This is a genomic window from Trinickia sp. (assembly GCF_051953405.1).
GTDB lineage: Bacteria > Pseudomonadota > Gammaproteobacteria > Burkholderiales > Burkholderiaceae > Trinickia.
Genome location: NZ_JBQCIV010000121.1, coordinates 57,672 through 114,081 on the forward strand (window position 1 = coordinate 57,672; position 56,410 = coordinate 114,081).

The 56,410-nt window shown below is 63.9% G+C and carries 52 protein-coding genes and 1 pseudogene; 21 read left to right on the top strand and 32 right to left on the bottom strand.

All coding sequences use genetic code 11. The annotated features are described in order from the left end of the window. Nucleotides 1–767 precede the first annotated feature (767 nt). Nucleotides 768–1,565 carry an AraC family transcriptional regulator gene (locus tag ACTHN9_RS21015; protein WP_440538703.1) on the bottom strand — a complete coding sequence of 266 codons (798 nt, stop codon included), beginning with the start codon at nucleotides 1,563–1,565 and terminating at the stop codon, nucleotides 768–770. A 125-nt stretch (nucleotides 1,566–1,690) separates the two neighbouring features. Between ACTHN9_RS21015 and ACTHN9_RS21020 the strand changes: the two genes are divergently transcribed. Both ACTHN9_RS21020 and ACTHN9_RS21025 read left to right on the top strand, forming a co-directional pair. After that, nucleotides 1,691–2,194, top strand: coding sequence for a DinB family protein (locus ACTHN9_RS21020; protein ID WP_440538704.1), 504 nt, complete (start codon nucleotides 1,691–1,693; stop codon nucleotides 2,192–2,194). Between the two features lie 277 nt (nucleotides 2,195–2,471). Continuing rightward, a pseudogene (locus ACTHN9_RS21025) lies at nucleotides 2,472–2,756 on the top strand (helix-turn-helix domain-containing protein); the annotation flags it as partial. 8 nt (nucleotides 2,757–2,764) lie between these two features. Here ACTHN9_RS21025 and ACTHN9_RS21030 read toward each other — a convergent pair. Together ACTHN9_RS21030 and ACTHN9_RS21035 are read right to left on the bottom strand one after the other, a co-directional pair. Then, a complete protein-coding gene (locus ACTHN9_RS21030) occupies nucleotides 2,765–3,034 on the bottom strand; it encodes a hypothetical protein (RefSeq protein ID WP_440538705.1) in 270 nt (89 codons plus the stop codon). Beyond that, complete coding sequence (locus ACTHN9_RS21035) at nucleotides 3,031–3,513, bottom strand: DUF2778 domain-containing protein (protein WP_440538755.1); 483 nt, start codon at nucleotides 3,511–3,513, stop codon at nucleotides 3,031–3,033. Before ACTHN9_RS21035 ends, ACTHN9_RS21030 begins: the two co-directional genes overlap by 4 nt. A gap of 491 nt (nucleotides 3,514–4,004) precedes the next feature. Here ACTHN9_RS21035 and ACTHN9_RS21040 point away from each other — a divergent pair, with 491 nt between their 5' ends. Next, nucleotides 4,005–4,865 carry a MurR/RpiR family transcriptional regulator gene (locus ACTHN9_RS21040; protein WP_440538706.1) on the top strand — a complete coding sequence of 287 codons (861 nt, stop codon included), beginning with the start codon at nucleotides 4,005–4,007 and terminating at the stop codon, nucleotides 4,863–4,865. 21 nt (nucleotides 4,866–4,886) lie between these two features. Then, on the top strand, nucleotides 4,887–7,289 hold the full coding sequence (locus ACTHN9_RS21045) for a penicillin acylase family protein (RefSeq protein WP_440538756.1): 2,403 nt from the start codon (nucleotides 4,887–4,889) through the stop codon (nucleotides 7,287–7,289). 12 nt (nucleotides 7,290–7,301) lie between these two features. Here ACTHN9_RS21045 and ACTHN9_RS21050 read toward each other — a convergent pair whose 3' ends face one another. The 4 genes from ACTHN9_RS21050 to ACTHN9_RS21065 all read right to left on the bottom strand — a co-directional run bounded on the left by ACTHN9_RS21050 (nucleotide 7,302) and on the right by ACTHN9_RS21065 (nucleotide 10,872). Next, the gene (locus ACTHN9_RS21050; RefSeq protein ID WP_440538707.1) at nucleotides 7,302–7,778 is read right to left on the bottom strand and encodes a DUF2269 family protein; all 477 of its coding nucleotides are present in this window, start codon (nucleotides 7,776–7,778) and stop codon (nucleotides 7,302–7,304) included. Continuing rightward, nucleotides 7,775–9,043 (bottom strand): SDR family oxidoreductase, encoded by a 1,269-nt coding sequence (locus ACTHN9_RS21055; RefSeq protein WP_440538708.1) that lies wholly within the window; start codon nucleotides 9,041–9,043, stop codon nucleotides 7,775–7,777. Before ACTHN9_RS21055 ends, ACTHN9_RS21050 begins: the two co-directional genes overlap by 4 nt. Nucleotides 9,044–9,143: 100 nt before the next feature. Further along, nucleotides 9,144–9,674, bottom strand: coding sequence for a GbsR/MarR family transcriptional regulator (locus ACTHN9_RS21060; protein ID WP_440538709.1), 531 nt, complete (start codon nucleotides 9,672–9,674; stop codon nucleotides 9,144–9,146). A 121-nt stretch (nucleotides 9,675–9,795) separates the two neighbouring features. Then, on the bottom strand, nucleotides 9,796–10,872 hold the full coding sequence (locus ACTHN9_RS21065) for a glycosyltransferase family 4 protein (RefSeq protein ID WP_440538710.1): 1,077 nt from the start codon (nucleotides 10,870–10,872) through the stop codon (nucleotides 9,796–9,798). Nucleotides 10,873–11,071: 199 nt separating this feature from the next. Between ACTHN9_RS21065 and hpaR the strand changes: the two genes are divergently transcribed. After that, the gene (gene hpaR / locus ACTHN9_RS21070; RefSeq protein WP_440538757.1) at nucleotides 11,072–11,563 is read left to right on the top strand and encodes a homoprotocatechuate degradation operon regulator HpaR; all 492 of its coding nucleotides are present in this window, start codon (nucleotides 11,072–11,074) and stop codon (nucleotides 11,561–11,563) included. Beyond that, a complete protein-coding gene (locus tag ACTHN9_RS21075) occupies nucleotides 11,560–12,153 on the top strand; it encodes an AAA family ATPase (RefSeq protein WP_440538711.1) in 594 nt (197 codons plus the stop codon). The genes hpaR and ACTHN9_RS21075 overlap by 4 nt, the downstream gene beginning before the upstream one ends. A gap of 219 nt (nucleotides 12,154–12,372) precedes the next feature. Here the strand turns inward: ACTHN9_RS21075 and ACTHN9_RS21080 are convergent, their stop codons facing one another. The 3 genes from ACTHN9_RS21080 to panE form a co-directional block, all read right to left on the bottom strand. Next, on the bottom strand, nucleotides 12,373–13,470 hold the full coding sequence (locus tag ACTHN9_RS21080; RefSeq protein ID WP_440538712.1) for a saccharopine dehydrogenase C-terminal domain-containing protein: 1,098 nt from the start codon (nucleotides 13,468–13,470) through the stop codon (nucleotides 12,373–12,375). 235 nt (nucleotides 13,471–13,705) lie between these two features. Then, nucleotides 13,706–14,170: an Lrp/AsnC family transcriptional regulator gene (locus ACTHN9_RS21085; protein WP_440538713.1), complete on the bottom strand. Its 465-nt coding sequence runs from the start codon at nucleotides 14,168–14,170 to the stop codon at nucleotides 13,706–13,708. 36 nt (nucleotides 14,171–14,206) lie between these two features. Beyond that, nucleotides 14,207–15,148: a 2-dehydropantoate 2-reductase gene (gene panE, locus ACTHN9_RS21090; protein ID WP_440538714.1), complete on the bottom strand. Its 942-nt coding sequence runs from the start codon at nucleotides 15,146–15,148 to the stop codon at nucleotides 14,207–14,209. Between the two features lie 342 nt (nucleotides 15,149–15,490). On the opposite strand from panE, the gene ACTHN9_RS21095 reads away from it, so the two are divergent. Then, nucleotides 15,491–15,985 carry a Spy/CpxP family protein refolding chaperone gene (locus ACTHN9_RS21095; RefSeq protein ID WP_440538715.1) on the top strand — a complete coding sequence of 165 codons (495 nt, stop codon included), beginning with the start codon at nucleotides 15,491–15,493 and terminating at the stop codon, nucleotides 15,983–15,985. 136 nt (nucleotides 15,986–16,121) lie between these two features. Continuing rightward, the gene (locus ACTHN9_RS21100) at nucleotides 16,122–16,562 is read left to right on the top strand and encodes a PGDYG domain-containing protein (protein ID WP_440538716.1); all 441 of its coding nucleotides are present in this window, start codon (nucleotides 16,122–16,124) and stop codon (nucleotides 16,560–16,562) included. Between the two features lie 54 nt (nucleotides 16,563–16,616). On the opposite strand, the gene ACTHN9_RS21105 is transcribed toward ACTHN9_RS21100, so the two are convergent. From ACTHN9_RS21105 to ACTHN9_RS21135, 7 genes are all read right to left on the bottom strand, one after another. After that, nucleotides 16,617–16,982: a DUF3022 domain-containing protein gene (locus tag ACTHN9_RS21105; protein ID WP_440538717.1), complete on the bottom strand. Its 366-nt coding sequence runs from the start codon at nucleotides 16,980–16,982 to the stop codon at nucleotides 16,617–16,619. A 61-nt stretch (nucleotides 16,983–17,043) separates the two neighbouring features. Further along, nucleotides 17,044–18,123, bottom strand: coding sequence for a LacI family DNA-binding transcriptional regulator (locus ACTHN9_RS21110; RefSeq protein ID WP_440538718.1), 1,080 nt, complete (start codon nucleotides 18,121–18,123; stop codon nucleotides 17,044–17,046). A 241-nt stretch (nucleotides 18,124–18,364) separates the two neighbouring features. Next, nucleotides 18,365–19,354 carry a 2-hydroxyacid dehydrogenase gene (locus ACTHN9_RS21115; RefSeq protein WP_440538719.1) on the bottom strand — a complete coding sequence of 330 codons (990 nt, stop codon included), beginning with the start codon at nucleotides 19,352–19,354 and terminating at the stop codon, nucleotides 18,365–18,367. 6 nt (nucleotides 19,355–19,360) lie between these two features. Then, complete coding sequence (locus ACTHN9_RS21120) at nucleotides 19,361–20,647, bottom strand: MFS transporter (RefSeq protein WP_440538720.1); 1,287 nt, start codon at nucleotides 20,645–20,647, stop codon at nucleotides 19,361–19,363. A 115-nt stretch (nucleotides 20,648–20,762) separates the two neighbouring features. After that, entirely contained in the window at nucleotides 20,763–21,716 is a 954-nt protein-coding gene (locus ACTHN9_RS21125; RefSeq protein ID WP_440538721.1) for a sugar kinase, read from the bottom strand. Between the two features lie 81 nt (nucleotides 21,717–21,797). Then, nucleotides 21,798–22,613 carry a sugar phosphate isomerase/epimerase family protein gene (locus ACTHN9_RS21130; protein WP_440538722.1) on the bottom strand — a complete coding sequence of 272 codons (816 nt, stop codon included), beginning with the start codon at nucleotides 22,611–22,613 and terminating at the stop codon, nucleotides 21,798–21,800. Between the two features lie 93 nt (nucleotides 22,614–22,706). Beyond that, nucleotides 22,707–23,612 carry a LysR substrate-binding domain-containing protein gene (locus ACTHN9_RS21135; RefSeq protein WP_440538723.1) on the bottom strand — a complete coding sequence of 302 codons (906 nt, stop codon included), beginning with the start codon at nucleotides 23,610–23,612 and terminating at the stop codon, nucleotides 22,707–22,709. A 124-nt stretch (nucleotides 23,613–23,736) separates the two neighbouring features. Between ACTHN9_RS21135 and ACTHN9_RS21140 the strand changes: the two genes are divergently transcribed. The 6 genes from ACTHN9_RS21140 to ACTHN9_RS21165 all read left to right on the top strand — a co-directional run bounded on the left by ACTHN9_RS21140 (nucleotide 23,737) and on the right by ACTHN9_RS21165 (nucleotide 29,744). Next, nucleotides 23,737–24,813 (top strand): YeiH family protein, encoded by a 1,077-nt coding sequence (locus ACTHN9_RS21140; RefSeq protein WP_440538724.1) that lies wholly within the window; start codon nucleotides 23,737–23,739, stop codon nucleotides 24,811–24,813. Nucleotides 24,814–24,922: 109 nt separating this feature from the next. Further along, a complete protein-coding gene (locus tag ACTHN9_RS21145; protein ID WP_440538725.1) occupies nucleotides 24,923–25,657 on the top strand; it encodes a glutathione S-transferase in 735 nt (244 codons plus the stop codon). Between the two features lie 176 nt (nucleotides 25,658–25,833). Next, on the top strand, nucleotides 25,834–27,567 hold the full coding sequence (locus tag ACTHN9_RS21150; RefSeq protein ID WP_440538726.1) for a ClcB-like voltage-gated chloride channel protein: 1,734 nt from the start codon (nucleotides 25,834–25,836) through the stop codon (nucleotides 27,565–27,567). 153 nt (nucleotides 27,568–27,720) lie between these two features. After that, a complete protein-coding gene (locus tag ACTHN9_RS21155) occupies nucleotides 27,721–29,058 on the top strand; it encodes a C45 family autoproteolytic acyltransferase/hydolase (RefSeq protein ID WP_440538727.1) in 1,338 nt (445 codons plus the stop codon). Between the two features lie 123 nt (nucleotides 29,059–29,181). Then, entirely contained in the window at nucleotides 29,182–29,445 is a 264-nt protein-coding gene (locus tag ACTHN9_RS21160; RefSeq protein WP_440538728.1) for a hypothetical protein, read from the top strand. Nucleotides 29,446–29,534: 89 nt separating this feature from the next. Further along, nucleotides 29,535–29,744: a DUF2795 domain-containing protein gene (locus ACTHN9_RS21165; RefSeq protein ID WP_440538758.1), complete on the top strand. Its 210-nt coding sequence runs from the start codon at nucleotides 29,535–29,537 to the stop codon at nucleotides 29,742–29,744. A 68-nt stretch (nucleotides 29,745–29,812) separates the two neighbouring features. On the opposite strand, the gene ACTHN9_RS21170 is transcribed toward ACTHN9_RS21165, so the two are convergent. After that, nucleotides 29,813–30,424 (bottom strand): TetR/AcrR family transcriptional regulator, encoded by a 612-nt coding sequence (locus ACTHN9_RS21170; RefSeq protein ID WP_440538729.1) that lies wholly within the window; start codon nucleotides 30,422–30,424, stop codon nucleotides 29,813–29,815. Nucleotides 30,425–30,663: 239 nt separating this feature from the next. On the opposite strand from ACTHN9_RS21170, the gene ACTHN9_RS21175 reads away from it, so the two are divergent. The 3 genes from ACTHN9_RS21175 to ACTHN9_RS21185 are packed head-to-tail and all read left to right on the top strand — an operon-like array spanning nucleotide 30,664 to nucleotide 36,487. Beyond that, the gene (locus ACTHN9_RS21175; protein ID WP_440538759.1) at nucleotides 30,664–31,797 is read left to right on the top strand and encodes an efflux RND transporter periplasmic adaptor subunit; all 1,134 of its coding nucleotides are present in this window, start codon (nucleotides 30,664–30,666) and stop codon (nucleotides 31,795–31,797) included. After that, the gene (locus tag ACTHN9_RS21180) at nucleotides 31,794–35,003 is read left to right on the top strand and encodes an efflux RND transporter permease subunit (protein WP_440538730.1); all 3,210 of its coding nucleotides are present in this window, start codon (nucleotides 31,794–31,796) and stop codon (nucleotides 35,001–35,003) included. Before ACTHN9_RS21175 ends, ACTHN9_RS21180 begins: the two co-directional genes overlap by 4 nt. A gap of 11 nt (nucleotides 35,004–35,014) precedes the next feature. Continuing rightward, nucleotides 35,015–36,487, top strand: coding sequence for an efflux transporter outer membrane subunit (locus tag ACTHN9_RS21185; RefSeq protein WP_440538760.1), 1,473 nt, complete (start codon nucleotides 35,015–35,017; stop codon nucleotides 36,485–36,487). A 10-nt stretch (nucleotides 36,488–36,497) separates the two neighbouring features. Here ACTHN9_RS21185 and ACTHN9_RS21190 read toward each other — a convergent pair whose 3' ends face one another. From ACTHN9_RS21190 to ACTHN9_RS21205, 4 genes are all read right to left on the bottom strand, one after another. Beyond that, entirely contained in the window at nucleotides 36,498–37,316 is an 819-nt protein-coding gene (locus tag ACTHN9_RS21190) for an ABC transporter permease subunit (protein WP_440538761.1), read from the bottom strand. Next, entirely contained in the window at nucleotides 37,316–38,242 is a 927-nt protein-coding gene (locus ACTHN9_RS21195; RefSeq protein WP_440538731.1) for an ABC transporter permease subunit, read from the bottom strand. Before ACTHN9_RS21195 ends, ACTHN9_RS21190 begins: the two co-directional genes overlap by 1 nt. After that, nucleotides 38,239–39,402, bottom strand: a complete 1,164-nt coding sequence (locus tag ACTHN9_RS21200) for an ABC transporter ATP-binding protein (RefSeq protein ID WP_440538732.1) — start codon at nucleotides 39,400–39,402, stop codon at nucleotides 38,239–38,241. Before ACTHN9_RS21200 ends, ACTHN9_RS21195 begins: the two co-directional genes overlap by 4 nt. 88 nt (nucleotides 39,403–39,490) lie before the next feature. After that, nucleotides 39,491–40,588, bottom strand: a complete 1,098-nt coding sequence (locus ACTHN9_RS21205; RefSeq protein WP_440538733.1) for a polyamine ABC transporter substrate-binding protein — start codon at nucleotides 40,586–40,588, stop codon at nucleotides 39,491–39,493. Nucleotides 40,589–41,006: 418 nt separating this feature from the next. On the opposite strand from ACTHN9_RS21205, the gene ACTHN9_RS21210 reads away from it, so the two are divergent. After that, nucleotides 41,007–41,210, top strand: a complete 204-nt coding sequence (locus tag ACTHN9_RS21210) for a DUF1289 domain-containing protein (protein WP_440538734.1) — start codon at nucleotides 41,007–41,009, stop codon at nucleotides 41,208–41,210. A 93-nt stretch (nucleotides 41,211–41,303) separates the two neighbouring features. On the opposite strand, the gene ACTHN9_RS21215 is transcribed toward ACTHN9_RS21210, so the two are convergent. The 3 genes from ACTHN9_RS21215 to ACTHN9_RS21225 all read right to left on the bottom strand — a co-directional run bounded on the left by ACTHN9_RS21215 (nucleotide 41,304) and on the right by ACTHN9_RS21225 (nucleotide 46,943). Beyond that, nucleotides 41,304–42,740, bottom strand: a complete 1,437-nt coding sequence (locus ACTHN9_RS21215; protein ID WP_440538735.1) for an aldehyde dehydrogenase family protein — start codon at nucleotides 42,738–42,740, stop codon at nucleotides 41,304–41,306. 174 nt (nucleotides 42,741–42,914) lie between these two features. Next, complete coding sequence (locus tag ACTHN9_RS21220) at nucleotides 42,915–44,507, bottom strand: ABC-F family ATPase (protein WP_440538736.1); 1,593 nt, start codon at nucleotides 44,505–44,507, stop codon at nucleotides 42,915–42,917. A 123-nt stretch (nucleotides 44,508–44,630) separates the two neighbouring features. Next, a complete protein-coding gene (locus ACTHN9_RS21225; RefSeq protein WP_440538737.1) occupies nucleotides 44,631–46,943 on the bottom strand; it encodes an AsmA family protein in 2,313 nt (770 codons plus the stop codon). Between the two features lie 244 nt (nucleotides 46,944–47,187). Between ACTHN9_RS21225 and ACTHN9_RS21230 the strand changes: the two genes are divergently transcribed. Both ACTHN9_RS21230 and ACTHN9_RS21235 read left to right on the top strand, forming a co-directional pair. Further along, nucleotides 47,188–47,880: an ABC transporter ATP-binding protein gene (locus ACTHN9_RS21230; RefSeq protein ID WP_440538738.1), complete on the top strand. Its 693-nt coding sequence runs from the start codon at nucleotides 47,188–47,190 to the stop codon at nucleotides 47,878–47,880. Further along, nucleotides 47,877–48,686: an ABC transporter permease gene (locus tag ACTHN9_RS21235; RefSeq protein WP_440538739.1), complete on the top strand. Its 810-nt coding sequence runs from the start codon at nucleotides 47,877–47,879 to the stop codon at nucleotides 48,684–48,686. Before ACTHN9_RS21230 ends, ACTHN9_RS21235 begins: the two co-directional genes overlap by 4 nt. A gap of 70 nt (nucleotides 48,687–48,756) precedes the next feature. Here ACTHN9_RS21235 and ACTHN9_RS21240 read toward each other — a convergent pair whose 3' ends face one another. Next, nucleotides 48,757–49,311 (bottom strand): DUF6013 family protein, encoded by a 555-nt coding sequence (locus ACTHN9_RS21240; protein ID WP_440538740.1) that lies wholly within the window; start codon nucleotides 49,309–49,311, stop codon nucleotides 48,757–48,759. 301 nt (nucleotides 49,312–49,612) lie between these two features. Here ACTHN9_RS21240 and serB point away from each other — a divergent pair, with 301 nt between their 5' ends. Then, nucleotides 49,613–50,452, top strand: coding sequence for a phosphoserine phosphatase SerB (serB, locus tag ACTHN9_RS21245; RefSeq protein WP_440538741.1), 840 nt, complete (start codon nucleotides 49,613–49,615; stop codon nucleotides 50,450–50,452). On the opposite strand, the gene ACTHN9_RS21250 is transcribed toward serB, so the two are convergent. From ACTHN9_RS21250 to ACTHN9_RS21275, 6 genes are all read right to left on the bottom strand, one after another. Further along, the gene (locus ACTHN9_RS21250) at nucleotides 50,449–51,639 is read right to left on the bottom strand and encodes a cystathionine beta-lyase (protein WP_440538742.1); all 1,191 of its coding nucleotides are present in this window, start codon (nucleotides 51,637–51,639) and stop codon (nucleotides 50,449–50,451) included. The two genes, serB and ACTHN9_RS21250, sit on opposite strands and share 4 nt — an antisense overlap. Nucleotides 51,640–51,641: 2 nt before the next feature. Continuing rightward, on the bottom strand, nucleotides 51,642–52,268 hold the full coding sequence (locus tag ACTHN9_RS21255; protein WP_440538743.1) for a hypothetical protein: 627 nt from the start codon (nucleotides 52,266–52,268) through the stop codon (nucleotides 51,642–51,644). A gap of 4 nt (nucleotides 52,269–52,272) precedes the next feature. Next, the gene (gene rimO / locus ACTHN9_RS21260; protein ID WP_440538744.1) at nucleotides 52,273–53,679 is read right to left on the bottom strand and encodes a 30S ribosomal protein S12 methylthiotransferase RimO; all 1,407 of its coding nucleotides are present in this window, start codon (nucleotides 53,677–53,679) and stop codon (nucleotides 52,273–52,275) included. Between the two features lie 209 nt (nucleotides 53,680–53,888). Next, complete coding sequence (gene phaR, locus ACTHN9_RS21265; protein ID WP_440538745.1) at nucleotides 53,889–54,458, bottom strand: polyhydroxyalkanoate synthesis repressor PhaR; 570 nt, start codon at nucleotides 54,456–54,458, stop codon at nucleotides 53,889–53,891. 147 nt (nucleotides 54,459–54,605) lie between these two features. Beyond that, nucleotides 54,606–55,346, bottom strand: a complete 741-nt coding sequence (locus ACTHN9_RS21270; protein ID WP_440538746.1) for a 3-ketoacyl-ACP reductase — start codon at nucleotides 55,344–55,346, stop codon at nucleotides 54,606–54,608. Nucleotides 55,347–55,440: 94 nt separating this feature from the next. Further along, on the bottom strand, nucleotides 55,441–56,410 hold a 970-nt coding region (locus ACTHN9_RS21275), incomplete at its 5' end, for an acetyl-CoA C-acetyltransferase (protein ID WP_440538747.1).

Genomic DNA, 56,410 nt, shown 5'->3' on the forward strand with positions numbered 1-56,410 from the left:
CATGCATAATGCCGTCTTCATCCGATCGAGCGCATCGATGCCAGTCGATGCAGCCGAAGAAAAAACCGTAAGATACCGTCGACGCACTACGAGGAATCGTCGCCTTACTGGTACTGGTATTTGTCTTCGTCGTTCGTTTTCATTTGGCGTTTCGCCCGGAACGCATCCCATTTTCGCGGGATTGACTTTCCGATTGGATCGCAGCTGTCGTTCGAAACGACGACTATGGCATCGCAACGTTTTTTAGCGGATTGGGGTTTTCGATGAGTCATCGCTTCGATGGGGTACCGTGCCGATGTTAAAGAAAGCAACACTCATGGCGGTAGCAAGTTTGACGATCTTAGTGGGTAGCGTGCAGGCTGCCGGGGAGCAAGCCAGACCCGCGGGGCCCGCGGTGATGGTTCATTTCGATTACTACCCGAAAGACGCGGCGCGACTTCACGCGCTGGAACGCCGGCTGGAGGGTGCGATCAAGCGCGCGGGCGCCGGAGCACTGGGCGAGTCGGAACTCCACGTCGACGGCAATGACGGGTACTTGTATATGTTTGGGCCCGACGCCGATCGACTGTATCGGGTGACCGCGCCCATCTTGAAGTCGTCGCAGCTTATGAACGGGGCTGAGGTGACGGAGCGATATGCCGCGGCGGGGACGAAAACGAAAACGTTCGTCGTGCGGACAGACGCCCAGCGAAGAAGCGGGCGCATTCGATCGCGTGCGAGTTCGCTACTGACCGTCGAAGAAACGAGCCTGCTACATCGGTTCGATCTTAACGGGCGCCCTGTGGAACTTGTCCCGACGCTCGATACACGTGCGGGGCGACGCCGACGACACGTTTGAACATGCCGGAGAAGGCGGCGGGGCTGCCGTAACCGAGATCCAGCGCCACTTGCGTGATCGAGGCGCCCTGCGCAAAGCGAGCGATGGCGTTCAACAGACATGCCTGTTCTCGCCAAGCGACGAAGCTCACGCCCAATTCGCTGCGGAACAACCGTGTGAAACTGCGTCGGCTTAGCGCGACGCGGCTTGCTGCCTCATCGACGCCAAACGCAGCGGAAGGCGCTAAAAGCATTGCTCGGCACAGTGCCGCCAAGCGCGGCTCGTTGGGTAAGGGTGCGTTGAGCGCAAGCGGCTGCATGGCGGCGATTTCGTCCACGAGCAAATCCATTATTCGCGCGGCGCGCGTCTTTGGCGCATATAGGGCGGGTTGTCGGACCGCTTCGAACATAAGGTTTCTAAGCAGGGGCGACGTGCTCAGGACGTGGCATCGAGACAGCAATCGGCTGTTGTGTTTCGGACGCGCGCGAACGAACGCATTGAGCATCCGCACGTTGCCGTTCATCTGCATGCCGTGCGTGGCTTGCGCGGGGAGCCAAATCGCACATTGAGGCGGAACGACCCAGTTGCCCTGGGCAGTGACGACGGTCATCGACCCTTCGGCCGCGTAGGCGAATTGGCCGCGCGCATGCGTATGGTCGGGAAAGACGAAGCCCGAAGGGTAGAGGCGTTCTATTGCGATGACGTCCCGAGGGACTTCCGCATAGCTCACCGGGATGGCGACTGTCATGGCCCAAACTCTTGTTGAATTGACCCGATTGTGAATGTGAGACACCGCGGCGAAATCTACCATGCCGGTGGTCCGCGGCGATCTTCGCACGCGGACGGTAGGGTTCATTTCTTCAAGAGGTATCGATGACGTCGAACAACGAGAGAATGCTGGCCCGGTATAGCCAGTGGGCGAATGCGGCCATCTTCGAGACGGTGGCGGGCTTGCCGGAGGCCGCAATCGGCGCGCCTTGCGAAAGCGTGTTGGGGAGTCTGTCGCGTACGCTGGGCCATGGCTACGCTGTCGGGGCGATTTTTCGGGCTCATATCGAGCGGCGCGCTCACGGCTTCGAGGTCCGCAATGTACCCGAGACGACGACGTTCGAGGCGCTGCGCGTCATGCAACGCGATCTCGATGCGTGGTATGTGGCGTGGGTCGATGAAGTGCAAGACGGCGAACTCGATGAGCGTCTTCGTTTTCGGTTTCTGGACGGCAGCGAAGGCGCGATGACGCGCAGGGAAATGTTCCTGCACGTCGTCAATCACTACACGTACCACCGAGGATTTGTCGCCGACATGTTGTACAGAATGTCGATCGGCGCGCCGAAAACGGACCTGACGGTCTATCTGTGCGAGCGGGTTTGGAACTGAGGTTCGGCGCGAAGGGAGGTCGCGGCCCAGGCGGGAAGCGCTTTGGATTCTTAGCCTGGGACCGCGCGAGACCGATCAAGAAGCGCGGATGGGCGCGCTGACCGAACGGCTGCCTGTTGTAGTGGATACGATGGATAGTTGATTTGACATAACATGAATTATCAACCGATTGGGTGTTAGAGCTTTTTAGTAATGTCCGATTTGGGCTACTTAGAAATGTCCGCTTACGAGCAGCGTAAGCTATCCGGCCGCCGTGTTCCCGGTGCTGGAGGCCCAGATGGCTGCGACAGAACGGATAACGATGACGATGCGCGAGCTGGACCGATTCAAGGTCATTCAGGACGTGGTGGACGGCAAGTTGCAGCCATGGCGTGCGGCCGACCGGCTGGAGCTGACGACGCGACAGATTCGCCGGCTGGCTGCCCGGTTTCGGGAACACGGGCCGGCCGGGCTGGTGTTTGGTCATCGAACCAAGCCCGGCAATCGTCGACTCGACGGCGATCTCGCAGCCCGGGCGCTGACGATCATTCGTGATCGCTACGCCGATTTCGGGCCGACGCTCGTCCTTTTTTAACGCGCGCGTCGAGTGATACGCCACAGCGCTGGGCCGCCGTAGACGATAGCCAAGGCAATCACAAAACTCACGGTCAACAAGACGCCGATTATCACGTCCTCATGTCCCTCGACACCAACCGCGCCAAACATGTGAAACAAGGGAGACAGGACAGCATAGCCACGCTCGCTATACAGCCAACCAGGAATGGCGTCGATCTTTGTCAGGCCCAGGAACACAGGTATTGTTAGCGCGATGGCGACGAGCCCTGATAAGAGCCGGCTCATCGCACCTCCACCGTTCCGTAGTATTTAATCGTCGTACCAGGAACCACCCTCGTCTCTTGCGACAACAAAAAATCGCGCAGCTTATAAAATTGAGATGTTGACGCCAGCGTTATACACCCTTCGCTCACGCCGAATCGACCGTTCGGATGCAAGCGGAAGTTCCCCCGCTTAACGCCATCGATAACTGTGTAATCGTCAATGACATTATCGTTGCGATAGAGCGAGAACCAATCGTCGTGGTGCACGTGCGACCCGTGATCCTTAAGCCAATCCCACAGCCAGCCCAACCGCCCACCACTTTGCCTACTCACGATGTAGTAAGTGCCCTTCGGCAGCGGCCCGGCGTTCGCAACCGCCGTCGCATCCGGGTTATCGACATACGACGGCTTGCCGGAAAACGCCGCCAGCGAACCGAAACCGGGGCAAATTAGCGTGGACATAGGCTGATTATTCAGCAAAAAGGTGCAACGAACAGGTATTGATGTGGCCCTCTATTTTTATGATGTCGCCCGATTATAGAGAAACCGCTGTCACTTCGTCGAGAACTCGCCTTTCGAATTTCCGTCCGGCATTGCCCGATGCCATTCAGACCACGCCGGTCGCGTAGCTCCCATTGAATCGTTGAATCGCGGCTCCGTCCCAGACCCCGACACTGCGACGGGTGACAACCGCGGCGTCCCTCCCGGATCCCCGATCGATTCGTGTCCACCGGCCCCCGACGCCCCTCCTCCAGCGCGGCATATTGCTGCCCGCCACCAAGCAGCCCTTCTCACTTCGCCACAACCCACGAGGCAATGCTGTTGCCAACCATGTTCGTCGCGGTACGCCCCATGTCGAGCAAGGTGTCGACAACAATCGTTGTAAGATCGGCCGGTGACGCTTCCGAATCCGGTTTCCGAATGATCGGAAGTTCGGCCGACGCCCAGCGTCCGTGCTGTTTAACTATTCCTCGATTGCGCAGACCACAGACGTGACGAATAACTTTGAAGCCCTTGCTGCGCTCATCCGCGAGCGTTTTCCGAGTTTCAGCCCGCAATTTCAGATCGGTGCGGCCTTTTTGCTAGACAACCCCGACGAAGTCGCGGTGCTATCGATGCGCAAGGTGGCGGAGCGAGCCAACGTTCAGCCCGCAGCCATGGTTCGACTGGCCCAACAGCTTGGCTATCCGGGCTGGAGCGAACTGCGGGAAGTGTTCGTCAGTCGTGTCCGGACACGCCCGGAACCCCTTACGTCGCGCGCCAAAACATTGATTAAAGGGAGTTCCGGCGACTCGCTTTCGCATCGGCTGACGGCCGCTCAAACGCACAATCTCGAGCTAACCTTCAGTCAAAGCGCACAGGCCGTCGGTAGCGTCGCCAAGCTCTTGCGCAAGGCGGCGCATGTGCATGTCGCCGGTTTCAGGTCGTGCTTCCCGGTCGCGTTCGGGCTCGTCTATGGCTATCGATTGTTCAGGTCGTCGGTTAGCCTCATCTCTGCGGAAGCCGGCACCCTCGAGATGGAACTCCGCGGTATAGAGAGCAAGCATGCGACCGTCGTCGTGAGCTTTGCCCCCTACTCGGTCGAGGCCGTACGTGTTGCCGAAGCCGCGGTGAATCAGGGCTCCAAGCTGATTGCGCTGACGGACAGCGCGGTCTCGCCGATCGCGCTCAACGCGGACGAGGTCCTGCTTTTTTCGCACGACACCCCTTCCTTCTTCCCGTCGCTGCTAGCCGCCAATGCAATAGCGGAGTTGCTGGTCGCCCAACTGCTCTCGCTCGAAGGGCCGGACGCGGTCGAGCGGCTCGGCCTGGCCGAGACGGCCTTGCATCGACACGGCGCCTACACGCCATAACAACGGACCCGCCTCATGAGCATGGCACTGCCTCGTCGACGCAATGCGGTTCGCTTCACCGCCAAGTGGATGATCGCAATCGCGGCGCTCTGCGCGCTTGCGTTATTGGCGTGCATCGCGACGTTGGCGCTTGGCCTGCCCGTGCTCGACGGTACGAAGGTCGCAACCGGATTGCATGGCGAGGTAGACATCGCACGCGACGCGCAGGGTGTACCCACCTTGTCGGGCGGCACGCGCGAAGATCTCGCTTATGCGACCGGGTTCGTGCACGCGCAGGAACGCTTCTTCCAAATGGATCTGCTCAGGCGGTCGGCGACAGGCAGCCTAGCCGCCCTGCTGGGCCCCTCCGTCCTTGGCATCGATCGTCAACGCCGGATATACGCGTTCAACCGCCTTGCCGATCAAGCCTTCTCCACCCTTTCACCGGCCGACAAAACGATCTTGGAACGCTACGCCGCCGGCGTGAATGCTGGCCTCGCGGCGCTAACGGTGCGACCGTTCGAATATATCGTGCTGCGGACGACTCCGGTTCGATGGCGCGCTCAAGACAGCTTGCTCGTCGTCTGGTCGATGTATTTCGAGCTGCAGTCGAGTCAATTGCACCGCGACTTCGCGCGGGGTTGGTTGCGCGAGCATACGGCCCCTTCGGCGCTGAAAACGCTGCTGCCCGAGGACAGCGAATGGGATGCGCCGCTCGATGCCGCATCCATCGACCGAAACGCGCAGACCGTTCAGGGCGCCGCGCCGGATTGGTTCGGCGGTTCGCCGTCGGAGTCGGTGGCGCAGATACCGTTCGGCACGGCGGTCGGCAGCAACAATTGGGCGATATCGGGCAAGCGGACGACGACCGGCAGCGCGATCGTCGCCAACGACATGCATCTGAGCCTGCGCCTGCCGAATATTTGGTATCGCGCCGTGCTCGACTATCCGTCCCCGTCCGGCACCCAGCGACGCGTCGTCGGCGTCACGCTGCCAGGCGCACCGGTTATGGTGGCGGGCAGCAACGGGGCGCTCGCGTGGGGATTCACCAATAGTTACGGCGACTACCTCGATCTCGTCGAACTCGAACTCGATCCCCACCAACCCGATCGCTATCGAACGCCGACGGGATGGGCCCCGCTCCGATCGCGCGACGAGGTACTGCAAGTCAATGGCGCCGCGCCCCAGACGATCCATGTGTCCGAGTCCGGTCTCGGGCCGGTGTGGCAGGTTGGCGATAAACGCTATGCGGTCCGATGGGTCGCCGAGGACCGCGATGCAGTCAACTTGGGTTTGCTGCAGATGGAAGGCGCGGCTAACGTGCGCGAGGCATTGTCCGTGGGCCAGTCTGCCGGGCTCCCGGCGCAAAATCTCGTCGCCGGGGATGCCGCCGGCAATATCGGCTGGACGATCGCCGGCCCCATGCCGAAACGCGAAACCGACTGGGGCGATACGTTCCCGTACTCGTCGGCAAATGGCGGTAAAGGATGGCACTTCCTGCTCGCGCCGCAAGATCATCCCTCGATCGTCAATCCCGCGTCCGGCCAGGTTTGGTCGTCCAACGCGCGTCAATTGGCCGGCGCCGGCTACGGCGCCATCGGCGACGGCGGTGCCGACCTGGGCGCGCGAGGGCGTCAGATTCGCGACGACCTTGCCGCGCAACGCGTCATGGATGAAGCGCGCGCCTACGCACCGGGCGTAGACGACCGCGCGCTCTTCATGTCCGCCTGGCGAGATCGTGCGTTGCGCGCTTTGGACGAGCACGCGTTGACGGGCCATCCCGAACGTGCCGAGTTTCGGCGCCTATTGCTTGAACGCTGGAACGGATGTGCTTGCGACGACTCGGTGGCGTATCGCTTGGCTCGAAGTTTTTTGAACAGCCTGTATGGCGAACTCTTCGCCGAGGCCGACCGGGACATGCAAACCCTCGATCCCTCCGCCAGCTTCGCCGTCGCCACGCCGCGCTGGCCGGTGGTGTTGGCGCATCTCGTGGATCGACAACCGGCGAACTGGCTTCCGAAAAATCGGGGGACGTGGAGTGACGTGGAACTCGCGGCGATCGACGATTCCATTGCCAAGCTGACGGCCCATGGGGCACGCCTGCAAGACGCCACGTGGGGACGCCGCAACGCGGCCCGCATCGCGCATCCGTTCGTTACCGGTATGCCGTTCCTCGCGCGCTGGCTAGCGGCGCCGAGCGACCCCTTACCGGGCGACGGCAACATGCCTCGCGTCGCCGCGCCTTCGTTCGGACAGTCGGAGCGGATGGTCGTCTCTCCGGGGCACGAGGATCAAGGCATCTTCAACATGCCGGGCGGGCAAAGCGGCAATCCGCTAAGCCCCTACTTCTTGGCTGGACACGAAGCTTGGGTGCACGGGCAACGCACCCCTTTGCTGCCCGGGCCACGCACGCATCTGCTTCGGTTGAAACCCATGGTGCAATGAGCGAGCGTCCGTCTAAAGCAGCGCCGGCTTGGACACCATGAGGAAGTACACGACCAGCAGCGCGACGAACGCGGGATAACCCAGGCATTCCCACATGCGCGCGTAGCGCCAGTAAAGCGCCGGAAGCGTCGCGTGTCCGCATTCCGCCGTTTCCACAGCGATGCGATGCATCTGGATTTGGATCCACACGACCGGCAACCAGCATAACCCGGCGATCGTATACAACGCGACGGATACCATGACCCAGGGCGTATTCCAGGCCCACCCGGCCGTATGCGCGAGCCAAAGGCCCGAGAGCGGCTGAAACAGCACGGTGGGCGTAGTGAACCACCAATCGGCCCGGACGACCAATCTCGACACCGCGGCAATGGCTTGCACCGAGCCCGTACGGTTTATAAAGAACAGGTAAAAAGCACTTCCGAAGCCGGTACCGACGAGCAATACCGAGGAGAGGATATGCAAGGTCTTGATGAGCAAATAGGCATTCATGCCCGCGTCTCCTCGTTCGATAGAAGGATAAGCATCGCAAGAATCGGCACGTTCTTGAGAATCGGGCCGAACGGTTCGATCAGGAATTGGGGAAGCGCAATGGCAATCAGCAGCGTGTAGCCGAGCATGAGCGCTATCTGACCCAGCCAAAGCCGCCGCCCCGGCTTGAGCAGCGTCGCGACGCCGAAGCCGAAATCGAGCGCGCATGCGCCGTACAGCGCCGCATCGGCTGCCAGGCCATGCACACCGAAGTGGCTCAATCGAGCGAGGCTCGCGGCACGCGGGAAAGCGAACGCGCTTACAAGCGCCGTACCGATCCAAACGATGGCCAGCGCGACCCGCAGCAGTGTATTGCGCCAAGCACCCAGTGCTTCGGCGCGCAGCGCGAGCGCCTCGCGCGGACCGATAAACGCTTCGATTCCGCGAGGCGCTCGGCCGAGCGCCTCGGCGAACGGTTGCACAGGTGCCGTGTTTCCGCGCTGAAGCATGTGCCACGTGTCGGGGGTCAACATGGCACCGGGCACGCGCGCGCTAGCGACTGCGGCCCAACGCATCAACGTGGCGGGGATGCCGATGGCGAATGCCTTCGACAGCCCCATCGATTCGCGATAGGTGCGCAGCATGTCGCGATACGTCGTTTCCGTGGCGCCGACTGCCTCGATACAAGCGCAGCGCGCGCATTCCAGATCGCGACTTAGCGTGAGCATGCGTGCAACGAGGTCGCACAGATCGTCGATGTGGACCGGCCGCAGCGCTTGATGTCCTCCGGCCGGAAGGACGTGAACGGGCACGCTCGCCAGCGTGCGAAACAAGCGGGCGGACGTGCCTTTCGCCCCATACACCAAGGCGGGACGAATCACGTGGGCGTCGATGGGCTGCGCCAACAGAAAATCGTCGGCGTTGCATTTGCTGGCGAAGTACGGTGTCTCGCGGGAATCCGCAGCCAATGCGGACACTTGCACAACGTGTCGTATCCCCTTCATGCCGCAGGCCGTGAACAGCGCAATCGGCGCCTCGGCATGAATGCGTTCGAACGTTTGCTCGCCGCGCTCGGTAATGATCCCGACCGCGTTGACGACCGCATCCACATCGCCCAGCTTCTCGAGCCAATGCTGGGGGGTGCGATCCACCGTATAGTCGATGGTCATGTCCGACGGGTCGACGCGCCGGCGCACGCCTCGCACGACGGTATGGCCGTCGCGTGCGAGGCGCAGTGCGATCGCGTCGCCGATAAATCCGCCTGCTCCGCACACGAGTACTTTCATGACGTGCTCCGGGGTGTTTTGAGTTATTGCAGTTATTTCTGTAAAGAGAGAAATAGGCCGCGCTAAAAAAGGCGAGCTCGATCGGCCCGCCGCGTGTCGGTCAGGTTTTGCTGCGTCGGACGGTACGGCTGATGCGAGCGCCAATGCCGAGCGCTTTCATCAAAGTCTCGGGCTTGAGCCGCAGCATTTCGTCGGTCCAGGTCGTCAACGTTTCGAGAAATTCCATCGTCTCTTGAATGCGCTGCGCGCTTTCCTTCGGTTCTTGCGCCAACTCCGGGCTCATGAGGCAGTCGCGCAGCACGGTCAAGGTCGGATCGATCTCGCGTTGGCGCCGCCCTTCGACGATCAGCCGGAACAATTCCCAGATGTCCGTCGAGGTTTGAAAATGGTCTCGCCGGTCGCCCATCGTATGAACTACGCGCACGAGCCGCCACGCTTGCAGCTCTTTGAGGCTGTTGCTGACGTTCGAGCGCGCGACCGCGAGCGTTTCCGCGATTTCGTCGGCGGCCATCGGCTTGCCGGCGAGAAACAGTAGCGCGTGAATCTGAGCCACCGTGCGGTTGACCCCCCAACGGGAGCCCATTTCTCCCCAATGGAGAATGAATTTTTCGGAGACGGGCGTAAGTTCCATGGAGGGAAATGTAGGGTTTTCTGGAATTTCTGTCAAGACAGAAACATCAGACAGCGACACCCGCTATGCCGACGCCCTGCCCGCGCCGGCAAGAGGCTCGATGGCTCCATCGCTGCCGCCCTCACGCCCGCCGCGACAGATCCCGAACCCGCTCGTCGCGCATACCATGCCGTGCTAGCAACGCCTCATACACCGCCATGTAATCGCGCGCCATTCGCTCACTCGTAAAGCGCCCTTCGAAGGCGCTTCGGCATTGGCGCCGGTCGATCGCATCGAGCCGTGCGACCGCCTCGACCGCCGCCTCGATATCGTCCACCATGTATCCGGTCACGCCGTCTGCCAGCACCTCGGGCACGGCACCTCGGCGAAACGCAATGGTTGGCGTACCGCAAGCCATCGCCTCGATCATGACCATCCCGAACGGTTCCGGCCATTCGATCGGAAACAGCAATGCCCGCGCACGCGACAACAACGCGACCCGCTCGGCTCCCCCCACTTCGCCCAGGTAATCGACCGCCTCGCGGTTGGCTTCGATCACCGGCAAGATTTGTTCGTCGAAATAGGCCTTCTCGCCGGGATGCACCTTCGCGGCCATCTTCAATCGGCGCCCCGCGCGTCGCGCGATTTCGATCGCGAGGTCGGGACGCTTCTCGGGCATCATCCTGCCGATAAACAGGAGGTAATCGTCAGCCTCTTCATTGAAGGAAAACGCTTGCGCCGGTAATCCGTGATGAATCGTCGCTTGCCAATTCGCCCAAGGAATCGGCGCTCGTTGACTATCGGAAATGGACACGAGCGGAGCGTCGGAAAACTCGCGCAGCAACGGCCCATGGTCCGCGGGCAATAAGCGTCCGTGCATCGTCGTGACATGAGCGCAAGGCAAGCGGCGCGCGCAAGGAAAATAGAGCGGATCGATATGGAAATGGACGATGTCGAAACGCCCAGCTCGCTGCAGCACCGCTTCGACCTCGCGCACATGATGGGTCAAGGTGTCCCACACGCCGGCATCGCGCCAGAGGCCGCGATCGCAGATCGGAACAAGTTCGGCGGACGTCGTCGAATCGGCCGACGCGAACAGCGTCACATGATGGCCGAGCGCCACCAACGCTTCCGTCAAATAGTGGACGACGCGTTCGGTCGCGCCATACCCGTATGGCGGAACGGATTCGTACAGCGGCGCGACTTGGGCAATGCGCATCGGGCGGCCTCCGCATTGGGCGAGCATTGGCAACGCGCTGCTCGATCGCATCGGCACCGAGCGGCACGATGTCAGCCCGTGCGCACGGCGCATGCCTACCGCTCGCGTCATATCCCGCTGACCGGACGATGCATTCCGTGTGCACCGATTTGGGCGTCGCGCTGTTAATATGCCCGCAAAGCAACCCACCTTCGCCATCATGACGCGAACGTTCGACCATCGGAATCTGGCCATGCTCCTGCTGCAAGCGCGCGAAGCGCTGATGGGCATATTTCGACCGATCCTGAAGGATTATTCGCTGACGGAACAACAATGGCGGATTCTGCGTACGCTCGACGAAGCGCCGCGCAACGAACTCGAAGCGGGGCAGATCGCGAAACTGTCCTGCATCCTGAGTCCGAGCTTGACCGGCGTGCTAGAGCGCATGGAACGCGATGGGCTCATCGGCCGCGAGCGGCCGCCCGCGGACCAGCGTAAATGGATCGTTGGCTTGACAACAAAAAGCCGGGCGATGATCGCGCAGATCCGGCCACGCGTCGATATGGAGTACGCGCGGCTCGAAGCGCGTTTGGGCCAGGCGGTGCTGGACGACATCTACTGCCGTCTCGATACGCTGATCGAAGCGGTGCCAGCCGCTCACGAGCCCTGCGATCACGCTGCATCGGCACTTTGCAAGGAAACCGGGTCGTGACGCACCTTATCTTCATCTGCGGGCATTCCGGCACGGGCAAGACCACGATTGCGAAGCGGCTCGTCGGCCCGCTCATGCGCGAGACCGGCGAGGCCTTCTGCCTGCTCGACAAAGACACGCTTTACGGGCGCTATAGCGCTGCGGCGATGGGGGCGTTGACGGGCGACGCCAACGACCGCGACAGCCCGCTGTACCTTCAGCATTTGCGCGACCCGGAATACCAGGGGTTGATCGACACCGCGCGCGAGAACTTGGAACTCGGCATAGGCACGATCGTGGTCGGGCCGCTTTCGCGAGAGGTGCGCGAGCGCAAGCTGGTCGACCGCCAATGGCTCGGCGTCAGCGCCGACGTGCAGATTCGGATCGTCTGGGTTTATACGTCGGAGGAAACGGCGCATGCGCGGATCATCGCGCGCCACAATCCCAACGACGCCTACAAGCTCGCTCATTGGGACGAATACCGGCAGCGCCGGTTCGTTCCGAGCGGCGCCGCGCGCGAAGGACTCATCATGTTCGACAACACGGCGCCCACAGCGGCCGAATTCGACGCCCTGCTGCGCGATGTCTTGAAACCCGTGGGAAACAGCTGAGCGCGAATGCGCGCGTGGCTTGGCAAAAGGAGGTTCGCCACGCACGCGCGAGCGCATGCGTGGCTGCCCTCTTCTTCGAGCGGCGTTCTCGAGGCCCTGCTAGGTGCCGCTTCGTCGTTCGGCGGGCGCCCGATGGCGCCGGCGCTCTCAGGTTGCCCTCGATCCGGCGCGACGCCGGATAGGCATTCGTCTCGCGCGCAGCGTGCGCCGCGCGGATGCTCAGGCTGCGACCATCGATTCGAGGGTGGCGCCTTCGTACAGCCGGCCGAAGCGATTGTCGAGGAAATCGCGTAGCGAAACTTGCTCTTGCCGCACGAATCCGCTCTCAGGCAGCTTGCCTTCGCGGAACAAGTCGAGCACCGCGCACATCGCGCCGGCCGTCGTGATCTGAATCGCGCTCATCGGCATGCCGCAGACCGTATTGGCGAAGATCTTGCGCGTGAAGACGTCCTGCACGAGCTGGCCGTCGCGCATCCCCGTCACCGTCACGAAAATCAGCACCACATCTTGCGAGGTGGACGGCACCGCCCGGCGCATGATCGTCTTGAGCGTATCGCGGTCGGACGAAAGACGCAGATCTTCCAACAAGAACTTCACGAGGTCGCGATGGCCCGGGTAGCGGACCGATTTGTAGTCGAGCGATTCGACGCGGCCCGACAGGGTTTCGCACAGCGTGCCCAACCCGCCCGACGTATTGAACGCTTCGTATTCGGTGCCGTCGAGCGAGAAATGTTCGAGCCCTTCCAGCGGCTGAACCCATTGCGTACGCGTATCGCGGATCGCTTCGCACGGTTGGCAATACTCGTTGATGAGCCCGTCGACGCTCCACGTCAGGTTGTACTTGAGCGCATTCGTCGGAAACTCCGGCAGTGCGCCGACGCGCATCTTCACTTCCCGGATTTCCGAAAAGCGGTTGGCCAACTCATGCGCGGCAATGCCGATGAAACCGGGCGCCAGACCGCATTGCGGCATGAACGCTTGCGGTGCGCCCTCGGCCAGCGAGCGAATCGCATGCGTGGCGCGCACATCTTCTGTCAGATCGAAGTAATGAACGCCGGCCGCCTTGGCCGCGGCGGCCACGTTCACGGCGAGGTAGTACGGCAGCGCATTGATGAGCGCATCGAAGCCTTGTACCGCTGCACGAATCGCATTCGAATCCGCCGAGTCGACCCGCTCGGTGGCGATCCCTTCCCGCGCCAGCTTCTCGAGCGCGTGGCTGTCGCGATCGAACGCCACGACTTCGTAGTCGCCGGTCTCACGCAGCATGTGGGCGATGGTGTGGCCGATCAGCCCTGCACCGACGATGGCTACTTTCATGCGTTTTCTCCTTCGTTTTCCGTTTCGAGTGCTTCGAGTTTTCGAGTGTTTCGCGGTGCCGCGCTGAGCCTCGCGTCGTGTTGGAAACAGTGTAGAAAGGGACAAAAACGGAAAATAGGCGCAATGTGCTGCGTTTCGACGTGAGTTTTCGTCGAAATGTCGTCTCTGCGCTACATTTCGTCAGAATGGAGCGAAAACGAGGCCTGTGGGCCGGACGAGCGCCTGGAAGCGGGACTTAGGCGCCGAACGCGCCGCGGTCGATCTTGCGAGCGAGAATGATCGAGGTGGTCGTCCGCTCGACGCCTTCGAGTTGGCCGATTTGATCGAGCAGCTCGTTGAGCCGATCGGGCGAAGCGGCGCGCAACCAGGCCACGTAGTCGTACTCGCCGCTGACCGCGCATAGCAGTTGCACTTCGGGCATCTTTTCGAGCCGCTTGAGCGCGCTCGGACCGAACTTCGGCGCCAGGATGATGCCGACATACGCGTTGATGCTGGCATCGAGCACATCCTGGCCGAGCCGCACGCCGTAACCGGCGATCACTTGCGTTCGTTCGAGCCGCTCCAGGCGGGCCAACACCGTCGTACGGGCGACGCCGAGTTGGCGCGCCAAGTTCGCGACGCTCTCGCGCGCATTCCCCTGCAACAGTGTCAGAAGGTTACGGTCGAGTTCGTCGAGTTGGTCGAGGCGCGGAGGTCTCATCGAATCATTACGGCTGGCGTGAACGAAAGCCTTCGATTATCGCCGATGCCGCGCTTCGTAGGCTTTCACGTGGGTGTAGGCCAATTCGAGCATCGTCGGAACGACGCGATCGGCCGGATCCGTTCGCTCGGGGGGCCGCCGAGCCAGCAGATCGCCGAGTACGTGGTCGCCCTCGGTGCGCAGTCCGTTCTCGATATCGCGCAGCATGGAGGCCGTCAGCGACGAGCCGGGCGCGAACAGCATGCCGCGCGCACGCTCGGCGAACGGCGCACGCATCGCGTGGCCATGTGCACCGGCCACGGCGGCGCATTCTTCGAACAACGCGCGCATCGCCGCTTCGCCGCCGGGCGAGGCGAGGATATCGCCGACGCTCGCCCGAAAGAGGCACGTGCTGCCGGCCAGCGTCGCCAGAAACACCCATTTCTCCCACATCTGCTGGACGATCGTATCGATCGGGTCGACGTCGAAGCCGCCCGTGCGCAGCGCGGCCGCGATCGCTTCCACGCGGGCGCTCTTCGCGCCGTCGAGTTCGCCGAATACGATCGCATGCATGTCGGTCATCTGGACGATGGCGTGCGAGGCGTCGAGCGTGGCCGCAATCAGGCATACGCCGCCGAGCACGCTCGCCTGCCCGAAGCGGGCCCGCAGCACGTCGAGATGCCGCATTCCGTTGAGCAACGGCAAGATCGTCGTCGACGGTCCTACCGCGGGCGCGAACGAGTCCATCGCGCTTTCCAGATCGTAGGCTTTGCAACTGAGCACGATGAGGTCGTACGCGCCGTCGATCTGCGCGCGCTGCACCGTCTTGACCTCGGACAGCTTGACCTCCGAGTTCGGGCTCTTGATGACGAGACCGTTTTCGGCCAACGCCTTGGCGCGGGCCTCGCGTACGAGAAACGTCACGTCCTGCCCGGCCAACGCCATCCGTCCGCCGAAGTATCCGCCGACCGCACCGGCGCCCACCACTAGAATTCGCATTGTCATCCCCCGAGATTGGCGCCGCCTTGCCCGCCGCTACGCCGCGGATGTGAAGTCGCTACTGTAATACGCCGTGCGAAACCGCGTGCGGCTCGCGTACGGCCTGCGTACAAGGCGAAATGTCGCCGGACGTGTCGCGAGCGACCGGGCGCGTGAGGTGGCCTATTCTTGCCTAAAACAGATCGGTTTCAGATGTAAGCGTATGTCTCACCGGGCAATAACATCGCGATTGCCTGGTTAAACTAGCGCCAGGCTGAGAACATGCGGCAAAGCATGCTGAGTCGAGATCGCCGGCGCCGTTGCGCCGGTTTTGACTTCGTCCACACGACTGCAGGAGGTTCAATGAAACGAACAATCGTCATTCTCGCGTGCGCGCTCGCCACGAGCGGCGCGTTCGCGCAGGCCTCGGCGCCGCAAGCGGCATCGAGCATGGCGGCCAGCACGCCGCAAGCGGCTCGCGCGGCCAAACGCGAAGCGCGCGTCGAGGAGCGCATCGCCTATCTTCATTCGCAGTTGAAGATCACCGCGGCGCAAGAGCCGCAATGGAAAACGTTCGCCGACGTCATGCGCAGTAACGCCCAGAACATGAGCCGACTCTTCGTTCAGCGTACGCAAGCGGAGCAAACCCAATCGGCGCTCGACAACATGAAGCAATATGCCGAGATCGCCCAAGCGCATGCGGACGACATGAAGCAGCTCGTCGATGCCTTCGAGCCGCTCTACGGCAGCTTCTCGCCCGAGCAAAAGAAGGTTGCCGACACGACGTTCCGCGAGCGCGGCGAGCACCACGGTCGCGAACGCCACGACGGGAAGGCGGCCGCCCCGGCGCAGCCGTAATCGCGCCCGCCGCTTAGCTGTGTTTGGCCGGTCGGCCCGCCAAGCTAGGCAGAACGGCCGTCGGCAGAACGAAAGGCGTGCGCGTCGCGCGGTTTCCCGCTACGCTCACGCCTTTCCGGTGTTGGTTTAGTGTTCCATGATCGAATTGAAAGAGATCGACCTGCGCGAGGATCCCACCGCGGGGCGATACGTGAAAGACGAAGTGGTCGCGGTCGAATTCGCGCAAGCGAGCGGCTCGCTAATGAGCCTGGAAGGCGCGAATCGCTATGAGCCTGGCGATGCGCTGATCGCGGGCACGGCCGGCGCCCGTTGGGTCGTGGCGCGCGCCCGCTTCGACGAGAAATACGTGCCTGCCGAGCCCGGCCTGCCCCACGGCGAAGCCGGCCGCTATCGCAATCGGCCGGCCGTGGTCCTAGCCAAGCGCATGGATGCGCCGTTTTCGATGGCCCGCCGCGCGGCGGGCGACCTATTGACCGGCACCGCCGGCGACTGGGTGCTCCAATATGCGCCCGGCGATTACGGCGTCGTTCGAGCCGACCGATTCGCCCAGGTGTACCGAGCGGCGGAAACGCTCTGACGAGCGCGCTAACGCAAGAACGGCACTGAGGGCGAGGCCGCTCGCCGCGGCGGCCTACGCGAACTCGTCGCCCAGTTCGATGGTCACCTCGCGCGGCACCGCTTCGCCGGCTGCGTATTGTTCCTCGAGCGAACCTAACGCCGCCTCGACGTACGCGCGCAATACCGCGTAACTGCGCGCGCGCATCCGCGGCGGCAACGCACGATAGCGCGTCAAAGCCGGTGCCGCGATGTGTACGCTCAACGTCATGCGGCGTGCGGTCGATCCGAATCGCATCGCCACCCATTGGACGTCCAGATACGGCGTGCCGTCTTCTCTCGCGCGCTGCACGAACACGGTTTGCTCGGGAACGAGATCGCTGACGACTTGAGCGAGCGCCTCGATATCGGCGCTCGGACATTCGAATCGGTAGAGTTCCATGTGAGGCTCAATGCGGTTTCGTGCGGTGCGCCCGAGGCGCGCCGCCCGACGGGTGCGCGGATTAGTCGTCTCGCCAGGCAGTCGAACGGCGCACCACCAGCTCCCCCGACAGCATCGCTTCGCGGGCCGGTTCGACGCCGCCTTCGATGCGCTCGTGCAAGAACTCGACGGCGCGGTAGCCGATCGCGTAGGTCGGCTGGCGAATCGCGGTCACGCCGATCAACTCGGCCCATTCGGAATCGTCGATGGTCAGCAGCGCCACCCGCTCCTGCCAACGGGCTCCGTATTGGCCGTGCAAGTGAAGCGCCAGCGAGAGCGCGACGAGCCCGTTGGCCGCGAAGTATGCCACACGCCGCCCGCTGCGCTCGGATGCCGCTTCCAAGTGCGAATCGAGCGCCTCGTGCGTGCGTGCGACGGCGGCCTCGTCGCTCAAATCGAGCACCACCGTTTCGCCTCGCAGCGGCGATGCGCCGGCGTCGCGCGTACGCTGGGCTTGCTCGAGCGCGGCGCGAAACGCGGCTTCGCGCAGGCGCCGCGAACTGACGCGCTCGTACGGTTGCACCACGAAGCGAATATCGTCGAATCCCTGCTCGAGCAAATGCCGGATGCCGAGCGTCACGGCTTCGCCGTTGTCGAGGCCGACCATATCCGCAGCAAGCCCGTCGATCGAGCGGTCGACGAGCACGGCCGGCGTGCCGCCCTCGCCCACGGGCCGCAGCATCTCTTCCTTCACGCCGAGCGCATTGACGATGACGCCTTCCACTCGATAAGTCGTCATCAATTCCAGGTAGCGCCGTTCCATCTCGATTTCATTGGCCGCGTTGCAGACGAGCGGCATCAAGCCGAGTGCGTGGCAGGCGGCCTCGACGCCGCGCAGCACGCCGACGGTGTACGGGTTCGTGATGTCGGCCACGAGCAGCCCGACGAGCCGATTGCGCCCGCGCTTCAACCCTCGGGCCATCTGATTCGGCCGGTAGTCGAGCCGCTTGATCGCCGCTTCGATGCGCGCGCGCAAGTCCAACGACAAGACGTTCGTCTCGCCGTTCAGGTAGCGCGATACGCTCGTTTTACCGGTGCCGGCTTCGCGTGCGACATCGCTGATCGTCGCGCGGCGGGCCATGCCGAGTGGCCCGATGCTCATCGCTCGGCGGCGCGCCGCGCGCGGGTATCGAATGATGCTGGAACCAAGGCTGATCTCCTCGTCGAAGGCGAATGCGCGGCACGGCCGCCGCTTCGCCTCGCATAGACAAAAGCGCGCCGGGGCGCGCTTTGCAATTCGTTCGGTGGCGGCATCATAGCGCAGCGCTGCGCGCCGCACCACCTGTGCGGCTGCACAGCCGCCCACGTCGAATGCTAGTCGGTCGCTCGCTTGGCCGCGCCGCTCAACGGGTCAGCACCTCGGGGTTCGCCACGTTGTGCGTGAGGCGTCCGGCGAGCGCATCGAGCAAGTTGCGTGCGGCGCAGCGCGCCATCGCATAACGCGTCTCATGAGTCGCCGAGCCGATATGCGGTAGCGCGACGACATTGTGCATCGTAAGCAGCTTCGATTCGGGGGCCAGCGGTTCGTGTTCGAACACATCCAGGCCGGCGCCTGCGATCGTGCCGTCGGCGAGCGCGGCGATCAGCGCAGCTTCGTCGACGATCGCGCCGCGCGAGGCGTTGATGAGGATGGCACTGCGTTTCATCGCGGCCAGTTGCGCAGCCCCGATCATGTGTCGCGTCTGCGGTGTGAGCGGCACCTGCAGGCAGACGAAATCCGACTGCGCAAGCAGTTCGCCCAGCTCGACACGGCGCGCGCCGTATGCGCGCTCGGCCGGCTCGTTCGCATGCCGGTTCGTATACAGCACGCGCATGTCGAAGCCGAGTGCGGCCCGCCGTGCGAGCGCGCCGCCGATGCGGCCAAGGCCGACGATGCCGAGCGTCTTGCCGTGTACGTCGACGCCATAGTGCTCCGGGCCGATGCTACCCTTCCATCGGCCCGCCTTGACCCACTCGGCGAGTTCGACCACGCGCCGCGCCGTCGACAGCACGAGCGCGAACACCGTATCGGCCGTCGATTCGGTCAGCACATCGGGCGTATGCGCGAGCACGATGCCACGGCGGGTCAAATCGGCTAGGTCGAAGTTGTCCACGCCCACCGAAATCGTCGAAATCGCCTTGAGCCGCGTCGCACGCGCGATCGTCGCCGGTGCGATTTTGACGCTCGCACCGATCGCGCCGTCGGCGTCGACGAGCGCGTCGCCCAGCGCCTCGGTCAGCGCTTCGCGATCTTGGCCCGGGTCGGGCGCCAAGACGACAACCTGCGCGTGTCGCCGCAAATCCTCGAGAATGTCTTGCGGCAAGGCTTTGTAGACGACGATCTTAGGTTGCATTCGATTTCACTTCCCGTGGGCATGGGCGCGTGCGCCGATCAGCGCATCGCCCGTCGGCTGTGATTTCACGGCGAGCGTGAACAACACGGCTGCCACGAGCGCGGCGCTCATGAAAGCATAGGAAGCCGCCGGCGAGCCCGTCGTACCGTTGAGATAACCGACGAAATAGGACCCGACGAAGGAGCCGAGCGCGCCCATGCTGTTGATGAGCGCCATCGCCCCGCCCGCGACGTTTTTCGGCAGCAGCTCGGGGACGATGGCGAAGAACGGTCCGTACGGCGCGTACATGGCGGCGCCGGCCACGACGAGCAGCGCGTAGGACCACCAGAAGTGCGTCGAGCCGATCGCGTACGAGGCGGCGAATGCGATGGCGCCCACGAGCAGGAACGGCCAGACGAACGCCTTACGCAGATCGAGTTTGTCGGACGCCCACGAGGCCGCGAGCATGGCGATCGTGGCCATGAGATACGGCAGAGCCGAAAGCCAACCGGTCTCGACCATGCCGATCGTCGAGCCGTTCTTCAGGATCGAAGGCAGCCATAGCACGAACCCGTACACGCCGATGCTCCAGCAAAAATACTGCGCGCACAGCTTGACGACGGCCGGCGAACGAAACGCTTCGGCGTAGTTGCGCACGGGTTTGATCGCTGCTTGCTCGGCCGCCATCGTGGCGGCGAGCGCTTGTTTGTCTTCGGCCGCGAGCCATTGCACGTCGTTCGGCTTGTCGCGCACCGCGAACCACCAGCACACAGCCCAAACGATCGCGGGCGCGCCTTCGACGACGAACATCTCGCGCCAGCCGAACGCATGGACGAGATAGCCGGAGACGACCGACATCCACAGCACCGTCACGGGATTGCCGAGAATCAGAAAGGTATTGGCACGCGATCGCTCCGCTTTCGTGAACCAATTACTGATGAAAATGAGCATCGCCGGCATCACCGCCGCCTCCACGACGCCGAGCAGAAAGCGCAACGCGATCAACCCGGCGACGTTGCTGACGAGGCCCGTCAGCGCCGCGCAAGCGCCCCACAGCACGAGGCTCACGAACACGAGCTTGCGCACGCTGCGCCGGTCGGCATAGATGGCGCCGGGAATCTGGAAGAAAAAATACCCCAGAAAGAAAAGCGCGCCAATGAGCGAGGACAGCGCGGGGCTGACGCCCAGATCCTTGTTGATGCCGGCGGCCGAAGCGAATCCGAAATTCGCGCGATCGAGATAAGCGAGGCTGTAGGTGATGAACACGATCGGCATGATCGTCCACCACCGGCGAGGCGCAATCGTTGCGGGCATGGGTGTCTCCTCCCTGTCTGGGATGTCAAGGGGCCGGCGGTGTCGGGCACCGCCTCGTCTTGCGTGCAGATGGCGTGCAGTGTAGGTAAATCCGTCGCTGCTTGCCGCTGCGCGCCTATACGGTTGCCGCTTCCAGCTTGTCCAACTGCGCGCGCGTGGGCAGGCCTTCCGAATCGCCGATCACCTGAATGGCCAACGCGCCGATCCGGTTGCCGCGCGCAACCGCGGTGCTCAGATCGCGCCCCTCGAGCAGCGCGCTGACGACGCCGACGGCAAAGCCGTCTCCGGCACCGACGGTATCGACGACACGTGCGACCGGCTGCGCGGCCACATAGCCCGACTGGTCCGGGGTGCGAAAATAAGCCCCCTGCGCCCCGAGCTTCACGACGACGCCGCGCGCGCCCGAATCGAGGTAAAAGCGTGCGATGTCTTCGGGCGTCTCGTAGCCGGTCAGCGCCAGTCCTTCGCCGAGCCCCGGCAGCACCCAGTCGGACAGCGCGGCCAGTGCGTTGAGCGACGTGGCCATCGCCTCGCGAGACGGCCACAGCGTCGGACGCAGGTTCGGGTCGAACGAAATCGTCTTGCCCGCGGCGCGCATCGATTCCGCGAGCCGAAAGGCCAGTTCCCGCGACGACGCCGAAATCGCGGGCGCCACACCGGTCAGATGCAGATGGCGGGCGGCGCCGACATACTCGGGATCGTAGTCGTCGAGCGACAGATGGCTGGCCGCCGAGCCTTTGCGGAAATACTCGACGCTCGGGTCCCGGCCATCGGTCTCCTTCGACTTCAATTGAAAACCGGTGGGATGGCGCGTATCGACGCCGACGCGGCTGGCGTCGATACCCTCGCTCGCGAGGGTATCGAGTACGTAGCGTCCGAATGCGTCGGCGCCGACGCGGCTGATGTAGCCGACATTAAAGCCGAGCCGCGACAGGCCGATCGCGACGTTCAGATCCGCGCCGGCAATGCGTTTGGTGAAATGGTCGACGGCCGCGAGCGGGCCGGTCTCGTCGGCCACGAAAAGCGCCATGGCCTCGCCATAGGTCAACACATCGAGCGGGAAAGACATCGTTCACTCCTTGTTCGCATCCAACTGCACAACACGCCCATCGCACGCTAACCCTTTCGCGACCAATGAGCGTTTCAAGTTTCACGCCGCCGCGAGCCAGGTTACCGCGCGCTGCGCATCGTCCAGGGGTGCCCGCTCGTCAAGCGGGAATTCGATTGCGCGCGGCGCGGCGCTCGGCAGCCGGCCGAGCACGGCTAGAAACGAAGCATCGTCGTGGGCGGGCGCCACCGGAAACCGTCGGCCCCCCTCGCCTTCGGACGACTTGCAATGCACGTACTCGACGTGGTCGGCCAAAACGCGGGCCGCGTCGAGCGGCGCTTGGCCCGCCCACGCCCAGTTTCCGATATCGAAGGTCATGCCGAGCGCGCGGGCTTCGCCCTCACGACGAAGCGCCGCAAAGAGTTCGACGAACTGCGCGATCGCGCCGCCTCGCTCGTGCTGCCCGTTCTCGACGACGAGCCGTGCCAATCGGCCCGCACCCGCCCGAACGATTGCGGCCGCCTGCGCGTCCCGCGCAAACCCGCCCAACTGCAGCTTCACCCATCGCGCACCGAGCGCATCGGCCTCGGCATACGCTTGGGCTAGCGCCGTCGCGTTCAACGCTCCATCATCGCGATAAAGCTCGGCCGGCGTCGAATAAACCGCCCATAAGCCACGCGCTGCCACGGCCGCCCCCAGCGAGTGCAATGCTTCGAACGACGAATCGGCCTCGTGCGCGAACAGCTCGCGGCGCACTTCAAAGCCCGCCGCCCCGGCGCTCGCCACCGTATCGATCCAAGCCGCATGCCCTGCGCGACGCACGGTCTGTGCGCCGAACGCACTCGCCACGATCACAACCGGCGGCTGAGGGGCGATATTCGGATTCGACATGTCGATGGAACCGGTTCCAAATGGCATTCAAAAAAATCGAGCGACAGGCTCGACGAGGGAGATCTTGCGCTCGACGCCAACTCGAGCGCCATCGTGGTAATCCCTAGCGCCGATTCCTCGCTAAGCGGCGCCCGTCAGCTCTCCCGTGCACAGCGCCAGGAACCCGGCGGCGACGCGAGACGGCGCCCCCTCGTGCGGCACCAAAATCGAGAAATGGCGCGTCAATGCCTGCGGTGCGATGGACAACTGCGCCAACGCGCCGTCTTCGTGGCGCATCGACATGGCCGAAACGAATCCCACCCCCATGCCGGCGCGCACCGCTTCCTTCACGCCTTCGACACCGGCGACGGCCAACGCCACTTGCATCGGGACGCCCGCCGCCTCGAACGACTGCTCGAGAAACTGCCGCACCCCCGAGCCCTCTTCGCGCATCACAAGCGGATAGGCCGCCACGTCGGCCAGCGTCGGGGCCGCGCCCGGTTGCGATGCCCGCTCGGCCAGCGGGTGACCGCGCGGCGCGATGGCGACGATCTCGTCCTCGCGCCACACGCGCACGCCCGTCCCTTCGGGCAAGTCGGCGCCGACCGGCCCTTCGATCATGCCGATATCGAGCGACGGAAGCATCGCCACGATTTCTCCGGTATTGCCGCCGGCGGTCTGAATCTCGACCTCGGGGTAGCGACGCTGGAACTCGGCGATCAGGTACGGCAACAGGTAACTCGCAATGGTCGTGCTGGCGCCGATGCGCAGCGTGCCGCGGGCGACGCCGCGCAGCGCATCTCGATAGGCGTGCGCCTGCCGAAACGTATCCCTCAGTTTGATGGCGTACTCGGCCAGTTGCGCCCCGCTCGGCGTCAACCGAATCCCTCGGCCGTCGCGCCGGTAAAGCGGCTCGCCGAATTCGTCCTGCAACAGCCTCAGTTGGCCCGACACCGCCGGTTGCGACAAATGCAACGCGTCGGCCGCCCGGCTAATGTTCAGGCGCTCCGCGACCGCGGCGAACGTTATCAGTTGATCGGCTGTCATCTCGAAATAAATATCGGCTACCCCGATATATTACTTCACAAATGACGATTTTTCATAAGCTTATATGTAATTTAGGATTGGGCCATCGAAACCTTGCCCCAAAGGCACCCAAGAGGCCCCCGAGATGTCCCCCACGTCTACCTTATCCGCCCCGTCGCACAACGTTGCGCACGGCCAACTCAACGGGATCTTGTTCGTCGCGCTATTTGCGGCCGCGGTCACCCGGTTGGCCGCCCTTCCCGCCATCGCGGGCCTCGGCATCAGCCCCTTGATCGTCGGCATCGTGGCCGGGGCGATTTACGGCAATACGCTGCGCGCCGGCATGCCGGCGCATTGGGCTGCCGGCGTGAACTTCTCGGCGCGCAAGCTGTTGCGAATCGCCGTTGCTTTCTTCGGACTGCGCGTGAGCTTGCAGGAAATCGCACAAGTTGGGCTGCCGGGCCTGACGGTGTCGGTGCTCGTCGTCGTCAGCACGCTCGTGCTCGGCACCTGGCTCGGCATGAAGCTCATGAAGCTCGATCGCGACACCGCCATCCTGAACGCGGCCGGCAGCGCGATTTGCGGCGCCGCGGCGGTCCTCGCCTTCGAATCGACGCTGCAGTCCAAACCGGAAAAGAGCGCCGTGGCTGTCGGCAGCGTCGTTCTGTTCGGCACCTTGTCCATGTTTCTTTATCCGCTCATGTTTCGCGCTGGCTGGCTCCATCTCGATATGCTCGGCGTCGGCCTGTTCTTCGGCGGCACGATTCATGAAGTCGCGCAGGTGGTGGGCGCCGCCAGCAACGTGAGCCCCGAGGCCACGCACATCGCGACGATCGTCAAGATGACGCGCGTCATGCTCCTCGTGCCGGTCCTGCTCGTGCTCGGGTTCTGGCTGGCGCGTCAGGCCCGGCGAGACAGCGGTGCCACGCACGGCGAGGCGCATGCATCGCGCAAGGTAGCGGTGCCGTGGTTCGCGCTGGGCTTTCTCGCTTGCGTGCTCGTGAATTCATTGCATACGCTGCCTGCTGTCGCGACGCAAACGTTGAATGCGATCGATACGTTCGCCTTGACGATGGCGATGACGGCGCTCGGCATCGAAACGCATATCGCGCAAGTGCGCAAAGCCGGCCCGCGCGCGCTGGCCACCGGTTTCATTCTGTACTTGTGGCTCATCGTGGGCGGATTGGCCATCACCTGGGGTGTCCAACACGTCTTTGCGTAGATCGGGTAACTCGCAGCGGGCATGCCGCGTGCCGTCCCCTCCATTGCCGCTTTCGGGATTCGGGAGCGATCATTGAGGCGCGGCACGCCGCCGCTTTCCGGAGAAGCTGATGCCATACGAACTGTATTACTGGGACGGCCTACAAGGCCGCGGCGAATTAGTCCGGCTCGCGCTGGAGCACGCGCAGGCACCGTACGTCGACATCGCGCGCGGCGGCGACGACGAAGGCCAGGGCGAATCGGCGATGCTCGCGCTCATGAACAGCAAGAGCGCGCCGTTCGTTCCGTTCGCCCCGCCGTTTTTGAAGGACGGCGATCTGATCGTCTCGCAAACGGCCAACATCTTGCTGTACCTCGGGCCCAAGCTCGGCCTGGCGCCGAAGGGCGATCTCGCTTACGTCGTGCACAGTCTTCAACTGACGATTGCCGACATGGTGACCGAAGTGCACGACACGCATCACCCCATTGCGAGCGGCCAGTACTACGAAGATCAAGAGGCCCCGGCCAAGGCGCGCGCCACGGATTTCCTCAAGCATCGCCTGCCCAAGTTCATGCGTTACTTCGAGCGCATACTCGCGCAAAACCCCGATGGCGAGCGTCACCTCGTGGGCGAATCGCTGACGTACGTCGATTTGTCGATGTTCCAGCTCATCGAGGGCCTGCACTACGCGTTCCCGCGGGCAACGGCGCACTTCGCCTCGCATTACCCGCGCTTGGCTGCTCTGCGCGACGCCGTCTCGGCGTTGCCGAACGTCGCCGCTTATTTGGCCTCCCGGCGACGCCTGCCGTTCAACGAAACCGGCATCTTTCGGCATTATCCCGAGCTGGACATGGCGGCGCGCTGACCGGTGCGGCCGGGCGAGACCGCGCGTGCGAGGCGTCGCGTCGCGGATAGGCGCTCGCCGCTCAGAGGCGCTCGCAGACGACAGGCGCTCGTCGCCGAAGCGCTCGCCGGCCGCTACCCGATGCTATGCTTGCGCTCGTCCCCAATCCCTTCGAACCCCGAGCCGACGCTTCCTCCGTGCTTTCATTTCTGCTTCGCCTGCGCACGCGCGCACAATCGTTGTTTCGCCTCTCCGAGGCCCACACGATGCTCGTCTGGGCCGTTGTCGTCGGCGTCCTCGGCGCCTTCGCCACGGTTGCCTTCCGCCACGCGATCGAGGCGTTTCAATGGGCGATTTCCGGGCACAGCGGCAGCTTCGTCGCGATGGCGCACGCCCTGCCCTGGACGATCCGGCTCTGGCTTCCCGCCGCGGGCGGCCTGCTGGCCGGGTACTTCCTGATCCTCGCGCGGCGCCGCGCCGATAAACGCGCGCATTCCGATTACATGGAAGCGATCGGGATCGGCGATGGCGTCGTGCCGGTTTGGGAGAGCGCCTGGCGCAGCGTCTCCTCGCTGTTTACGATCGGATTCGGCGGATCGATCGGCCGCGAGGGGCCGATGGTTCAACTCGCCGCGCTGGCCGGCTCCATCGTCGGCCGCTGGGTCCACTTCGATCCGCCGCGGCTGCGCCTGCTCGTCGCCTGCGGCGCCGCAGCCGGGATCACGTCGGCCTATAGCGCACCGATCGCCGGCGCGTTTTTCGTGACCGAGATCGTCCTCGGCTCGATCGCCATGGAGAACTTCGGGCCGCTCGTCGTCTCCTCCGTCGTGGCCAATATCGTCATGCGCGAGTTCTCGGGCTATAAACCGCCTTACGAGATGCCGGTATTTCCGGCGATCGCGGGTCCCGAGGTGCTGCTATTCGTCGCGCTCGGCCTGCTGTGCGGCGCCGTGGCTCCGCAGTTCCTGCATCTGATCGAATCCTCTCGCTCGCATTTCAAGCGTCTGCCGCTGCCTTTGCCCGTGCGGCTCGCGCTCGGCGGCCTCGTCGTCGGCATCGTCTCCGTTTGGGTACCCGAGGTTTGGGGCAACGGCTACAGCGTCGTCAATTCGATCCTGCACTCGCCGTGGACCTGGAGCGCGCTCGTCGTCGTGCTCGCTTGCAAAATCATCGCGACGGCGGCCACCGTAGGCTCCGGCGCCGTCGGCGGGGTATTTACGCCTACCTTGTTCGTCGGTGCGACGCTCGGGTCGCTGTTCGGCCTGGCCGTGCACGGCCTGTGGCCGCACGGTACCTCGGGCGCGTTCGCCTACGCGATGGTCGGCATGGGCGCGTTCCTGGCCGGCGCCACGCAAGCGCCGCTGATGGCAATTCTCATGATCTTCGAGATGACGCTCAGCTATCAGGTCGTCTTGCCGCTGATGCTGTCGTGCGTCGTCGCCTATTTCGTGTCGCGGGCGATCAACAAGACGTCGATGTACGAAATCACGCTGCGCCGGCATGCCGACGAGCAGGAACGCACGCGGCTGCGCGCCGCCCACGTGCGCGAACTCGTCAAGCCGGCCGATACCGTGGTGCGGCTCGACGCCAGCGTGCGCGACATGACCCGCGTGTTCCTGGAATACCCGGTGAAGTACCTTTACGTCACCGACGAGGCGGGGCATTTCCGAGGTGTGGTCGCCTTGAAGGACATCACGTCGGACCTGCTCGACAAGCGCGACACGTCCCATCTCACGGCGGCGGACTACCTCCAGCCCGAGTTCGCCGTCCTCACGCCCGACATGCCGATCGGCGTCGCCTTGCAGCGCTTTCTCGCGTTTCAGGGCGAGCGCCTGCCCGTCGTCGCGAGCGCCGATGCGCCAACCCTCGTCGGCGCCGTCTACAAGACTTCCCTGCTCGACGCCTACCGTCGGATGAATCCCGCTATCTAGCGCCTTCGCCCGGAAGAAGCGGCGCGCGCTTGCCGCCATGGCAAAGCGCCACATATTTTCTACAATGAAAAGCAGGCCGCCGAGCCCGCCGCGCGCCGCCCCGAGGCGCGCCGAGCGCAGCCCTTTCGATCGATGAGTCGATCAGGAGCGAAGATGAGCGAACCGTCCCTCGACGCCGTGCGGCGCGACCATGCGGGTTGGATTTTCGTGCATATCGAAGGCGAACCGTACGATCGCGGCGAACAGCACGGTCAGTTACTCGCCGACGAAATCAAGAACGCGATCCGTACCGCGAAATACCTCGCGCGCTGGGACACGGGAGAAGATTTCGAGACCTTCGCGAAGGCGGCCGTCTCTCAGTTCGCGTCGAAGCTCGACACCGAGTTCGCCGACGAAATTCAGGGGATCGCCGACGGCGCCAAGTTACGCTTCGACGAAGTGCTGGCCTGGAACGGCTACATGGATTTACTCCAAAGCTGGTGGCCGTCCCAAGTGGCGACACGCGAGCCGCGACAAGGCGAAAAGCCGTGGATGGCGCGGCGCGGCCATCCCTGCAGCGCGTTCATCGCGACGGGCAGCGCCACGCACGACGGGCGCATCGTCATGGCGCACAACTCGTGGGACCGCTACCCCGCGGGCGACGCGTTCAACGTCGTGTTCGACATCGTGCCCGATTCCGGGCATCGAATCCTCATGCAAGGTTTGCCGGGCTGCATTTCGAGCCTGACCGACTTCTGGCTCACGTCGGCCGGACTCATGATTACCGAAACGACGATCTCGAATTTCGCCGGCTACAACAGCGCGGGTGCGCCCGAGTTCTATCGGTCGCGCCGCGCCACGCAGTACGCCAACACCATCGGCGATTGGTGCGAGTTGTTCGCCCAGTCGAACAACGGCGGCTACGCGAACAGTTGGCTGCTCGGCGATACGAAGACCGGAGAAATCGCGCGCTACGAACTCGGCCTGCATTATTCGGGGTTCGAAAGCACGAAGGACGGCTTCTATAGCGGCTACAACAGCGCGACCGACGCGAAGATCCTCGAGCAGGAATGCGTCGGCGAAGGCAAGGACAATGCCGACGTGCGCAAAAACGGTGCGCGACGGCTACGCTTTGCGGAACTGGCCGAATTGCACCATGGCAAGATCGACGTGGAGATCGCCAAGCAGATGATCGCGGATCATCGCGATGTCTATCTCGACCGCGACGACAACCCGTGCTCGCGCACGATCTGCGGGCATCTGGAACTCGACGATGCCCGCGCTAGCGGCTCGGATATCGGCCCGTTCAATCCTTGGGGCGCGCACGACGGAAAAGTCGTCGACAGCGACATGGCGCGCGATCTGGCGTTTTGGGCGCGTTGGGGCCACCCGTGCGGAAGACCGTTCGACGCCCAAGCGTTCATGAAACGCCACCCGCAATGGAATTGGCTCAACGGTTATATGCGCGACCGGCCTTCGTGGCCATGGGCGCGCTTCGAAGTGCTGCGTTAGGGCCGCGAATTCGCGCGGCCTAGGCACGAGGCGTGCTGCGAAATGTACGCCCAAGCGTCGTCGGATTCGATCGGCCACCCCGAGCGCATCGACGGTACGCCCTATCGAGAAGGAGGTCGAGCGATGAAAGTCTCGACACTGACAACCATGGCATTGCTCTCGGCTTCGTGCTTCGCGGCACCGATTCATACCGGCAAATTCGACAGCGCCACGGCGCACGCCGCCCTGGCGGCGGCGCGGGCCAATGCAGCCCCGGTGGCCCCGCCCGCCCCCGATGTCACGGCGGACCCCGCTGCGAAGGCCGGCCACTGGCATCGCATCAAGCTGCCGAAGCAGCACGAGTTGGCGGTTCGCTTCGCCGCGCACGAACGGCTGGCGCGCACGTGAGCGCGCCCGGCAAAGCGCGCCGCAAAGCGGCTGCCGACGCGCCGGCTAGCGAGGCTTCGGTATCGGCTCCCGATCTATCGTCGGTGCCGATGGAAGCGATCGATCTGCAGATCGCGGACGTCCTGCATGCCGTTCGCTACCCGGCCAACAAGGATCGAATCGTCGATGCCGCCCGCGATGCGGGTGCGAGCAATGAACTGCTCGCGATTCTCGACGGCTTGCCGGAACAGGACTATGCGGGCGTGGACGACGTGACGCGGTTCATCGGCAGCAATTACGGGCCGGGCCTAGGGGTGTGAGCGCGTTCGGAGGAAGGCGCCGAACGGCCGAACGCCCCCGGCGACACCGATGCGGCAAGCGCCGGCGATCATCGGCCGAACACCGCTTTCGAAAAGAAGCCGGCCAAGACGGCCTCGGTCAGATCGGCGGTGACATACTGCGGATCGCAGACGCGAAACGACTGCACCCCTTCGCATAGCCCAATGAGACCGAGCGCCAACACTTCGGGCGGCATCTGCAACGGGGTGCCGACACGCTCCGAAAACAAGCGCGAGTAATCGGTGAAGAACTGATGCTTCTCCCGCGAGAACGCATTGAAACGCGCACGGAACTTCGCGTCGCGCGTCGCGAGCAGCTTGGCCTCCGCCCACAACAGAAAGCAGTCGTTCTCGCGAAAGAACTGGCTGTAGAACGCTAAGGCGCGATTTTCCATCTCTTCACGCGCCACGCCTTCCTGGATGATGGACTGCAAGTCCACTTGCATCCGCTCATGATCGCGCCGCAACAGCTCCATCAAAAGCTCGGATTTGCTGCGAAAGTTCGAGTAGAACGCCCCTCTCGTGTAGCCCGCGGCTTCCGCGATGTCTTCGACGCTCGCGGCCACGAAGCCCTTTTTCATGAAAATGGCCTGCGCAGCATCGAGCAGACGCAGGCGCGTCTGCTCCTTGCTCTCTTCCCGGGTCAAGCGTTTTCGTTTCATGGCGTGAAGTTTAGCACCATCGTTCAATTTCATCCGCCTTTGCATTCAAATACACACCTGTATTAGAATCCGCCGCTGTAGTTTGAACTCGGCTCCGCAGCGATCGCATCGCGCGCCGCGAGTCCGGCCGGCCAGCCGTGCGTGCTGGCCCGGTCCGCCCTATCTATAAAGCTTTGGGGTCACACGTGATTCGTCCCGGTCTTGACGCGCCAGCCAAGGTGCGTGCGCAGTTAGGCGGTTTGTCCCTCCTCGTCTCCCGCCCGGCGCTCCGTCGATACGGTATTGCCGCCGCCGTTTGCGGCGCGCTGGCGCTCGCCGGGTGTCATCGCCGCGCCCCCGAGGCCGCGGCGCCGCGCCCTGTCGTCGCCGTGCCGGTTCATCCCGACGGCATTCCGCCCCAGGCGAGCCTGCCGGGCGATATCGAAGCGCGCTACAGCACGCCGCTCTCGTTTCGCGTCGGCGGCAAAATCGTCGAGCGCGACGTGCGGCTCGGCGATACCGTCAAGGCCGGACAAATCGTCGCCCGGCTCGATCCCGCCGACTTGCAAAAGAGCCTAGCCAACGCGCAAGCGCAACTGGACAGCGCACAGCACCGCCTGGTCTACGCGAAGCAGCAACTCGATCGCGACAGCGCCCAGGCCGCCGAGAAGCTGATTGCGCCGTCGCAGATGGAACAGACGCAAGACGCGTATGCGTCGGCCGCCGGCCAGCGCGATGCGGCCCAAGCGCAGCTCGCGCTGGCGCGCGATCAGCTCGCCTACGCGACGCTCGTGGCCGACCATGCCGGGGTGATCACCGCCGAACAAGCGGATACGGGCCAAAACGTCACCGCGGGACAAGCTGTCTACGGGCTGGCGTGGTCGGGCGAGGTCGACGTTGTGTGCGATGCACCGGAAACCGCACTGCCCTCGTTGACCGTCGGCGCCACCGCGAACGTTTCGCTGCCGGCGTTGCCCGGCAAGTCCTACACCGCGCGCGTCCGCGAGATCTCGCCAGCCGCCGATCCGCAAAGCCGCACGTATCGCGTGAAGCTGACGCTCGCCGCGCCCGATTCCGAGGTACGGCTCGGCATGACCGCGCAAATCGCCTTCGCCTCGAGCCAGGCTGCTGCCGCGGGCCAGCACCCGTTCACGCTCCCCGTGACATCGTTGTTTCACGACGGCAATGCGCCCGCCGTTTGGGTCGTGCGCACCGGCACCGACACGCTCGAATTGCGTCGCGTGAAGGTGGGCCGCTACGACGAGCGCACCTTTTCCGTGACGCAAGGGCTGCAAGACGGCGACCGTGTCGTCTACCAGGGCGTACATACCGTGAGCGCCGGCGAGCACGTGCGCATCGTTCCCCCGCTGCATCCCGAGGATTTCGCATCATGAGCGGCACCGATCGCCGCGACGCGGCTGCTTTGCCCGGTAACGCTCGTTCGCCCGCCGCAATCGATACGGCGGCGCCCGCAGCCGATCCGGGGAACCTGCACGAAGAGGGACGATTCAATTTATCGGCGTGGGCGCTGAGGCACCAGGCGCTGGTCGTCTTTCTGATCGTGCTGGCCACGGTCGCGGGCATTCTCGCTTACACGCGCCTCGCGCAATCGGAAGATCCCCCGTTCACGTTCCGGGTGATGGTGATCCGCACGCTGTGGCCGGGCGCCACCGCGCGGCAAGTGCAGGAGCAAGTGACCGATCGCATCGAGCGCAAGCTCCAGGAGATGCCCTACATCGATTTCCAACGCAGCTATTCGCGGCCCGGAGAATCGATGATCTTCTTTTCGATGAAAGATTCGGCGCCGGTCAAGGACGTGCCGCAGACCTGGTACCAAGTCCGCAAGAAGGTGGGCGATATTGCGTACACGCTGCCGCCGGGCACCGCCGGTCCGTTCTTCGACGACGAATTCGGCGACGTCTACACCAACATCTACACACTCGAAGGCGACGGTTTTTCGCCGGCGCAACTGCACGACTACGCCGACGAATTGCGCACCGTCTTGCTGCGCGTGCCCGGCGTGGCGAAGGTCGACTACTTCGGCGATCCGGATCAGCACGTCTTCGTCGAAATCTCGAACGCTCAGCTTACCCGGCTGAACATCACGCCCCAGCAGTTGGCGCAAGCGATCGCTTCGCAAAACGCCGTCGCCTCGCCCGGCACGGTCACGACGCACGACGATCGCGTGTTCGTTCGCCCAAGCGGCCAATTCGCCGACGTTCGCGCGTTGGCCGATACGTTGATTCCGATCGGCCGCCGCAGCGTCCGGCTCGGCGACATCGCCACGATCAAGCGCGGCTATGACGATCCGCTCGTCACCGAAATGCGCAACCGTGGGCATGCCGTGCTAGGCATCGGCATCACCATGCAGCCTGGCGGCGACGTCATTCGCCTGGGCAAAGCGCTCGATGCGACCGCCACGCAGTTGCGCGCGCACCTGCCGGCTGGCCTTACGCTCGAACAAGTGTCGAGCATGCCGCTCGCGGTCTCGCATTCGGTCGACGATTTCCTGGAGGCGGTCGGCGAGGCCGTCGCCATCGTGCTGATCGTGAGTTTGGTTTCGCTCGGCTTGCGTACCGGGATGGTCGTCGTGATTTCGATCCCGATCGTGCTCGCGGTCACCGCGCTCGTCATGTATCTGTTCGACATCGGCTTGCACAAGGTGTCGCTCGGCACGCTCGTGCTTGCGTTGGGGTTGCTCGTCGACGATGCCATCATCGCGGTCGAAATGATGGCCGTGAAGCTCGAGCAGGGATGGAAGCGAACGCGCGCGGCCGCCTTCGCCTATACGAGCACGGCGTTCCCGATGCTCACCGGCACACTGGTCACCGTCTCGGGCTTTCTGCCGATCGCGCTCGCCAAGTCGAGCACGGGCGAGTACACGCGTTCGATCTTCGAAGTGTCGGCCATCGCGCTGATCGCCTCGTGGTTCGCGGCCGTCGTGCTGATCCCGCTGCTCGGCTACCACCTGCTGCCCGAGCGCAAACGCGCGTCCGGCGAAGCGCACGATCACGAGCACGACATCTACGACACGCGCTTTTATCGGCGGCTCGCGGGCTGGATAACTTGGTGCGTCGAGCGCCGCTTCGTCGTGCTCGGCATCACGGTCGCCCTGTTCGTCGCCGCACTCGCCGCGTTCTCGCTGGTACCGCAGCAATTCTTCCCGAGTTCCGATCGCCCCGAGTTGCTCGTCGACGTGCGGCTGCCGGAAGGCGCATCGTTCGACGCCACGTTACGGCAAGCCAAGCGGCTCGAACAAACGCTCGACGGCCGTCCCGAAATCGATCATTTCGTCGATTATGTCGGCACCGGTGCGCCGCGCTTCTATCTGCCGCTCGATCAGCAACTGCAGCAGCCGAACTTCGCCCAGTTCGTGATCACCGCCAAATCGGTCGAGGAACGCGATAAGCTCGCGCGCTGGCTCGACACGCGGCTCGAGACCGACTTCTCGGGCGTGCGCACGCGGCTGTCGCGGCTCGAGAACGGCCCGCCCGTCGGCTATCCGATCCAGTTTCGCGTGAGCGGCGACGACATCGGGACCGTGCGCGCCATCTCCGAAAAAGTGGCCTCGACGATACGGGCCGACGGCAGAACGCGCGGCGTGCAATTCGACTGGGACGAACCGGCCGAACGCTCGATGACGTTCGAAGTCGATCAAAACAAGGCCCGCCAACTGGGCGTCACGTCGCAAGACGTCTCGAACTTCCTGGCCATGACCCTCTCGGGCTACACCGTGACGCAGCTGCGCGAACGAGACAAACTCATCAGCGTCGATCTGCGCGCGCCCAAGAGCGAACGGGTCGATCCCGCGCGCTTGCTCGGCCTAGCCATGCCGACACCGAACGGTCCCGTCCCCCTCGCCTCGCTCGGACACATGCGCAATACGCTCGAGTACGGCGTGATCTGGGAACGCGATCGGCAGCCCACCATCACCGTGCAGGCCGACGTACGCGGCAGCGCGCAAGGCATCGACGTCACGCACGATCTCGACCGCGCGCTGGCCCCCGTGCGCGCGTCGCTGCCGCTCGGCTATCGCATCGAAGTGGGCGGCTCGGTAGAGGAAAGCGCGAAAGGCCAAGCGTCGATCAATGCGCAAATGCCGCTCATGGCCATTGCCGTGCTGACGCTGTTGATGATTCAGCTGCAAAGCTTCGCCCGCGTGCTGATGGTGGTGCTCACGGCGCCGCTCGGATTGATCGGCGTCGTCGTGACATTGCTCGCCTTCGGCAAACCGTTCGGCTTCGTGGCCATGCTCGGGGTGATCGCCATGTTCGGCATCATCATGCGCAACTCGGTGATTCTCGTCGATCAGATCGAACAGGACATCGCCGCCGGCCATCGCCGGTTCGACGCGATCGTCGGCGCCACCGTCCGCCGCTTCAGGCCGATCACGCTAACGGCCGCGGCGGCCGTGCTTGCCCTGATTCCGCTGCTGCGCTCGAACTTCTTCGGCCCGATGGCCACGGCGCTGATGGGCGGGATCACGAGCGCCACCGTGCTGACCCTCTTCTACTTGCCCGCGCTCTACGCGACATCGTTCAGAGTGCGGCTCGATGAGCGCGATCCGCCGCCGGACACCGCCGCGCATACGGGGAATTGATCTTGAACGCCTTGCCTATCGCCCATCCACGCCGCGCCGCCTCGTTCTCGACGCCGCGTTCGTTGCCGCTTTCGCTCGTCGCTGCGCTAACGTTGGCCGCTTGCTCGCTGGGACCCACCGGCGAACCGCCGGCCATGCCCTCGCCCGCCCACTACGGACAGCGTGCGCTACCCGAGCAAACGGCCACCGCCGGCGGGGTCGCTCAGCGCTTCGATGTCGGTGCGCAGCCCGTGCCCAACTGGTGGCATCTGTATCGCTCGGCCCAGCTCGATGCGCTCGTCGAGGAAGGCTTGAAGAACAGCCCGACGCTCGCGGCCACCGAGAAATCGCTGGCCGGCGCGCGCGAGCAGTTGCGAGCGCAGATCGGCTCGTCGCTGCTTCCAACCGTCGATGCGGGCGGTCAAGCCACGCGCGAGCGAGCGCTCGGCATCCCGGAAGCCGGTCCGCAAACGGTGCTGTATAACGTGTTCGTCGGGCAACTCCAGGCGCACTACACGTTCGACTTGTTCGGCGCCGTGCGATATGCGAATGCTGCCGTGCATGCACGCGTCGACGTTCAAGCGTTCGAATTCGACGCGGCTCGCCGGACGCTCGCGGCCAATATCGTGACGACGGCCATCAACGCAGCGGCGCTCAGCGATGAAGTCGACGCCACGCAGCGGCTCGTCGCCTTGGCGCGACAAACGGCGCGGGACGATGCTCGGCGCTATGCGCTCGGTGCCGTGTCCCACGCGCAGGCGCTGGCATCGGAGCAAACGGCGTCCGACCTCGAAGCCAGCTTGCCGCCGCTGCTCGCACAGCGCCAGGCTGCCCGCCATGCGCTGGCCGTGCTGATTGGACGAACGCCCGATGCGGTACCGGATATCCCCACGCTCTCTAGCCTTGCGCTACCCGAGCACGTCCCGGTGGTCGTCCCCTCGACACTGCTGAAGACGCGGCCCGATATTGCCGCGGCCCAAGCCGCATTGACGGCCGCGGCGGCCGAAGTCGGCGTCGCGACTGCGCAGTTGTTCCCGAGCTTGTCGCTGACGGCGTCGATGGGCAAAGGCGGCTTCAGTTGGCCGGCGGCCCTGTCTGGGGCGGGCGCGTTATGGAGCATCGGCGGATCGCTCACGCAGCCGTTGTTCCACGGCGGCGCATTGCTCGCGCAACGGCGTGCGGCGATCGATTTTTACCAAGCGGCCGCCGATCAATACAAGGCGGCCGTGCTGTCGGCGTTTCAGAACGTAGCCGATACGCTGGCCGCGCTCGAATACGACGCGCAGGCGGCCCGTGCGGCGGATGCTTCCGCCTCGGCCGCGCGCCAGGCATTCGATGAAACGGCCGCGCGCGGTAAGCTCGGCGCGGTGGCGAACGCGGCTGTGCGCGCTAGCGAGCAACAGTATTGGAACGAACGAGTCGGCGCGATTCGCTCGGCGGGACGACGGCTCGGCGATACTGCACTGTTGTATCAAGCGATGGGGACACCGCCGGCCGTCGAGTGATCCTGCGGGCCTAAACGACGCCCGCGAGTCGGCGCTTTTCGGCCCGCAGCATGAAGTAATTGATGCCGATGACGCCGACCGTCACGACGCCGATGAACAGCGTCGCGAGCGCATTCATCTCGGGATTCAAGCCGAGCCTCACCCGCGAGAACACGACCAGCGGCAGCGTCGTCGAACCCGGTCCCGACAAGAAGGCCGACAGCACCAGGTCGTCGATCGACAGCGTGAACGACAGCAGCCAGCCGGCCATCAACGCCTGCGAGATCAGCGGCAGCGTAATCGCGAAGAACACTTTGAACGGCGTCGCCCCGAGATCGAGCGCGGCCTCCTCGAGCGATGGATTGAGTTCGCGCACACGCGATTGAACGATGATGGCGACGTACGACATGCACAGCATGACGTGGCCGATCCAGATCGTCGCGAATCCCCGCCGCTCCGGCCAACCGATCCACTTCCCCATCTCGATGAAAAGCAGCAGCAAGGAGATGCCTTGAATCACTTCCGGGATCACGAGCGGCGCATTGATCATGCCGCTAAATAGCGTGGCGCCGCGAAACCGGCCCATCCGCGCGAGAACGAAGCCCGCCCACGTGCCGATGAACACGGAGGCGAACGCCGTCAACAACGCGATGCGCAGCGAGAGCCAGAACGCCGCGATGAGTTCGTCGTCCTGCGCGAGCGCGGCGTACCAGCGCGTGGAAAAATGCGTCCACACCGTGACGAGCTGCGACTCGTTGAACGAATAGACGATCAGGCTCAGGATCGGGATATAGAGGAATGCGAAGCCGATCCCGAGCGCCGTCGCTTGCAAGGTACGATTCGGTTTGATCATCGGCGCGCTTCCAGTTGTTTAGCCTGAAAGTGCTGGAACATCGCCATCGGCACGAGCAACAGCAAGACCATCGCACAGGTGACCGCGGACGCCATCGGCCAGTCGGCGTTGTTGAAGAACTCGTTCCACATGACGCGACCGATCATTAAGGTATTCGCGCCGCCGAGCAATTCGGGGATCACGTATTCGCCGACCGCCGGGATGAACACGAGCAGGCAGCCCGCAATGATGCCGTTCTTCGAGAGCGGCAACGTGATTTGCACGAATGCCTTCCACGGCTTGGCGCCGAGATCGTAAGCCGCCTCGAGCAACGTCAAGTCCATCTTCACGAGGTGGGCGTACAGCGGCATGACGAGAAACGGCAGGTACGAATAGACCATGCCGATATAAACGGCGGTGTTCGTCCGATAGAGTTCGAGCGGCGTGTGGATGAGCCCGATCGTCATCAAGAAGTTGTTCAGCAGCCCATTGTTCTTGAGGATGCCGATCCACGCATAGACGCGAATCAGGAACGACGTCCAGAACGGCAGCATCACGGCCATCATCAAGATGTTGCGCGAGTTCGGGTTCGAGCGCGCGATGTAGTACGCCATCGGATAGCCGAGCAGCAGGCACAGCAGCGTCGTAACGGCCGCCACGAGGACCGAATTGACGTAGGTGGCGAAATACAGGCTGTCGGTCAACAAGAACGCGTAGTGCGCGACGTTCAACGAAATCTGTACCACGCCGTCCTTGACGGCGACGAGTTCCGTGTACGGCGGAATGCCGAGCTGCAGCTCCGCGAAACTGATCTTGACGACCAGCAAAAACGGCACGAAGAAGAACATCAACAGCCAGATGAAGGGCCCGGCGACGACGGCGGTGCCGCCGGTCAGCCGCAGGCGCCTTGCCGGCCACGTGGCGAAAGAGAGCAGCGCGTTCATGCCGTCAGCACCACCCCGGCCGATGCGCTCCAGCGCACATAGATTTCGTCTCCCCAGGTGGGCGATTCGATTTCGGTCAACGCGAGGCTCGAGACGTTCGCCACCACGGTCTTCCCCGAATCGAGCTTCACGTGATAGAGCGAGTAGCCGCCCACGTAGGCGATATTCGCCACGGTGCCGCGCCCCCAGTTGTAGGCGCCTTCGGGCGGTTTGCGCGTCAGCGCGATCCGCTCGGGGCGGACCGAAATCGTCACGGGCATGCCGAGCGGCCCGGTAATGCCGTGATTGACGTACAAACGGCAAGGCAACTCGGCCGTCTCGACGAACACGTGATCGGGCTCGTCTTCCACGACGTGCCCGTCGAACAGGTTCGTCGAGCCGATGAATTCGGCCGAGAAGCGCGAGTTCGGATATTCGTACACTTCGTGCGGCGTGCCGAGCTGGACGATCTCGCCTTCGCTCATGACGGCAAGGCGATCGGCCATCGTCATCGCCTCTTCTTGATCGTGCGTGACCATGATGCAAGTCACGCCGACGCGGTCGAGAATGTTGACGAGTTCGATTTGCGTACGCTGCCGGATCTGCTTGTCGAGCGCCGACATCGGTTCGTCGAGCAGCAGCAGCTTGGGCCGTTTGACGAGCGAACGCGCGAGCGCGACGCGCTGCTGTTGGCCGCCGGAGAGCTGGTGCGGCTTGCGTTTCGCGAAACGCCCCATTTGCACGAGATCGAGCGCAGCGTGCACCCGCTCCTTCAGCTCAGCCTTTTGCACGCCTTCCTGCTTGAGCCCGAAGGCGACGTTCGCCTCCACCGACATATGCGGGAACAGCGCGTACGACTGAAACATCATGTTGACGGGCCGCCGGTACGGAGGCATCGACGCGAGGTCTTCTCCGTCGATCAGGATCTTGCCCGCGCTGACCGATTCGAGCCCGGCAAGCATTCGAAGTAAAGTGGACTTGCCGCAGCCGGAGCTGCCGAGCAGCGCGAAGAGTTCCCCCTTCGCCACCGACAAGCTGACGTTCTTGACCGCGACCGTTTCCCCGAACTTCTTGACGACGTCGACGATCTGTACAAAGTGGTCGGCCGATGTGTTGACGGACGACGTGGAACCTGCGGGGCGCGCGCCGGCTAACGGCTGCGAGCTCGACTGATCGCTCATGATTTGCTGCTTGACTCCACTTTTGACGTACAAAGCCCCCGGCGATGGCTCCGGGGGCTCGTGAGTGCGTGTCGCGCGCGGCGACGAATTATCGGCCCGTCTTGAATTCGGTCCAAAGACGCGTTTGCAGACGCTGAATCTCAGGCGGCAGCGGCTTGAGCAGAAACAGCGTCTTGACGACGTCGGCAGGCGGATACACGGCCGGGTCGCTCGCGATCTTCGGATTCACGTACTTCCTCGCTTCGGCGTTGGCCGTCGGGTAGTAGACGGCATCGGTGATCGCGGCGTTGACTTGCGGCGTCTCGATATAGTTGATCCATTGCAGCGCCGCGTCTTTGTGCGAGGCGTCCTTCGGCATCGCCATCACGTCGAACCACACGGGGGCCCCGCCCTTCGGGATGTAGTACTCGATCTTGTACGGCTTCTTCGCTTCGAGCGTGCGATGCTTGGCGATCACGACGTCGCCCGACCAGCCGTAAGCGAAACAGATATCGCCACCGACCATATCGTTGATATAGCCCGACGAGTTGAACTGCGTGATGTACGGGCGGATCTTCTTCATCATCGCCATGGCGGCCTGATAATCGGCCGGATTGGTGCTCATCGGATCTTTGCCGATGTAGTGCAGCGCCGCGGCGAAGAACTGATCGGGCGCGTCGAGCACCGACACGCCGCAGGCCTTCAGCTTCGAGATGTTCTCGGGCTTGAACAGGATGTCCCAGTTATCGAGCGCGACGTTCTGGCCGAGGATTTGCTGGGCTTTCGTGACGTTGTAGCCGAGGCCCGTCGTGCCCCAGGCCCAGGGCACCACATACTTGTTGCCCGGATCGGCGCCGGCGACGAGCGCCATCAGTTGCGGATCGAGATACTTCAGGTTCGGGATCTTCGATTTGTCGAGCGGCGCAAAGATGCCGGCGGCGATTTGCTTGCCCGCGTAATTGCTCGTGGGCACGACGATGTCGTAGCCCGAATTGCCGGTCAGCAATTTGGCTTGGAGCGTGTCGTCGCTATCGTAGTTGTCGTAGCGGACGTGAATGCTCGTCTGCTTCTGGAAGTTCGGAATGGTGTCCTTGGCGATATAGTCGGACCAGTTATAGACATTCAGTTGCGCATCCTTGGCCGACGCCGCCCATGGCGCCGCGCACAAAACCAGTGCGGCCAGACCGCCCATCACCCGTTTCTTCATTCCGTTCTCCGATGCGGACCGGCTTGCCCGGCCTCGACCCCGCCCATGCCGCGACATCCCGCTCGCGGCGCCTCTGAAAAACCCGAAAGCTACCATCAAATATTGGCGCGCGGCACAAAAATGCTAAGCACTCGGACCGAGCTGTCGCACAAACGGCACAAACGGCACGATCGCGCCGACGGCCGGCGCCGGCGAACGCGTCGCCGATTGTGCCCATGCCGAATCGGGCGCAATTTTATCGGGTTATAGGCCCGTGTCCACTCGAAAAAAACCTCTGTTAGCCTTTCGGAAGCCCTTCAGCGCCATGGTGCCGGCCGAGTTTCCCGGCCCCGTTCGCCGTAAGGGGTTTGGCCAACCGGACGCGGTGTCGGCTACCATACGGGCACGCCCCGTATTTATGCATCCGAGACCGTTTTCGATGGCTTCCAACCTCCACGCGCTGCCCGACAGCCCCTGCATCGGCGTCTGTTCGACGCTTTTCGACGAAATCTGCAAAGGCTGCGGCCGCACGGCCTCGGAAGTCTCGAATTGGGTCTTCATGAGCGACGACGAAAAACGCGTCGTCTGGGAGCGCATCGAACGCGAAGGCACGGCAATGCGGTTTCGGAACGACAAGCTCTAACCGTCCCCACCATGAAAAACGCCGGGCAGCGCCGGCGTGGGTAGCGTCATGCGACCGTGGGTCGCGCCGGCCGCATGCGGGCCGGTATAGGCCTCAGTCCGGCTTCGCGACCGTCAACTGCATCGACTTGTATTCGAGATACTCTTCGAGGCCATAGATACCGTTTTCGCGCCCGTAGCCCGACTGTTTGAAGCCGCCGAACGGTGCATGCATATTCCACGCGCCGCCGTTGATATCGACCTGGCCGGTTCGGATGCGTCGCGCCACGGCGATCGCGCGTTCGTCGCTGCCGGCCCAGACGGCGCCGCCCAAGCCGTAGGGCGAATCGTTGGCGATACGGATCGCTTCTTCCTCGTCCTCGTACGTGATGATCGACAGCACCGGCCCAAAGATTTCCTCTTGAGCGATGGTCGCTTTCGGATGCACGCGGCCGAACACCGTCGGCCGAACGAAAAAGCCCTTCGACACCCCTTGCGGCAGTTGTGCGCCCCCCGTGACCAGTTCGGCGCCTTCCGCGAGGCCGCGCTCGATGTACTCGCGCACGCGGGCAAGCTGCACGGCTGACGCAAGCGGCCCGAGGCGCGTGTCCTCGTTGCGCGGATCGCCGACCACGAACGCTTCGGCGGCGGCTTTGGCCAGTGCGCGCACTTGCTCGTAGCGCGCCGCGGGCACGAGTAGCCGGGTATGCGCGGAGCAGGTTTGGCCCGAGTTCAAATAGCAAGCGGCAACGGTACTCTTCACGGCCGTGGCGAAATCGGCATCGTCGAGCACGACCGAGGCGGATTTCCCGCCCAGTTCGAGCGCCACGCGTTTGACGCTCGCCGAGGCGAGTTCGGCCACGCGTTTGCCGGCGCGCGTGGAACCCGTGAACGACACCATATCGACGAACGGATGGCTGGCGACGATCTCCCCGACGACGGGCCCATAGCCGCTCACGAGATTGAACACGCCAGCCGGCAAGCCCGCCTCGTGAATGGCCTCGGCCAAGATGAACGCGTTCAGCGGTGCGACCTCCGACGGCTTGAGCACGACGGTACAGCCCGCGGCGAGCGCCGGCGCCACCTTCAGCGTGATTTGATTGAGCGGATAGTTCCAGGGGGTAATGGCGGCCACAACGCCGACCGGCTCGCGCGCCACCAGCGAATTGCCGACTCGCGCCTCGAATTCGAACTCGCGGGCGAGCTTGGCGTATGCATTCCAGTTGTACACGGGACTGCCGACTTGGATGGCGCGGGAGAGTTTGAGCGGCATACCGACTTCGCCGCAGATCGTGCTGGCGAGTTCGTCGGTGCGCGCCTTCAGATTCGCGGCGATTTTTTCGAGATAGCCGGCGCGGACGGCCGCGGGGGTGGCGGCCCAGCCCTCGAAGACCAGCTTCGCGGCCTCGACGGCGGCTTCGGCGTCGGCAGCTTGGCCCTCGGGGATCCGGCCCATGACCGCTTCCGTGCCGGAATCGATGACGTCGATGGTGCCCGAGCCTGAAGGCGCGAGCCATTGACCGCCGATGTAAAGACGTTCGTAGATCTTCATTGCGAGTGTCACCTTGTGGGTTTCGACTCGCCCATTCTACTCAGCGGCCCCAGGATCGGTTGCGAACGGGGGCCGATTCGGACCCTTCGGACGCTTCGGACACGAGCGGGCGACGCAATGGTCGTCGGCCGCGTGTGGAGTCGCCGCGGCCGCGACACCCACTGCGTCGCGGTATTACTGCACGCCCTGGCTAGCCAGGAATTCCTCGTAATTGCCGCCGAAGTCGTACAACGTGCCGTCCGTGCGCACTTCGATGATGCGATTGGCGAGGCCGCTCACGAATTCCCGATCGTGCGACACGAAAATGAGCGTGCCCTCGTACTTGTCGAGCGCGATCTGCAACGACTCGATCGATTCCATATCCATGTGGTTCGTCGGCTCGTCCATGAGCAGCACGTTGTGGCGGCCGAGCATCAGCTTGCCCCAGATCATGCGGCCCTTCTCGCCGCCCGAAAGCACCTTGACGGACTTCTTGATATCGTCCGCGTTGAACAGCAAGCGGCCCAGCGTGCCGCGCACCATTTGGTCGTCGTCGCCGTCCTTGCGGTAGTTGTCGATCCAATCGGTCAGCGTGACGTCGTTCGGAAACTCTTCGTACGTGTCTTGCGGCATGTAGCCGACGTTCGCATTCTCGGCCCACTTGATCGAGCCGCCGTCGAGCGCCAAGTTGCCGTGCAACGCACGCAGCAGTGTGGTCTTGCCCGCGCCGTTCTCGCCGATGATCGCGATACGCTCGCCCGGCTGCACGCTCAGATCGAAGTTCTCGAAGATCGTGCGCTCGTAGCGCTTCGTGATGCGCTCGGCCACCACGGCGATGTTATGCAGCTTCTTCTCGAATTCGAAGCGGATGAACGGATTTTGCCGCGACGACGGCTTGAATTCCTCGATCTTGATCTTGTCGATCTGCTTCAAGCGGCTCGTTGCCTGACGCGCCTTCGATTTGTTCGCCGAGAAGCGGCGCACGAAATCTTGCAGATCGGAGATACGCTCCTTCGCCTTGGCATTGGCCGCGGCCTGGCGCTCGCGGGCCTGCGTCGACGCGAGCATGTAGTCGTCGTAGTTGCCCGGGTAGACCTTCAGCGTGCCGTAATCCATGTCCGCCATGTGCGTGCAGACCTGGTTCAAGAAGTGCCGATCGTGCGAGATGATGATCATCGTGGAGTTGTACTCGTTGAGCACGTTCTCCAACCAGCGGATCGAGTTGATATCCAGGTTGTTCGTCGGCTCGTCGAGCAGCAGCACGTCCGGGTTCGAGAACAGCGCCTGCGCCAGCAGCACGCGCAGCTTCCAGCCCGGGGCGACATTGCTCATCGGCCCGTTGTGGTCCTCGATGGCGATGCCGATGCCGAGCAGCAGCTCGCCCGCGCGCGCCTCGGCCGTATAGCCGCCGTACTCGGCGAACTTGGCTTCGAGTTCCGCGGCGTGCATGTAGTCGTCGTCGGTGGCCTCGGCATTGGCGTAGATCGCGTCGCGCTCCGTCATTGCGGCCCACATCTCCGTATGGCCCATCATGACGACGTCGAGCACGCGCATGTCTTCGTACGCGAATTGATCCTGACGCAGTTTACCGAGGCGGACGTTCGGTTCCAGCATGACGGTGCCCGAGCTTTGCTCGAGGTCGCCGCCGAGAATCTTCATGAACGTCGACTTGCCGCAGCCGTTCGCGCCGATGAGACCGTAGCGGTTGCCCTCGCCGAACTTGACCGAGATGTTCTCGAACAAGGGCTTCGGCCCGAATTGCATGGTGATATTGGCGGTAGACAGCACGGCGCGTCCCTTCGAATGGTGATCGGCGAAAAACTCGACATTTTACCAAGCTTTCGCTCGCCCCACCCGCTCGCGGGCGTGAGCGCCGGTCGAACACCCACCGCGCTCGTTCGCGTCCGCTGTTCAATGCGCCGGGTGGGCGCCCGGCGGCGGCGCTTGCGGGGCCGCGCGCATCTGAGCCAGCAGCGCCGCACAAGGCGTCGGCTTCGTATGGCTGGGCGAGATCAACGGGACCAAAGCCGCGAACGGATTGAGCAGCCCCAGGCCAACGGCCGCCCCGGCCCGCAACGCGATCGCGGTTTTATCGACGCCCACGTCCGGGTTCTTGAAAGTGCCCTTGACGTACAGGGGCGAACGCAGCGTGAAAATCCGGAATCCCTTCGTGTGAGGATGGATCGTTAATTTCATCGTCTCGTCGCGCAAATCGATCTTGCCGTCCATGCCGATCACGGCGTCGGCCGTGTCCAGTGCGAACGTCCGCGTGTCGAGCACGCCGTCTTGCGCCGCGAAGTCGGCCGCCATGCAGTTGATATCGATGTCGCGCGTGCCGAACAGCTTTTCGTAGACCACGTTCGCCACGTTCAGCCCCGCCGCCTCCATGATCAGCAAGCTCACCTTGCCTTGCGTGATGAGCGCCTTGGCTTCGCCGTTCAACGTACCGGCCAACGCGGCCGGCGAATTGCCTATCGCGGATAGGTTCGCGTCGCCGTTGACTTCGCCGAGCGCCGATTGCATCGTCTTTTGCGTCGGGAATAGCTGCTTGAGCCGCAGATGACGCGCCGATAACGTCATGCGCGCCTGCAACGGCGCTTTCGAGCCGTCGAGATGGAAATTCGACGAGAGCGTGCCGCCCGCCACGCCGAAATTCAACGGATCGAAAGTCAGCACGCCGTCCTTGAGCACGACATGCGTATCGAGATCCGTGATCGGCAGCGCCGGATCCTTGAGGATCCGCCGGCCCTTGAAGGTCACATCTGCATCCATGGCCTTCCAGCGGTCGGTATGAAACGGCTCGACGGGCAAGGCCCGATCGGCCGGTTGCTTGACCGCTTCGCCACGGCGGGCCTTGTTCGCGTTGGAATCGGCGCCGACGATCGGCGCGAGATCGGAGAACCGTAGCAGATTCGACGACACATGGCCCGTGAGCGACGGCCGAGGCTGGCGCGATCGATACGTGAGCGTTCCCTCCAAGTCGCTGCCCCCGACGCGGCCCGTAAAGCCGCTGTAGGTGAACACGCTTGCGCCCGTTTGCAGGTGGCCGACGAGGTGCCCGTCGGTGGCGTACGGAGGCGTTTGCGGCAGATTCACCCCTAGGATCGAATACAGATGCGACAAGTCCTCGCCTTGCAGCCAAAGCCGCAAATCGAGCGCCGATAGATGCACGGGATCGGTCAACGTGCCGACGAGCGCCACGCGGGTATCGCCGATCTTCACATCGGCTTGCATCGGAAACGGACGATGGGCATCGCGCAGCGCGAGCACGCTGCCGAGCTTGCCGCTGCCCGACACGTCCGTCTTGCGGTAGCGGCCCTTCGCTTGCCAGGCGAGCGAATAGACAAGCGCGGTGTGCGCGTTCGCGGATGCGCTCGATGCCCCCGAGGCTGGCGACGCCGCTGCCTCGGGCTGCGCGCGCGAAGCCGGCGGGTTCGACGCGGCCGTCGCACTTTGCCCTGCCGCCGCATCCGACCCAGCCCGCGGGCTCGATGCCGCGATCTGCGCGGAAGCCGCCTGCGCCCCGGAAGCCGTCTTCGTCTGCGATTGAAGCTTGCTGGCCCCGCGCTCGCCGATCACATGCGCGGCCGCCCCGCGCGAGGCCGCCTCCTGCTGCTTCATGACATCGCCGATCGGCAACGGTTTGCCGAGGGTATCCACATCGACCTGCGCATCGACTTGCTCGACCTCGTCCGAGGCCGCGATATGCGCTTTCTTGAAGCCCAAATCGGCCAGGCGCAACGTCCAGCGCGACGGCCCTTTCGATTGGGGCAGGTTGAAGACCCAGTTCGCACGTCCATCCTTGAGCCGTTCGAGGTCGATCGACGGGTTGACGAGATCGATCGACGGAATGGAGATCACACGTGCCAACAAAGGCAGCACTTCGACGTCGAAACTGATCGCGTCGAGCTTGGCGAACGTCTTCGATGCGGCCCAAGGGGGATTGCCGACTGTCACGTCGTAAGCGGAAAACCGCGGCCACGGCACCCAGGCGCGCCAGCCATGCTCGCCTGTCGGATGCTGCCAGCCGACCCGCAAATCGCCGTTGATGGCGAATGGCCGCCCGATCGCTTGGGACACTTTGTCGTCGACCCAAGGTCGAGCGCGGTTCCAATCGAAGGTCGCCACGAAAATCGCCAGCACGGCGCAAAGCACGAGCACGGCGACGATGAACCAGGCAAGAATTTTGCCGGCGGTACGGGCTGCGTTGGCGGGATGCGGCATGCGAGTGTCGTTTCGTTCGAGGATTGAGCAACGCGATGCGACGCCATGGCGGGCGGCGAGCGCGGCCTTCGACTACGGTAGCGAGCAATCGCCATGCCATGCGGCTCCATCCCATGCGGCTCCATCCCATTGCCTATCATGTCGAGTCTCGGTAGGCTTGCCGCGGTGCGCTCGACCGGCCGCACCGCCGTTGCCCATGCACGTAGCACTGGCGCCCTCCCTTCATCGACGATCGACCTGCGTGATGACCGCCCCCTTTCTGCTGGAAGCCCACGCGCTCATGCGGCGCGACGCACGAACGGCGACGACGTTGCTCGCCGCAACCGATTTTTCCCTTGCCGCAGGCGAGCGCGTGGCGATTACGGGCCCCTCCGGTTCGGGTAAGAGCGTCCTGTTGCGCGCGCTCGCGCTGCTCGATCCGCCCGATGGCGGCCGGGTGCGATGGCACGGGCAAGCGGTCGATCGCCACGCCATCCCGCGCTTTCGACGCAGCATCGCGTACGTGCGGCAGCGGCCCGCGCTCGTCGAAGGCAGTGTGGAAGACAATCTGCGCTACCCGTACTCGCTGCATGCGTATCGCGATGTGCGGTTCGATCGCGAGCTTGCGGCGCGGCTCGCCCGAGCAGCCGGTCGAAACGAAGATTTCCTGAACAAGCGGGCGAGCGATCTATCGGGCGGAGAAGCGCAAATCGCGGCCTTGATTCGCGTGCTGCAACTAGCGCCCGAAGTGCTGCTGCTCGACGAACCCACCGCTTCGCTCGATCCCGAATCCGCACGCGCCATCGAAGCGCTCGTCGACGATTGGTTCGAAACGGACCGGGCGGCGCGGGCCTCGATCTGGGTGTCGCACGACCCGGCGCAGGCCGCACGCGTCGGACAGCGTCGGCTCGCCATGCGCGCCGGCACCCTCGCCCAGCAAGCGGAGACGATCGAGTGAATCCGGTCTTGCACGATCTGAGTCTTGGCGACGTCGCGATCGCCGCGTTGCTGATTATCGTCAACGGCGCGCTTTCCGTTGCCCTGTCGCTCGGCCTGGGGCGCCAACTTGCATGGGCCGCCGTGCGCACGGTCGTTCAGCTGCTGTTGGTCGGCTATGTGCTCGGCTGGGTGTTTGCCGTCGACCGCTGGTATGTCGTGCTCGCGCTGATGGCGCTCATGACCGTCATCGCGGGTTTCGCGGGCGCGGCCCGTGGCGCGCATACGTACGCGGGACAGCGCGTGGATAGTCTCGTGTCGATTTGGCTCAGCGCGTGGTTGATCGCGGCCGTCGGCCTGTTCGCGGTCATGCGCATTCATCCTTGGTACGAGCCGCAGTATGCGATTCCGATCCTCGGGATGATTCTCGGGAACACGTTGACGGGTGTCTCGCTCGCGATCGAGCGCATGACCGAGGAACTGACGGCGCGGCGCGATCGCGTCGAAATGGCGCTCGCGCTCGGCGCGACGCGCTGGGAAGCCGCGCGCGGGCCCGCACGCCAGGCCGCTCGCGCAGGCATGATCCCGACGCTCAATCAAATGGCCGTGGTCGGCGTGGTGAGCCTACCCGGCATGATGACCGGGCAAGTTCTTGCGGGCCAATCGCCGCTGCAAGCGGTGCGCTACCAGATCGTCATCATGTTTCTGATCGCCGCGGCATCGGCGCTCGGAACGGTCGGCGCGGTCTTGCTCACGTATCGGCGATTGTTCGGCGCGGATCATACGTTCCTCGCCGCACGGCTCGTCGAACGCACGGCTCGCCGCTGATCGCGCGCCGCGCCCCACGTCGATAAGCAGAACGACGAGCGGCGCCGCCTCGCGTGCCGCGCGCTCGCCGTCAGCGCTGCGCCGACACGGTGACTAGAGTGCCGTCGCTCAGGTCGACCGTCTTCGCGCTGCCGTTCGTCGGCATCGTGAAGCGCACCACTTGGCTCAGGTTCGAGACGTTCGGGCATTGAAGCGTCTTGCCGTGCACCTTCTGGCTCGCCATGCCGCGCGGCGCGGTGGCTTGCACGCTGAGCTGCACGGTCGCGGTCCCGTCCTCCGCCACGGTCGGCGCGAGCCGGATCCGCATTTGCCGCTGCACCGCCCCATTCGCATCGAGCGGCAGCGATCCGTAGTTCGGGCATCGATCGGAGGCCGTTACCGCACTACCGGCCGGCGTCGTCTTCCATGTGTAGTCGTCGGTTTGTCCCGAACGGATCGTGCGCGTGTCTTGCGCGTTGCCGTACGTTTTCGATGCGACCTTGACCGTGTATTTGATTGGCCCGTCGGCCGGTGTCTTCGACGTGATCGTAATCGGCGGCGCGGCGTGCGCCATCGTAGCCAAACCGCCAGCCGCCAACGCGGCGATGGAAACCAAAACGGCTGCGGGTTGCAGACGACCCCTCATATTCACCTCCTGGCTAACCGGACGTAACCGGGCGCTTCGCCTCGCGCGCGCGGCGACAATGCTTGGCGACGCGCTGCCAGTCTAATCCGAAGTCGCGCGAAAGACTGCATCCGCCCGTCGGGGGTTGCCCCGCTTGCATCCGGCTCTTTTATCGGGTTGGACGCGATCGGCCGCGCGCCGAGCCGCACCTTAGCCACCCTGAAGCCGAACCCGAGCCGAGCGCGGCGGCCGTCCTTCGACCGGCTACAATAGCCGGATTTTCCGCCCGCCGAGCCCGGCGGCTTTCCTTGGCGCATCGTTCATGAATCTCGTCGTACAAAGCCCCGAGCCGCTAGCGGCCGCTCACGTCAAGCCGCTCGTCGCGCTCGCGCGCGGCGCGCAAGCGCAATCGATCGATCCTTACGGATTGCGCATCGCCGATGCCGATCCGGCGCAACGTCCCGACATCGAAGCCTACTGTTCGACCCATGCGCTCGATTACGCGTACGTGCCGGCGGGCCGCACGTTGCGCGAGTTCGGTCTGGTCGCCATGGACATGGATTCGACGTTGATCACGATCGAGTGCATCGACGAGATCGCCGATTTTTGCGGACTGAAAGCCGAGGTATCGGCGATCACGGAAGCGTCGATGCGAGGCGAGATCAAAGACTTCAACGAAAGCCTAACGGCGCGTGTCGCCTTGCTAAAGGGACTGGACGCCGGCGTGCTCGAGCAAGTGTTCAGCGAGCGTTTGCGGCTTTCGCCCGGTGCCGAGATCATGCTCGCTGCCGCCAAGGCGGCCGGCTTGCGCACGTTGCTCGTCTCGGGCGGTTTCACGTTTTTCACGGAGCGCCTAAAGGCACAGCTCGGGCTCGATTTCGCGTATGCCAATACGCTCGAGATCGTCGACGGGAAACTGACGGGGAAGGTCGTGGGCGAAATCGTCAACGCGAGCGTCAAGGCGCGGACGGTCCGCGAGACGTGCGCCACGCTCGGTGTTAAGACCTCGCAAGCGATCGTGATGGGCGACGGCTCCAACGATCTGGAGATGATGGCCGAAGCGGGCCTCTCGGTCGCGTTTCGCGCGAAGCCCGTGGTTCGCGCGGCGGCCGACGTGGCGTTCAATCACGTCGGCCTCGACGGCCTGCTGCGCTTGTTCTAAGCCCCGAGCGCCACACCCATGGCGCGTTCGATGTCGGCGCGCAAATCGGCTTCTTCCTCGAGCCCGACGTAAAACCGCACCAGCGTGCCGCGGTGCGGCCAGCTCGATCCCGTGCGCATGGACGCGACGTCGTACGGCATCGCCAGGCTATGCGCACCGCCCCAGCTCCAGCCGATGGCGAAGAGTTCGAGCGCCTCGACGAAAGCATCGATTTGCGCCGGGCTGTAGCGCTCGTCGAATATGACGGAAAACAGCCCGCCCGCCCCCGTGAAGTCGCGCATGAAATGCGCGTGTCCAGGGCAATCGGGCAACGCCGGATGCAGCACCGCGGCAATTTCGGCGCGAGCCTTAAGCCAGTGCGCCAAGGCCAGCGCGCTGCGGTCGTGGGCCTCGAAACGCGCTTTCATGCTCGGCAAGCTGCGCAGCACGAGCGAGCAGTCGTCGACCGATACCCCAATTCCCATTCGCATGCGAGCCAGCTTCAGCGCGCAATGCAGTTCGTCGTCGGCCGTGATCGTGGCCCCCATCAACAGGTCGCTGCCGCCCGATTGATACTTCGTGAGCGCTTGCACCGAGATGTCGACCCCATGTTCGAGCGGACGAAACGCGAGCCCGGCCGAGTAGGTGTTGTCGATCGCCGTGACCACGTTACGCGCGCGAGCGGCGGCGGCAATGGCCGGCACGTCCGGCACTTCCATCGTGACGGAGCCCGGCGCTTCGATCCAAATCAGTTTCGTGTTCGGACGAATCAGCTCAGCGATCCCGGCACCGATCATCGGATCGTAGTAGCGCGCCGATATGCCGAAATCGTGTGCAAGCCAATTTCCGTGCTCCCGATTGGGCGAATAGACATTGTCGGGAATCAAGACGTCGTCGCCGGCTTTGACGAGGCCGAAGTAGACGTTCGAGATGGCGGCCAGCCCCGAGGGCTGCAGCAGCGCGTGCTTGCCCCCTTCGATCTGCGCAAGGCGCTGCGCCAGCGCGGCGGAGGTCGGCGTCGCATGCAGGCCATAGCGCCATTGCGCGTCGCTGCGCCAATCGGCGCCACGCACGGCCGCCAGATCGGGGAACACGACGGTGGACGCCCGCATCACGGGCGTCGCAAACGATTCGAAGCCGGGGGCCAGATCCAGGTCGGGATGGACGATGCGCGTTTGGCGTGCGCGGTCGGAAGCGGAATCGGTCATGGTCAAGGTGTCGATGAGGGGCCGCCGAGCGGTTGAAGCACGAACGGCTGCGGATCGGAATCGTCGGGGTTCATGCGCTGGCCGGTGAGCGAACCGTCGGCGGCGAAGCGCCCGACCCAGTTGCCCGCGATCGTGCTGCCGTCGGCCGAATCTTCGATCTCGAGGACGTCGCCCTCACGATCGCCGGCCACCAGCACGACCTCGCCGGTATCGGCGAACTGGTATTCGCCGTGTACGCCGGTCGGATCGTCGGTCTTCTTGCCGAGCCGCAATACGATGCGGCGCGAGCCGAGGGTGCCCGCATAGCGGGGAAAATTCGCAAACGCGGGATTCGGTGCCAGCGGCGCCGGGACGCGCGGCACGGCGGCATCGGCCGCATCGGCGGATTGCTGGGCGAGCGAGCCGGCCGCCTCGGACGCCTGTTGCGCGACCGAGCCAGCGGCATCGTGCGCGCCCTGGCCCACCGCTTGGGCCGCATCCGCACGCCGTTGCGCCATCTGTCCGGCGGCCTCGCCGGCTTGCCGAGCCATCGCCTCGGCCGGCCGCGGCGCCTGTTGGGCCCATGCGCTGTGAAACGACAGGGACAGGACGGCCAACGCAGCCGTCAACGCATATCGCCGCAAGCGCACCGTCTCAGACCTCGCCCCACAGATCGTGCCCGTCCGCACCCGTGATCCGCACGGATACGAAGTCGCCCGTTTTATAGCGCTTCGATGCCTTCGCAGCAGGCGCGACATAGACGACCCCATCGATCTCCGGCGCATCGGACGCGGTCCGGCCGATACCGCCGTCGGCATTGACTTCGTCGATGAGCACTTTGAGCGTCTTGCCGACCTTGCGCTTCAATCGGCGCGCAGACACTTCCTCCGCCACCTCCATGAAGCGTGCGCGGCGCTCCTCCCGCACCTCGTCGGGCAGCGCGCCCTCGAGTTCGTTCGCACTCGCGCCTTCGACGGGCGAGTAGGCAAAGCAGCCGACGCGATCGAGTTCCGCCGCCCGGATAAATTCGAGCAGCGTCTCGAATTGCGCTTCCGTCTCGCCCGGGAAGCCGGCGATGAACGTGCTGCGGATCGTGAGTTCGGGGCATACGCGACGCCAGGCGGCGACGCGCTCGAGCGTGCGCTCCGCGTTGGCCGGCCGCTTCATGCGTTTGAGCACTTCGGGATCGGCATGCTGGAACGGAATGTCGAGATAAGGCAGCACATGGCCCTTGAGCGGACCCTCGGCCATCATCGGAATAATTTCGTCGACGTGCGGGTACGGATAAACGTAGTGCAGGCGCACCCAGGCGCCGTACTGCGCGGCCAGCTCGCCCAGGGCGCCCACGAGTTCCGTCATGCGCGTCTTGAGCGGGCGACCGTTCCAGAAACCCGTGCGGAATTTGACGTCGACGCCGTACGCGCTCGTGTCTTGGGAGATGACGAGCAATTCCTTGACGCCCGATTTGAACAGGTTTTCCGCTTCGAGCATGACCTCGGCGACGGGCCGCGAAACGAGATCGCCGCGCATCGACGGGATGATGCAAAACGCGCACCGGTGATTGCAGCCTTCGGAAATCTTCAGATAGGCATAGTGGCGCGGCGTGAGCTTGATGCCGGCGGGCGGCACGAGATCGACGAACGGATCGTGCGGCTTCGGCAGGTGGTTGTGCACGGCCTGCATCACTTCGCCGACGGCGTGCGGCCCGGTGACGGCGAGCACCTTCGGGTGCACTTGTTCGATGAGCCCTTCGCCGCTCGCGCTCTTTTTCGCGCCGAGGCAGCCGGTCACGATTACTTTGCCGTTTTCGGTCAGCGCTTCGCCGATGGCATCGAGGCTTTCCTGTACGGCTTCGTCGATAAAACCGCAGGTGTTGACGACGACGAGATCGGCGCCGTCGTACGTTCCCGAGATTTCATAGCCCTCGGCGCGCAACTGCGTGATGATTTGCTCGGAATCGACGAGCGCCTTGGGGCAGCCGAGCGAGACGAAACCGACCTTGGGCGGGACCGGCGCGCTAGCAGCCGAGGGGGACGTGGCGGGAGTGGGAGTGTGCGGCATGAAGTGATCCGGCGAATGGCAATGACTCCGGGCGACGCTATCGTGCGCGTGTCGACGCGCCTTTTCCCGGACGAACCGCGCATTGTACCGCGAGTACCGCAACGCGGCACCGGCAGGCCTCGCCGCCTTCAGGCCCCTTCAGACGCCGTCGAGTCGTTCGAGCGCGTTCGAGCCAAACTGCCGCGGCACGAGCGAACGACTCGATCCCGTTACTTCTTCTCCGGCTCGGAACCGCCACCGGGTTTATTGAACGTGAACGAGTTGAACATCGACTTGGCCTGGTTCTGCATCTGCTCTTGCATTTGCACGAACATGTTTTTCGATTGCTCGATGTAGCTCGTCATCATCCCCTGCATCATCGGCGCTTGCATGTTCATGAACTGCGACCACACCTCCGGATTCAGCGCATTGCCTTCATACAGGTTCTTCGACTGCTCCGCGAGCTTATTTTGGATATCGATGAACGCCTGAATGTTCTTTTCCAAGTAGACGCCCATCATGCCCTGCATGGCATGACCGTAAAAACGGATGATCTGGGAGAGCATCGAGGAAGAAAACATCGGCACTCCACCGCTTTCCTCTTCGAGAATGATCTGCAGCAAAATACTGCGCGTCAGATCTTCGTTGGTCTTCGCGTCGATGACCTTGAATTCCTCCTGGTCGAGCACGAGCTGCTTCACGTCGCTCAGCGTGATGTAGGTGCTCGTCTCCGTGTCGTAGAGCCGACGGTTCGGGTACTTCTTGATGAATCGCTCGGCTGTTTTCTTTGTAGTCGACATGTAATGCCTTTTATGAACGCGACGCAGCGCAATGACGGCGCCCTCGAGCCCGCCGCGTCTCCCGCAGCGAACCGGACCCCCGAAACCTATACACTTTAACGCGTTTTGCGCCGGCGGCAAGCGAACTGCTGCCGGCGCAAACACGCATCAGCCCATGTGCAAGCCGCCGTTCAACGAAAAATCGGCGCCCGTCGAGAAACCCGACTCGTCGGAGGCGAGCCAGGCGACGATCGATGCGATTTCATCGGGCGAACCGAGCCGGCGCACCGGAATCGTCGCGATGATCTTCTCGAGCACGTCCGCACGGATCGACTTGACCATGTCCGTGCCGATATAGCCCGGCGACACCGTGTTCACGGTCACGCCCTTGGTCGCCACTTCCTGCGCGAGCGCCATCGTGAAGCCATGAATGCCGGCTTTCGCCGTCGAGTAGTTCGTCTGACCGAATTGGCCCTTTTGGCCGTTCACGGACGAAATGTTGATGACGCGCCCAAAGCCGCGCTCCACCATCCCGTCGATCACTTGCTTCGTGACGTTGAACAGGCTCGTCAGGTTCGTGTCGATGACAGCCGTCCAATCCTCGTGCGTCATCTTGCGGAACACGACATCGCGCGTAATCCCCGCATTGTTGACGAGCACGTCGACCTCGCCCACCTCAGACTTCACCTTGTCGAACGCGGTCTTGGTGGACTCCCAATCGCCGACGTTGCCCTCCGACGCGACGAAATCGTAGCCGAGCGCCTTTTGCTGCTCGAGCCACGTCACGCGCCGCGGCGAGTTCGGCCCGCAGCCCGCTACCACCTTGAAGCCTTGCCGATGCAGGCGCTGGCAGATTGCGGTACCGATACCGCCCATCCCGCCCGTTACGTAAGCAATACGCTGAGTCATGAATCACGCTCCATTCCTGTTTTCCGGGGGCGCGTGGCCGCGCCCCTCGTCCTTGCCGCCGCATACGGCCCGAGCGACGGCTCTTGCGCGCCGATTAAACGCGCTCGACCGCCAAGGCGACACCCATCCCGCCGCCGATGCACAGCGACGCCAAGCCACGCTTGACATCGCGCTTTTGCATTTCGTGGAGCAACGTCACGAGAATACGGCAACCCGACGCGCCGATCGGGTGGCCGATCGCGATCGCCCCGCCGTTCACGTTGATCTTCGAGGTATCCCAGCCCATTTGCTTGTGAACGGCCAGCGCCTGAGCCGCGAACGCCTCGTTGATTTCCATCAGATCGAGGTCGCCCACCGACCAACCGGCACGCTCAAGACAACGGCGCGACGCCGGCACCGGCCCCATGCCCATGACCTTCGGATCGACGCCCGCGTTGGCGTACGCCTTGATCCGGGCAAGCGGCGTCAAGCCGAGCGCTTCGGCCTTCTTGGCCGACATGACGAGCACAGCAGCCGCGCCGTCGTTCAGCCCCGACGCGTTCGCCGCCGTCACCGTCCCTTCCTTCGAGAAAGCCGGCTTCAGGCCCGCCAGCGAGTCCGCCGTGACGCCGTGGCGAACGAATTCGTCGGTCGCGAAGCGCAGGGGCTCGCCCTTGCGCTGGGGAATCTCGACCGGCACGATCTCGTCGTCGAAACGCCCGGCTTTTTGCGCGGCTTCGGCCTTGTTTTGCGACAACGCGGCGAACTTATCTTGCTCCTCGCGCGTGATGCCGTACTCTTTGGCGACGTTTTCGGCCGTAATGCCCATGTGGTACTGGTTGTAGACGTCCCACAGGCCGTCCACGATCATCGTGTCGACGAGCTTGGCGTCGCCCATGCGGAACCCGTCGCGCGAGCCCGGCAGCACGTGCGGCGCCGCGCTCATGTTCTCTTGTCCGCCGGCCACGACGATGTCCGCATCGCCCGCGATCACCGCGTTGGCAGCCAGCATGACGCCCTTCAGAGCCGAACCGCACAACTTGTTGATGGTCATGCCCGTCACGGCCGCGTGCAACCGCGCCTTG

Excerpts from the sequence above, each read along its gene's own strand:
- ACTHN9_RS21015 (WP_440538703.1), bottom strand. The coding sequence starts at position 1,565 with ATGACAGTCGCCATCCCGGTGAGCTATGCGGAAGTCCCTCGGGACGTC.
- ACTHN9_RS21020 (WP_440538704.1), top strand. The coding sequence starts at position 1,691 with ATGACGTCGAACAACGAGAGAATGCTGGCCCGGTATAGCCAGTGGGCG.
- ACTHN9_RS21030 (WP_440538705.1), bottom strand. The coding sequence starts at position 3,034 with ATGAGCCGGCTCTTATCAGGGCTCGTCGCCATCGCGCTAACAATACCT.
- ACTHN9_RS21045 (WP_440538756.1), top strand. The coding sequence starts at position 4,887 with ATGGCACTGCCTCGTCGACGCAATGCGGTTCGCTTCACCGCCAAGTGG.
- ACTHN9_RS21050 (WP_440538707.1), bottom strand. The coding sequence starts at position 7,778 with ATGAATGCCTATTTGCTCATCAAGACCTTGCATATCCTCTCCTCGGTA.
- ACTHN9_RS21055 (WP_440538708.1), bottom strand. The coding sequence starts at position 9,043 with ATGAAAGTACTCGTGTGCGGAGCAGGCGGATTTATCGGCGACGCGATC.
- ACTHN9_RS21060 (WP_440538709.1), bottom strand. The coding sequence starts at position 9,674 with ATGGAACTTACGCCCGTCTCCGAAAAATTCATTCTCCATTGGGGAGAA.
- ACTHN9_RS21065 (WP_440538710.1), bottom strand. The coding sequence starts at position 10,872 with ATGCGCATTGCCCAAGTCGCGCCGCTGTACGAATCCGTTCCGCCATAC.
- hpaR (WP_440538757.1), top strand. The coding sequence starts at position 11,072 with ATGACGCGAACGTTCGACCATCGGAATCTGGCCATGCTCCTGCTGCAA.
- ACTHN9_RS21080 (WP_440538712.1), bottom strand. The coding sequence starts at position 13,470 with ATGAAAGTAGCCATCGTCGGTGCAGGGCTGATCGGCCACACCATCGCC.
- ACTHN9_RS21085 (WP_440538713.1), bottom strand. The coding sequence starts at position 14,170 with ATGAGACCTCCGCGCCTCGACCAACTCGACGAACTCGACCGTAACCTT.
- panE (WP_440538714.1), bottom strand. The coding sequence starts at position 15,148 with ATGCGAATTCTAGTGGTGGGCGCCGGTGCGGTCGGCGGATACTTCGGC.
- ACTHN9_RS21095 (WP_440538715.1), top strand. The coding sequence starts at position 15,491 with ATGAAACGAACAATCGTCATTCTCGCGTGCGCGCTCGCCACGAGCGGC.
- ACTHN9_RS21100 (WP_440538716.1), top strand. The coding sequence starts at position 16,122 with ATGATCGAATTGAAAGAGATCGACCTGCGCGAGGATCCCACCGCGGGG.
- ACTHN9_RS21105 (WP_440538717.1), bottom strand. The coding sequence starts at position 16,982 with ATGGAACTCTACCGATTCGAATGTCCGAGCGCCGATATCGAGGCGCTC.
- ACTHN9_RS21110 (WP_440538718.1), bottom strand. The coding sequence starts at position 18,123 with ATGAGCATCGGGCCACTCGGCATGGCCCGCCGCGCGACGATCAGCGAT.
- ACTHN9_RS21115 (WP_440538719.1), bottom strand. The coding sequence starts at position 19,354 with ATGCAACCTAAGATCGTCGTCTACAAAGCCTTGCCGCAAGACATTCTC.
- ACTHN9_RS21120 (WP_440538720.1), bottom strand. The coding sequence starts at position 20,647 with ATGCCCGCAACGATTGCGCCTCGCCGGTGGTGGACGATCATGCCGATC.
- ACTHN9_RS21125 (WP_440538721.1), bottom strand. The coding sequence starts at position 21,716 with ATGTCTTTCCCGCTCGATGTGTTGACCTATGGCGAGGCCATGGCGCTT.
- ACTHN9_RS21130 (WP_440538722.1), bottom strand. The coding sequence starts at position 22,613 with ATGCCATTTGGAACCGGTTCCATCGACATGTCGAATCCGAATATCGCC.
- ACTHN9_RS21135 (WP_440538723.1), bottom strand. The coding sequence starts at position 23,612 with ATGACAGCCGATCAACTGATAACGTTCGCCGCGGTCGCGGAGCGCCTG.
- ACTHN9_RS21140 (WP_440538724.1), top strand. The coding sequence starts at position 23,737 with ATGTCCCCCACGTCTACCTTATCCGCCCCGTCGCACAACGTTGCGCAC.
- ACTHN9_RS21145 (WP_440538725.1), top strand. The coding sequence starts at position 24,923 with ATGCCATACGAACTGTATTACTGGGACGGCCTACAAGGCCGCGGCGAA.
- ACTHN9_RS21155 (WP_440538727.1), top strand. The coding sequence starts at position 27,721 with ATGAGCGAACCGTCCCTCGACGCCGTGCGGCGCGACCATGCGGGTTGG.
- ACTHN9_RS21160 (WP_440538728.1), top strand. The coding sequence starts at position 29,182 with ATGAAAGTCTCGACACTGACAACCATGGCATTGCTCTCGGCTTCGTGC.
- ACTHN9_RS21165 (WP_440538758.1), top strand. The coding sequence starts at position 29,535 with ATGGAAGCGATCGATCTGCAGATCGCGGACGTCCTGCATGCCGTTCGC.
- ACTHN9_RS21170 (WP_440538729.1), bottom strand. The coding sequence starts at position 30,424 with ATGAAACGAAAACGCTTGACCCGGGAAGAGAGCAAGGAGCAGACGCGC.
- ACTHN9_RS21180 (WP_440538730.1), top strand. The coding sequence starts at position 31,794 with ATGAGCGGCACCGATCGCCGCGACGCGGCTGCTTTGCCCGGTAACGCT.
- ACTHN9_RS21195 (WP_440538731.1), bottom strand. The coding sequence starts at position 38,242 with ATGAACGCGCTGCTCTCTTTCGCCACGTGGCCGGCAAGGCGCCTGCGG.
- ACTHN9_RS21200 (WP_440538732.1), bottom strand. The coding sequence starts at position 39,402 with ATGAGCGATCAGTCGAGCTCGCAGCCGTTAGCCGGCGCGCGCCCCGCA.
- ACTHN9_RS21205 (WP_440538733.1), bottom strand. The coding sequence starts at position 40,588 with ATGAAGAAACGGGTGATGGGCGGTCTGGCCGCACTGGTTTTGTGCGCG.
- ACTHN9_RS21210 (WP_440538734.1), top strand. The coding sequence starts at position 41,007 with ATGGCTTCCAACCTCCACGCGCTGCCCGACAGCCCCTGCATCGGCGTC.
- ACTHN9_RS21215 (WP_440538735.1), bottom strand. The coding sequence starts at position 42,740 with ATGAAGATCTACGAACGTCTTTACATCGGCGGTCAATGGCTCGCGCCT.
- ACTHN9_RS21225 (WP_440538737.1), bottom strand. The coding sequence starts at position 46,943 with ATGCCGCATCCCGCCAACGCAGCCCGTACCGCCGGCAAAATTCTTGCC.
- ACTHN9_RS21230 (WP_440538738.1), top strand. The coding sequence starts at position 47,188 with ATGACCGCCCCCTTTCTGCTGGAAGCCCACGCGCTCATGCGGCGCGAC.
- ACTHN9_RS21240 (WP_440538740.1), bottom strand. The coding sequence starts at position 49,311 with ATGAGGGGTCGTCTGCAACCCGCAGCCGTTTTGGTTTCCATCGCCGCG.
- serB (WP_440538741.1), top strand. The coding sequence starts at position 49,613 with ATGAATCTCGTCGTACAAAGCCCCGAGCCGCTAGCGGCCGCTCACGTC.
- ACTHN9_RS21250 (WP_440538742.1), bottom strand. The coding sequence starts at position 51,639 with ATGACCGATTCCGCTTCCGACCGCGCACGCCAAACGCGCATCGTCCAT.
- rimO (WP_440538744.1), bottom strand. The coding sequence starts at position 53,679 with ATGCCGCACACTCCCACTCCCGCCACGTCCCCCTCGGCTGCTAGCGCG.
- phaR (WP_440538745.1), bottom strand. The coding sequence starts at position 54,458 with ATGTCGACTACAAAGAAAACAGCCGAGCGATTCATCAAGAAGTACCCG.
- ACTHN9_RS21270 (WP_440538746.1), bottom strand. The coding sequence starts at position 55,346 with ATGACTCAGCGTATTGCTTACGTAACGGGCGGGATGGGCGGTATCGGT.